A 56950-nucleotide genomic window follows, 5' to 3' on the forward strand; every position below is an offset into this window, starting at 1 on the left:
AGCTTCAGGAGCTCGCGCTCGATCAGCACCGATTGCGAAGGACGGCGCAAGAGCAGGCGCAGATCCTGAAGCCCTGACTGCGCCAGGTGCTCCTGCGCGATGCGCGCGATCAACTGGGCCTGCAGGCGATGCGAGTCGGCGGGGAGCAAGCAGATCTCGGTGGCACGAAGGCCGGCGGCCAGATAGGGCTTGCATGCCAGCAGGCCGGCCGCCTGCGCCAGCGTGGCGCCAAAACGATGGCTGGCCGTCAGCGGCAGGCGCATCGGCTGGCCGATCTCCTGCTCGAAATGCTCGCGCATGAAGCCGGCCTCCGCGCCCGCCTGCGAGTGAATCACCTGGTCACGGTCACCGACGCCGACAAAGGCCGCACGCGGGTTGTGCTGCAGCAGCGCCTTGAGCACGGTGAACATCGCCCGGTTGGTGTCGTGCATTTCGTCGACGACGATCAGCGCCAGGCCCAGCGCCAGCGGCGAATGCTCACCCGTGGCGAGGCCCTCCTCTGCCAACAGGGCGCGGGCGAGGTCGTAGCAGGCATCACCGTCGAAACGAAAGGCCGGATGGTCGGGATGCCCGCCGCGGCGAATCGCCTCAAAGGCGCCGCGCACTCGCAGCGTGAAGTAGTCGCAGCCCAGCTCTTCGGCCATTTCCGGGCTCAGCCCGACGTCGCCCAGTCGCTGCTCAACGCCCAGGCCACCTTTCAAAACCGCAAACGACTGCAGCAGCCCTTCGACCAGGGCCTCTGACGAAGCCGTGACAGCCATCTCCTCGGGATAGCGCTCGTCGGGCCAGCTTTGCGCGCGCTCGATGGCGCGCAGCAGGTAGGGCCTGATCTGCTCCAGGCTGGCCAGTTGCAAGGCGCCTGGGCCTTCAAGGGCGAGCAGCAGCTCCGCGCTGAACGACTCGAAGGTGTGAATGCGCAGAGCGGCAATCTGGGCCGCCGGAACACCGATCAGGCGCAACTGCGCCTGCAAGGCCTGCACAGCCGGTGCCGTATAGGTCAGCGCCAGAATCATCTGCGGCGAGGCGCCGCGATGCAAGGCCTGCGCGATGCGCAAGGCGAGCGTGGTCGTCTTGGCAGCGCCGGCATTGGCCTCGATCAGCAGATGCCGTGCTCGAGTCGTCTGGATGGTCTGCTGCTCGTCGCTGGGGCGAATGCCCGCAGGGACGAAGATGGGATCGGACATCGCGGCGGCTAGCGGGCGCAGTCCATCAGCGCTCGGCACTGGCGTGGCTCGCGAAACCCGGCGCCTTGCACTCGTCCTTGGTGTCGTACTCGTCGCGGCAGATGAACATGATGCAAAAGGAAGACAGGTTCCAACGAGCCTATGAATTCGTCGAATTATGGCCGGACTGGTCGAACCGCCCCAGCCCGACTTCCGTCAGCCGCTCTGCACGACGCAAGAGGTACAGCACATCCATCCGCATCCCCTGTGCCATGGCCAGACCTTCGTCGGCACCGGCCACCAGCAAGGCCGTGGCCCAGGCATCCGCCCGCATGCAGGTACGCGCCAGCACGGTGACCGAGGCCACCATGTTGCGCACGGGCGCGCGGCGGCGCGGATCCATGGTGTGTGCCAAGCGCGCCCCCTCCACGTCCAGATAGCGTCGGTAGTCGCCCGAGGTGGCCACGGCAAGGTCCTCCAGCGCGATGACCCCGTGCACCGCGCGGCGCCCAGCCTCAGGGCGTTCGAGCGCCACGGCCCAGGGCTTGCCGCTGGCCTGAGCGCCCACGGCGCGCAGTTCGCCGTCAAGCGCAGCCAGCGCATGTCGCACACCGTGCTGCTGCAGAACGAGGGCCATGCGGTCCACCGCATATCCCTTTGCAATGCCGCACAAGTCCAGTTGCAAGGGCGAATGCTTGCGCGCACGCCCGGCAGGTCCATCCAGCTCAATGCATTCGTGTGCGGCAACCGGCATGGCCTCGCGCGCGAGGCGAATCGCCTGCGCATCAGGTGCATCGCGCACCGCGCCAAACCCCCAAGCATCGACCAGCGCCCCTACGCAGGGATCGAATGCGCCGGCGCTCAGGCGATTGACATCGAGCGCACAGTCCAGCACCTCCAGCATTTCAGCAGGCAGCGCCACCCACTCGCCCACGGCTGCGCGATTCAGCCGCGCGAGATCGCTGTCCGGTTTCCAGGGTGACATCTGCTGGTCGACCTGCTCAACCGCTACGGCCAAGGTCTGCTGCAAGGCTGACAGGTCGACGGCGTTGCCAACATCGATGCTGACCGACCACCGGGTACCCATGGTCGGGCCGTGGAGGGTCATGCGCCGACCAGGCGCGGCCGCCTCAGAAGACATCTTCGGCATAGCGCTCCTCCGCTTTGAGCGTCGCAACGCTCTGCAGGGGTGCCAGCACCAGGTTCAGCGCTGCGACCACGCCCTGTGCCATGACACGGCTTCCGCAGACGCGCACGATGGCCCCCTGCGCGAGCAGGGCGCGCAAGCGTTCGGCATCTCGGCGCAGTGCATCTTGAACATAGCCGCCGCCATCAGGCACGCGAGAGAACACCGCCTGCAGCGTTGCCAGGCGCCCGTCGCCGAGCCAGCGCTGGAGCTCGGGCTCGAAGTAGAAGTCCCGTGCGGGATCGCGCCCTCCAAAGTACAAGTGCATCGGGATGCGCCTGTCGTTGCGGCGAATGAAGCCGGCCAGCGGTGCCACGCCCGTGCCTGCCCCGATGAGCACAACAGGCCGTCGAGTTCGCGGCAGTGCAAAGCCAGGATTGGACCGAATGAAGGCTGTGATGCTGTCGCCCACCCGAAGGCCCAGCAAGCTGGTTGAGCACAGGCCACCGGCCATCTGACGCACGCAGATTTCCAGGAACCCATCTTCCTGGCCCGATGCCAGCGAGTAGTAGCGCGGCACCGCAGAACCCGGCGGCACGATGCCAACGAGGTCGCCTGCAGCGAACCGCGACAGACCGTGCCCGCACAGGCGAGCCCACAGACGCTGCGCAGGCCACGCAAAGCGCAGGATCGCCGTAGCTCCACCTTGAGCATCTGGATAGTCCTGGCGCGCAACAAGCGTGAGCGCCGTCGTGAACGGTATGCGCGGCACATGCTCCAGCACCAGTTTTTCACCCAGTGCCTGTGCCAGGGCGTCGCCCCAGCGCGCAAACTGTTGGCCCGATTGCTGATGGATGCACTCCAACGGCAGCAGTGCCGGCCAGCCCTGCGCGCGCAGCCTCTGGTCCAGCGCAACAGCAAAAGCGCAGAAGGCCGGAAACTGCCGCTCACCGAAGCCCAGCACGGTCACCGGCACAGCGCTGGCGTCAAGCTTGGCAATGCGGTCCAGGGCCTGGCTGGCGTGCGCCGGGGCCTGACCTTCGCCATAGGTCGCGGCAAGCACAAACACCAGCCGCGTGGCTGCCGTCGTTCGAAAGTTCTCCAGCGGGCCGGAGTGAACGCGATGGCCGCCATCGCTCAATGCCTTGTGCAGTGTCTGAGCAAAGCCCCAGGTGCTGCCCCCTTCACTGGCCACAAAGATGAGCACGTCGGCCTGCGTGAGCGGCGTGTTTCCTGCGATCTGCGTCCTCTGGCGGCGTGCTTGCCACCAGATGACCATGCCCGACAGCCAGAACAGCAACACGCTGGCGCCTGCGGAGCCGAGCACAAGGGCCCAGAGCCAGGCGGCCTCACCCGTGTGCAGGACCACGGCCAGGTCGTTGACGCGCTGCGCAAGGGTGGCGTCTTGCCAGGCCAGCATCTGGCCAGAGTACCGGTCAATCCACCCTTGCCCCTGGGCAGTGGCGACCTTCCAGGTGTCCTCCGGGTCGGCAGCACTGGGGAAAGTCAGCTTTCGCAGATCCTTCACTGCAAAGTTCTCCAGCGAACCCAGTTGCGCAGCGGGCAAATCAGGCCTGCCGGTGGCCACAGAGAGCACCTCGGGCTCAGAGCTGTCAAGCGCCACGAGGCCCAGGGTCGAGGCGCTCATGGTCAGCGCGGTGATCGACGTCAGGCACAGCACGGCGAGCAGCACCCGGCCCGCGACCACATGGATAAGCTGCGCCAGCGAGCCACGCACCCGCGCCGACAGCCGCCGCCAGCCGCCCATGCGTCGCAGCAATAGCACCAGGGCGGAAACGCACAGCAGGCCCATGCTCAGCGCAACGCCCGCCGCAGCCCAGCGTCCGGCGTCGCCCAACAGCAGCGAGCGGTGGAGGTTCTTCACCCAGCGCGGCAGCGCCGACGCTTGCCAGGCACCAAGCACCTTGCCATCGGCGGGGTCCATGTAGGAAGCCAGCGGCTGCTCACCCGCAAAGCTGAACACCACGATGGCCCCTGAAGGCAGGCGGCGAATCTCTTCCGTGTCCGGGACATTGCGCTTCACACGCTCCGCCAGGGTCGTCACCCGCAAGCTGCCTGGCGCGGCAGGCGCCTCCCATGCATGCAGGACCGGGTCGAGCGCCAGGATGGCGCCTGTGATGCCCAGCACCACGGTCAGGGTGCCCAGGGTCAGGCCGAGCCAGCGGTGAACGGCCTTCCAGCTCATGCGAGCCCGTTCACTTGAGTTGGAAAGTCACGGACTGGATGTACTGCTTGCCGGCCAGAGGCTTGCCTGCGTTGGCGGTGGACAGTGGGATGCGAACCTCCGATGGGCTGTCTCGCATGTCCTCTGCCGCGGCGTCGAGCCGGATTTCATAGCCCCCGTCAATCAGCGCATTTGCAAGATCGGCGGTGACTTTGAGCGTGCGCCCGGCACCCACACTGGCGCCGGTCACGCCATCCAGGCGCTTTCCGTCTCCGGCCGAGAGGCGGTTCCAGTCAGACAGGTGCTTGTAGTACTTGGCCTTGCCGCCCGCCACCCACAGCGTGCGCACATAGGTGCCTTTGGCATCGGTCAGGTATGCCGCCAGGTAGGCGCCATCGCCGCCGTAGTTCTTGAGCTGGGCGGTCAGCGTGAGCGGACGGCCTTGTGCCAAGGTGGGCAGGGCCAGTGCGCAGGCGGTGCCCACAATGGTCATGAGGGGTTTGGGCATGATGCTGCTCCTGTGGGAAAGGGGTTACACAAGCTGGCCACGTGGCGCGCTGCCTGAGGCAGGCTTGGACGCTGGCACGGGAGCGCCCTCCGGCAGTGGCGGCCGGGGCTGCTTGGCAGCAGCCGCGTCATCGTGGTCGCGTTCCCGGCTACGCTGGTGTCCGTTCTTCTTCAACCTCAACACCTTCAGGGTTTCCGGATCGACCTTGGCCTTGAAGCTGCGGCCTTGAGCATCCGTACCGAGAATTTCATAGCAGCCGTCGTCGATCTTCAGCCGCTTGACCTGCCAGCCCTGCGCCGATGCCCACCGCCCCAAAGCTTCGCGCGACTGCCAGCGGTTCACAGGTGCTTCGCAATCGTCGCCAGCCCACGAGGGCAGGACAGCCAGGCCAAGCGACAGAGCGAAGAAGCCATGGCGCAACGAGGGCAGGTAGTTCATGGAAGGCTCCAATCAAGAGGGCTGGCACACGACGGTATCCCAGCGGCAACGCGCATCTGCATGCGGCATGCGCTCTCCTGCTGCCTGGCAATATTGACGTGCGATGCTTAAGCACAGCTGAATGGCTGAGCGTCAGGCTTGCCGGCCTGGGCCGCGCGGCGCTACCAGAAATGTGAAGGGCCACCATTGCATGTCTGGCAATGGTGGCCCAGCGCACATTGGGGTCAAGGATCAGTATTCAGCGCCGGCCGGGCTCACGTACCCCGGCGCCAGATTCTCGAACTTGGTGTGCATGCGCTGGAACGCCAGCTTCACCGTGCCCACCGGACCATTACGCTGCTTGGCAATGATGATCTCGGCCACACCCGGCTCCTTGCACTCGTCCTTGGTGTAGTACTCATCTCGGTAGATGAACATGATGATGTCGGCATCCTGCTCGATGGCGCCCGATTCGCGCAGGTCAGACATCATGGGCCGCTTGTCGGGCCGCTGCTCCACCGAGCGGTTGAGCTGCGACAGCGCAATCACCGGGCACTTCAATTCCTTGGCCAGGGCCTTCAGGCCCCGCGAGATTTCACCGATGACGGTGGCACGGTTCTCTTCGTTGCCGCCGCCATTGCCGCTCATCAGCTGCAGGTAGTCGATGATGATCAGGCCCAACTGGCCGCTGATGCGGGCCTGGCGGCGCGCACGCGCACGCACCTCGGACGGGCTCAGGCCCGGGCTTTCGTCGATGTAGATGTGGGCCTTGCCAAGCTTGTCGACGGCTTCGGAGAGGCGGCCCCATTCGTCGTCATTCAGGCGGCCCAGGCGCAGGCGGCTCTGGTCGATGCGGCCGACCGAGCCGACCATCCGCAGGGCCAGCTGCGCGGCGCCCATTTCCATCGAGTAGATGACGACGGGCAGGCCTTCGTTGATGGCCACGTTCTCGCCGATATTCACCACGAAAGCGGTCTTGCCCATCGAGGGGCGCGCCGCAAGGACGATCAGGTCGCCCGGCTGCAGGCCGGCGGTCATGTTGTCGAGGTCGTAGAAGCCGGTGCGCACGCCGGTCACGTCTTCGGCGCCGTTCTCGGCCAGCTCGTTGACGCGGTCGATCAGCGCCACGATCAGGTTGTCCATGCTCTGGAAACCCTGGCCGCTCTTGTTGCCTTCCTCGTTGATGCGGAAGATCTTGCCTTCGGCCTCGTCGACGATGTCCTTCACAGCCCGGCCTTGCGGATTCATCGCGGCACTGGCGATCTCGTCGCTGGCGCTGACCAGCTTGCGCAGCACGGCGCGCTCACGCACGATTTCTGCATAGCGGCGCAGGTTGCCGGCGCTGGGCACGCTCTGGGCCAGCGCGTTCAGGTAGGCCAGGCCGCCACATTCCTCGGCCTTGGCCAGCGAGGTGAGCTCCTCGAACACCGTCACCACGTCGGCCGGCTTGCCACCGTTGATCAGCTTGCCGATGGCGGCAAAGATCTGCTTGTGCTCGTAGCGGTAGAAGTCGGTGTCGCTCAGCAGGTCACCGGCACGGTCCCAGGCGCTGTTGTCGATCAGCAGGCCGCCCAGAACGCTTTGCTCGGCCTCGACCGAATGCGGTGGCACGCGCAGGCGGGCGACTTCGTCGTCAATGCCGGATGAGGGGGAGGAGAAGATCGCTGACATCGCTGTGGACAACCCTGGGGACAAGCGGGGGAAACTGATTGAACAACATCAGCCTCCAGAAACGACGAAGCCGACACCCAAAACAGGCGTCGGCTTCCTGGATCTAAGCAGCCGGGAAGGCTGCTGACCATAGGGGCACTACTTACTCAGCTTCGGCAACCACTTGCACCGAGATGTCCACCACCACGTCGGTGTGCGGAGCCACGGCGATGGCGAAGTCACCGATGGCCTTCAGCGGGCCATTGGGCAGGCGGACCTGGGCCTTGGCGATGGCGAAGCCCAGCTTGCCCAGCGCTTCGGCGATGTCGGCATTGGTGACCGAACCGAACAGACGGCCGTCCACGCCAGCCTTCTGGGCGATGCGCACGGTCTTGCCGTTCAGGCTTTCGCCCAGGGCGGTAGCGGCTGCCAGCTTTTCAGCGGCGATCTTTTCCAGTTCGGCGCGCTTGGCTTCGAATTCCTTGATCGCGGCGGCCGTGGCACGGCGTGCCTGGCGGGTCGGGATCAGGAAGTTGCGTGCGTAGCCGTCCTTGACCTTGACGACGTCGCCCAGGTTGCCGAGGTTCGCGACCTTTTCAAGCAGGATGATTTGCATGTTCGGTTACTCCTCAGACCTTGTGCTGGTCGCTGTACGGCAGCATGGCCAGGAAACGGGCGCGCTTGATGCAGACCGTCAGTTGGCGCTGGAAGAAGGCGCGCGTGCCGGTCAGGCGAGCGGGCGTGATCTTGCCGTTTTCGGCGATGAAATCGCGCAGGGTGTCGATGTCCTTGTAGTCGATCTGCTCGACACCGGTGACGGTGAAGCGGCAGAAACGCTTGCGACGGAACAGCAACGATTGTTGATTGCGCTTGGGCTTCTTGTCTTTGGAGAAGCGACCTTTACCACGTGCGGGAGGCATAGTGATGTCCTTGTTAATTCAATCCGGTATCGAACGACGGGCTGGCTGATTGGCGCTCCAGGACGGTGACGTGGAAGATGGTTCCACGGCCGTTGCGCTGGTTGCTGAGAAACCCCTTGAAGAGGGCATTCCCTGCGACACCAAGCGCCTGGATGCTCCGACAGATCTCTCCGATGGCCACCGCCTTGATCTCCATGGAGACTTTGCGTGGTCTGCCTGCTTCGGTCACCTCGGACTCCGCTTTGAGCGTGAAGTCCAGGGCGGCCAAGCCGGCCGGTGTGTATCTGACGAGGCCCAACTCCTGTATTTGCGCCTGCAGAACCAGCTGGTTCATGGTGCGCAAACTTGAAGGAAATGGTCCAGTGCCGACCCAATCAGCTTAGGCGTTGGCGTCTTGCGGGGCCTTGCGGGCCTCTTCACGCTCGACGGCCTTCATCATCACCGACGGCGTGGTCTCGGCCTTGTCCTTGGCCACGGTCAGGTGACGCAGCACGGCGTCGTTGAAGCGGAAGCCCGTTTCGAGTTCAGCCAGGACTTCCTTGCTGCATTCGATGTTCAGGCACAGGTAATGGGCCTTGGCCAGCTTCTGGATCAGGTAGGCCAGTTGACGGCGACCCCAATCTTCGACGCGATGCACAGCACCACCGCCAGCGGTGATCAGGCCCTTGTAGCGCTCCAGCATGGCCGGAACTTGTTCGCTTTGATCCGGATGGATCAGCAGAACGATCTCATAGTGACGCATAAACACTCCTTGAGGGTTCCAGGCTCTAGCCGCTTCGACACAAGTCTTGTCGCACAGAGCCCGTGGAAGCCGCCCCACAGCGTCAGCGACGTGGGTACGGCAAGGGAAGCCCGCGAGTATACCCTGAAGCGCAGCTGAGGCCAAACCTGACCGGCTCAGCGGTCGGGCGGGGCATGGAGATGCTCGACCAGGGCCTGCTGTTCCGCAGTCGGAGGACGGGTCAACAAGCTGACCAGCACGCAGACCGCGAAGGCCGCCGGCACACCGAACACACCAGCCGACAGGGGCTGAATGCCCCACCACAGCTCGGGTGGCCCGGCCAGTTTGAAGGCCGAGCGCAGCCAGGGATGGGCAGTGACCATATAGTAGCCGGTCAGCGCGAGGCCGGTCAGCATGCCGGCGATGGCGCCAGGCCCGTTGGCACGCTTCCAGAAGATGCCCAGCACGAGCACCGGGAAGAAGGCAGAGCCAGCAAAGGAAAATGCCGCCGTCACCAGGAAGAGGATGTCGGCCGGTTTCTGCGCAGCCACCGCCGCAGCGGCCAGGGCGGTCAGCAGCAGCAGGGCCTTGGACATCGTCACCCGCCGCGCCGTGGAAGCCCGCGGATTGATGGTGCGGTAGTAGACGTCGTGCGAGAGCGCGCCCGAGATCGTCAGGAGCAAGCCATCCGCCGTCGACAGCGCTGCCGCCAGGCCACCGGCCGCCACCATGCCCGAAACCACATAGGGCAGCCCGGCCATCTCCGGTGTGGCCAGCATGATGATGTCGCCGCCGATGCGCATCTCGCCAAGCTGCAAGAGGCCGTCCTTGTTGATGTCGCTGACCGAGAGCAAGCCGGGGTCGACGCGCGCCCACTGCGACATCCAGCCCGGGAGTTGATCGAAGGGCGTGCCCACCAGGGTGTTGAAGACTTCGTACTTGACCATCACCGCCAGCGCTGGCGCGGTGAAATAGAGCAGGCAGATGAAGAACAGCGACCAGGCGACCGAGCGGCGCGCTTCACCCACGCTGGCCGTCGTGAAGTAGCGCACCAGGATGTGCGGCAGGCCCGCCGTGCCGACCACCAGGCAGAACACCAGGGCCAGGAAGTTGCGGCGTGAGTCACTGAACTCGCGCTTCTCGTCGGGGCTGCCGGTCGGGTCGCCCGCGAACTGCTGCGCATGGGGCGGCATCCCAGCCAGCGGCTTGGCGCGCTGCTCGGCCAGCGCTTGCGCGCGGCGCCATTGGTCTTCGGCCTCAGGTGGCGTGCGCGGCAAGGCGGCGCGGCGCTTCTCCGCCGCCTGGATCTGCGCCAGCGGCGCGTCTTCGGCCTTCAATGCGGCCACCTGCCGGGTGGCCGCAAGCCGTTCCCGGGCCAGCGAGGCCGGCACGTCGCGCAGCATTTCGCTGTAGTCGTTCGCCCGCTGCTCGAACGCCCGCATCACGGCCAGCTCGCGCGTATCGTTCATCAGCTCGCGCTCGCGCGTGCTGACGCTTTGCAATTGGTAGCCGTAGGTCAGCTGCGGAATCGGCGCGCCCGTCTGCTTGATCGACAACCAGACCACCGGCACCACATAGGCAATGATCAGAATGATGTATTGCGCCACCTGGGTCCAGGTGACGGCACGCATGCCACCCAGGAAGGAGCAGACAAGCACGCCGCCCAGGCCCACGAACACGCCGATCTCGAAGGTCAGGCCGGAGAGCCGTGTCGTGATCAGGCCGATGCCATAGATCTGCGCGACGACATAGATGAAGGAGCACAGGATGGCCGCCGTCACACCGACCAGGCGCACGCCATTGCCGCCATAGCGCTCGCCCAGAAAGTCGGGCACCGTGTAGCGGGCGAACTTGCGAAGGTAGGGTGCGAGCAGGAGTGCGACCAGGCAGAAGCCGCCAGTCCAGCCGAGCACGAAGGCCAGGCCGCCATAGCCGGACAGGTAAAGCGTGCCGGCCATGCCCAGGAAGGTGGCCGCGCTCATCCAGTCTGCGCCGGCCGCCATGCCGTTGTAGAGCGCCGGCACGCGGCGGCCGGCGACGTAGTACTCGTCGGCATCCGTCGTACGGCACAGCACGCCAATGCCGGCGTAGAGCAGCACCGTGCTCAAGAGGAACAGGAAGCCGATCCAGCTCTTGGGCAGGCCCAGGCGCTCCAGCAGGGCCAGCGTCAGTACGAAACCCACGAAGCCCGCCGTGAACCAGGCATAGATGCGGTTCAGCCGGCGCGAAAAGCCTGGGGCTTCGGGGGTCTGGGCAGGGGCGGACATAGGCCGGCGATCATGCAAGCGCGCAGCGCGGGCGTCGATTCAGACGAACCCGCGTGCACGCCATGCGCCGTCTGCTGCGCGACCTACTTTCGTACAGCCAGGCGCTGCCAGGTGTCGATCACGGTGTCCGGGTTCAAGGAGATCGAGACGATGCCTTCCTGTGCCAGCCAATCGGCAAAGTCCGGATGGTCGCTGGGACCCTGGCCGCAGATGCCGATGTACTTGCCGGTGGCGCGGCAGGCCGTGATGGCGCGCGAAATCATCGCCTTGACGGCCGGATCACGCTCATCGAAGTCGCCGGCCAGCTGTTCCAGGCCGGAGTCGCGGTCCAGGCCCAGCGTGAGCTGGGTCAGATCGTTGGAGCCGATGGACATGCCGTCGAAATGCTCCAGGAACTGGTCCGCCAGGATCGCGTTGCTGGGCACTTCGCACATCATGATGATGCGCAGGCCGTCCGTGCCGCCAGAGGCCGCGCGCTTCAGGCCGCGCTCCGCCAGCATCTCCACCACGCGCTCCGCCTGGCGTACGGTACGCACGAAGGGCACCATGATCTCGACATTGGTCAAGCCCATGTCATGGCGCACGCGCTTCAGCGCTTCGCACTCCATCGCGAAGGCATCTGAGAATTCACCGCTGATGTAGCGCGAGGCGCCGCGGAAGCCCAGCATCGGGTTCTCTTCATCGGGCTCGTAGCGCGAACCACCGATCAGCTTGCGGTACTCGTTGCTCTTGAAGTCCGACAGACGCACGATTACCGGCCGCGGGAAGAAGGCAGCGGCAATCGTGGCGATGCCTTCCACCAGCTTGTCCACGTAGAAGGCGCGCGGCGAGGCGTGGCCACGGGCCACCGACTCCACGGCCTTCTTCAGGTCCGCATCGATGTTTGGATAGTCGAGGATGGCCTTGGGGTGGACGCCGATGTTGTTGTTGATGATGAACTCAAGCCGCGCGAGGCCGACGCCGCTGGAGGGCATCTGCGCGAAGTTGAAGGCCAGCTGCGGGTTGCCGACGTTCATCATGATCTTGATCGGGCAATACGGCAGCTCACCGCGATGCACTTCGCTGACTTCCGTCTCGAGCAAGCCGTCATAGATGAAGCCCGTATCGCCTTCCGAGCAGGCGACCGTCACCAACTGACCGTCCTTCAGCTTCTCGGTCGCGTCGCCGCAACCGACCACGGCCGGGATACCCAGCTCGCGCGCAATGATGGCCGCGTGGCAGGTGCGGCCGCCGCGGTTCGTGACGATGGCGCTGGCGCGCTTCATCACCGGCTCCCAGTTCGGGTCGGTCATGTCGGTCACCAGCACGTCGCCAGGCTGGACACGCTCCATCTCGGCCACGCTGTCCACGAGGCGCACCGGGCCGGTACCGATCTTCTGGCCGATGGCGCGGCCTTCGGCCAGCACCGTGCCCTGACCCTTGAGCTTGTAGCGATGCTCGACCTGGCCTTCGGCCTGGCTCTTCACCGTCTCGGGGCGGGCCTGCAGGATGTAGATCTTGCCGTCAACGCCGTCGCGGCCCCACTCGATGTCCATCGCGCGGCCGTAATGCTCTTCGATGATCAGCGCGTACCTGGACAGCTCGATCACCTCCTCGTCGTTCAAGGAATAGCGGTTGCGGGCCTCAGGCACCGTGTCCACGGTCTTGACCAGCTTGCCCGACGCCGCCTTTTCTTCAGGCGTCGAGAACTCCATGCGGATCAGCTTGGAACCGAGGTTGCGGCGGATGATCGGCAGCTTGCCGTTGCGCAATGCCGGCTTGTGCACATAGAACTCGTCCGGATTCACGGCACCCTGCACCACCGTCTCGCCGAGGCCATAGCTGGAGGTGATGAAGACCACGTCCTTGAAGCCGCTCTCCGTGTCGATGGTGAACATCACGCCGGCCGAACCGAGGTCGGAGCGCACCATGCGCTGAACGCCGGCCGACAAGGCCACATCGGCATGGGCGAAGCCCTTGTGCACGCGGTAGCTGATCGCGCGGTCGTTGTAGAGCGATGCGAACACTTCCTTCATCTTGTGCAGCACCTCTTCGATGCCGTGCACGTTCAGGAAGGTTTCCTGCTGGCCCGCGAAAGAGGCATCCGGCAGGTCTTCTGCGGTGGCAGAGGAGCGCACGGCGAAGGTGACGCCGGGGTTGTCGGCCGTCAGCTTGGCAAAGGAGCTGCGGATCTCGGCTTCGAGGTCGGCCGGGAACGGCTGCGCCTCCAGCCAGCCGCGGATTTCGGCGCCAGCTTCGGCCAGCGCGCGCACGTCGTCGATGTTCAGTGCGGCCAGGCGCGCTTCGATGCGCTTGTCCAGGCCCTCGTATTTCAAGAACTCGCGGAAGGCATGCGCAGTGGTCGCAAAACCGCCAGGCACACGCACGCCGGTGGCGGCGAGCTGCGAGATCATTTCGCCGAGGCTGGCGTTCTTACCGCCAACGACCTCGACGTCGTTCATTCTCAGATTCTCAAACGGTACGACCAGGGCGGTCGCGTCAAGGCGAGAAGACATGGGAGGGCTCCGTGATGTTGTGAATCTGGGGCTCCCACCGACCGCAGGTCGGCGCAGGACGCGGCTTCAGACGATGTCACCCAGCCAGCATTTCTGGATTCTTGTGGGTTGTGGGGGGTGGACATCGGAGGCGTCGCTGATGGCGTTGACGGCGATTCTACGGGTAAGCGCCACTATGATGAAAAGAGTTCCACGAGGGTTACAGCATGCCCAATCGCACCGTGTATTTCGTCTCGGATGGCACCGGCATCACCGCCGAAACCTTCGGCAACTCCATCATGGCCCAGTTTCCGGGCAAGCCGCGCCATGTGCGCCGCCCCTTTGTGGACACGGCCGAGAAGGCCTACGAGGTCTGCCGGGAGATCAACGAGATGGGCGAGCGGGAAGGCCAGCGGGCCATCGTCTTCGCCACCTTGGTCAATCGCGAGGTACTGGCCATCGTGCGCGAGCATTGCAGGGGCAAGGTGCTGGACATGTTCGGCACCTTCATCGAGCCACTGGAAGAGGAGTTCGGCGTCAAGAGCAACCACCGGGTGGGCCGCTTCTCCGACGTGGCCAAGAGCCAGGAGTACCACGACCGCATCGAGGCGATCAATTTCTCGCTGGCCCATGACGATGGTCAATCGGCCCGCAACCTGGACGCGGCCGACGTGATCCTGGTTGGCGTGAGCCGCTGCGGCAAGACGCCCACCTCGCTCTACCTGGCGATGCAGCATGGCATCAAGGCAGCCAACTATCCGCTGATCCCGGAAGACTTCGAGCGCGGCAAGATTCCGTCCTCGCTGGCGCCGCACCAGCGCAAATGCTTCGGCCTGACCATCGACCCCGACCGCCTCAGCCAGATCCGCAACGAGCGCCGCCCGGGCAGCAAGTACGCCGACCTGATGAACTGCCGCTACGAGGTCAATGAGGCCGAGACGATGATGAAGCGCGCCGGCATCTCCTGGCTTTCGTCCACGCACAAGTCGATCGAAGAGATCGCCACCACCATCCTGAACGACATCCGGCCCGACCGTCTGATCTACTGATGCCGGCCGCCGCCATTGCCCTCGTGCTCTGCGCCGCGCTCTTGCATGCACTCTGGAATCTCGGCGCCAAGAAGGCAGGCGGCAACCATCATTTCGTGCTGGCCTGCTCGCTGGGCGTGAGCCTCTTGTGGGCACCGCTGGCGCTGTGGGTGGGCTGGGAGCAGTTCCCTCAGTGGACGAGTGCGGCCTGGCTGGCCGCCCTGGCCAGCGCCATCCTGCATCTCTTCTATTTCAACGCCCTGCTCGCCGGCTACCGCGCCTCAGACCTGAACGTGGTCTATCCGGTGGCACGCGGCAGCGGGCCGGCCTTGTCTGCCACGGCGGCGGTGCTCTTGCTCGGCGAGCACCTGGGACTGGCGGGCATGCTGGGACTGGCGGGCGTGGTTGGCGGCATCTTGCTGATTGCCGCGGGGCCGGGGCTCTGGCGCAAGGGCGACCCCGAGGCCGCCAGGCGGCGCAAGCTCGGCCTGGCCTGGGGCGCCCTGACCGGCGCGACGATTGCGGCGTACACCGTGGTGGACGGCTATGCGGTCAAGGTGCTGCTGCTGTCACCCTTGCTGCTGGACTGGGTCTGCAATGTCTTGCGCGTGCCCTTCATGCTGCCCAAGGTGCTGCATGACCGCAGCGGCTTCGTGCCGGCACTGCGCCAGCAATGGCCTTACGTGCTCATGGTCGCAGTGATGAGCCCGCTGGCCTACATCCTGGTGCTCTATGCGATGCAGATGGCGCCGCTGTCGCGCGTGGCGCCGGCACGTGAGCTGTCGATGCTGGTGGCCGCCTTGCTGGGCGGGCAGCTGCTGAAGGAAGGCGAGCGCCACTGGCGGCTTGCCGGTGCGGGCTGCATAGCCGCCGGCGTCGTCGCGCTGACCTTGTGAGGGCTCAGGCCAGGCGCTGGCGCGCCGATTCGTAAAGGCAGATGGCCGCGGCCGCGCCAACGTTCAGCGACTCCTCGCCGCCCGGCTGAGGAATGCCCACGGTCAGCGAGCAGCGTTGCATCAGGCTCTCCTGCACGCCCTGCCCTTCATGGCCCATCACCCAGGCACAGGGCTGGGGCAACCGGAGCTGATGCAAGTGCGCCTCGGCGTAGGAACTGGTGGCAATCAAGGGCACGTTCAGCCCCTGCAGATCCTCGGGCGCGAGACCTTCGATCAGACGCAATCCGAAATGTGCGCCCATGCCGGCGCGCAGCACCTTGGGGCTCCACAGCGCCGCCGTACCCTTGATGGCCAGGATCTGCCGGAAGCCAAGTGCCGCCGCGCTGCGCAGGATGGTGCCGACATTGCCGGCGTCCTGCAGCCGGTCCAGCACCACGGAATCCAGGCCAGGCGTCAGCGCCTGGCCGGCCGCATGCGGAACCTCGAAGCCGATCTGTGCCGGCGACTCCAGGCCGCTGACGGTCTTGAACAGCGGCGTGGGCACGACCAGCACGCGCGGCGCGGCCTCGGCGATGGCTCGCAAGGCCTGATCGTTCCAGCCTTCTTCGGTGATCACAGCCAGCGTGACCGGATGCGCCCGAGCCAGGGCCGCGCGTGCCAGGTGATCGCCCTCCAGCCAGATGCTGCCGATCTTGCGATAGGCCGCCGCATCGCCGGCCAGCTTGCGCAGGCGCATGAGCACCGGGTTGTCGCGTGAAGTGATGTGCTGGATGTCGGTCATGACTGGATCAATTCGCGCACTGGCGCGAAGCTGCGCCTGTGCCATGCGCTGACGCCATGCTCACGCAGCGCCGCAATATGTTCGGCCGTCGGGTAGCCCTTGTGCGTTGCGAAGCCATATTGCGGATGGCTCTCGTGCATCGCCTTGCAAAGCCGGTCCCGGTAGACCTTGGCCAGGATCGATGCCGCCGAAATCGCCGGCACCTTGGCATCACCCTTGACGATGGCCTCGGCCGGCACCTTGAGCACCGGCAGGCGGTTGCCGTCCACCAGCACCTGCGCCGGCTTGAGCCGCAGGCCTTCGACCGCGCGGCGCATGGCGAGCATCGTGGCCTGCAGGATGTTGATGCTGTCGATCTCCTCGACCGAGGCCTCGGCAATGCAGCAGCACAGGGCCTTGGCGCGGATTTCGTCAAAGAGTTGCTCGCGCTTCTTCTCGCTGAGCACCTTGGAGTCCCCGAGGCCCTTGATCGGCTGCTCGGGATCGAGGATCACAGCGGCGGCCACAACCGGCCCGGCCAGCGGGCCACGGCCAGCCTCGTCCACGCCTGCCATCAGGCCCGGAGTGAGCCAGAGCAGGCCCAGTTGCTCAGGCACCGGCAAGGACTTGCGAGATGGCATCGGCAGCCACCTGGGCCGTGTTGCGGCGCAGGAGTTGATGTTGTTCGGTGAAGCGCTGGCGCACCCGCTCGGCGCGAGCTGTATCGTCCAGCCAGGCCAGGCCTTCGCGGGCCAGGTTCTCAGGCGTGCACTCTTCCTGGATCAGCTCCGGCACCAGGAACTCGCGGCCCAGCACATTGGGAAGACCGTACCAGGGCTGGTAGTTGCGGCCCTTGATGCGCCACCAGTTGAAGGCGTGCATGCGATAGGCAATGACCATGGGCCGCTTGAACAGCGCAGCCTCGAGCGAAGCGGTGCCGCTGGCCAGCAGCGTGATGTCGCAGGCGGCCAGGGCCTCGTGCGAGCGGCCGTCGAGCACGCTCAGGTTCAGGCCTTGCGCATGGCGCTGGACGAGCGGGTCGATCAAGCTGCGCAAACCGGGCGCCACCGGCATCACGAATTGCAGGCCCGGCTTGGAAGCCTGCATGATCTGCGCTGCTTTCAGGAGCGGCTCGGCAATGTAGCGAACCTCGCTGCGCCGGCTGCCGGGCAGCAGCGCCACGACAGTGGCATCGGCCGGCAGGTTCAGCAATTGCCGACAAGCGGCTTGCGGCGGCTCCAGCGGAATCGCGTCTGCCAGCGGATGGCCGACATAGGTCGCGCCGATGCCATGCTTTTGCAGCAGCTCGGGCTCGAAGGGGAACAGGCACAGCACATGGTCGGCCGCGCGCTTGATTTTCTCGACCCGCTCGGCCCGCCAGGCCCAGATCGAGGGGCAGACGAAATGCACCGTCTTGACGCCGCCTTCGCGCAGCCGCGTCTCCAGGCCGAAGTTGAAGTCGGGCGCATCGATGCCGATGAACACCGCCGGCTTCTCAGCCAGCAAACGCGTGCCGAGCTGCTTGCGGATCGACAGCAGTTCGCGGATGTTCAAGAGCGCATCGACGTAGCCGAAGATCGACAGCTTGTGATGCGGCCACCAGGCCTCGAAGCCCTGCGCCGCCATCTTGGGGCCGCCGATGCCGGCCGCCGTGAGGCCGGGCCAGCGAGCCTTCAAACCCTGCAAGAGCAGGCCGGCGAGCAAGTCACCGGAGGCCTCGCCGGCCACCATGCCGATGCGAGGCGCAGTGGTCATGTGAGCACCCCGCTTGGCGGGTACGCCAAGCGACCCTCCGAGAGGGTCGGGCCTTGCTTGGGGCGGCCCGGCGCTGCGGCCCGGGCGCGGTTGCGCCATTGTTTCATCGCTTCAGCGAACGATGCCGCGAGCGGCCGAGGCAAGGAAGTCAAGCATCAGCTGAACCTCGGCGTCACCGCCCTGCCCGCGCAACTGCCCGATCTCGGCGATGGACTGCTCCAGCGTCAGGTTGCTGCGGTAGAGCAGCTTGTGGATCTGCTTGACGACGGCGATCTGCTCGGCCGTGAAGTCGCGCCGGCGCAGGCCGACCAGGTTCAACCCCCGCGCGGCCAGCGGATGGCCATCCACGGTCATGAAGGGCGGCACGTCCTGCGAAACATGGGCCTGGAAGCCCACCATCGCGTGGTCGCCGATGCGCATGCGTTGCAAGACGCCGGTCAGGCCGCCGATGGTGACCCAGTCGCCCACCTGCACATGACCGGCCAGTGTGGCGCCATTGGCCAGCACGCACTGGTTGCCGAGCACCACGTCATGGGCCAGGTGAACATAGGCCATGACCCAATTGTCGTCGCCGACACGGGTCTCGCCGCGGTCCTGCACCGTGCCGATATTGAAGGTGCAGAACTCGCGCACCGTGTTGCGGTCGCCGATGACCAGGGTCGTCGGCTCGCCGGCGTATTTCTTGTCCTGGTTGGGCGCACCAATCGAGCTGAACTGGAAGAAGCGGTTGTCACGACCAATGGTCGTGTGGCCCTCGATCACCACATGCGGGCCGACGACGGTGCCGGCGCCGATCGTCACATGCGGGCCGATCAGCGAGTAGGCGCCGACCTCGACCGAGTCGTCCAGCTCGGCCGCCGGATCGATGATCGCGGTCGGATGGATGCGGGCGGTCATGAGCGGTTCAGCCCTCGATACGGCGCATCGTGCAGATCAGCTGGGCCTCCGCGGCCACCTCTTCACCCACCAGCACCTGGCCGCTGAACTTGTAGATGCCGGCCTTGGCGCGGTCCAGCTTGACGTCCAGGAACAGCTGATCACCCGGCTCGACCGGACGCTTGAAGCGCGCATTGTCGATGCCGACGAAATAGACAACCGAGTTGTCGTCCAGTTCCAGGTCAGCGGTGACCAGGGCCAGCAGCGTCGCCGCCTGGGCCAGCGCCTCGATCATCAGCACGCCCGGCATGACCGGGCGGTGCGGGAAGTGTCCGGTGAACTGCGGCTCGTTGATGCTGACGTTCTTCAGCGCGCGGATGGCCACGCCTTTCTCCAGCGTCAACACGCGATCCACCAGCAGGAACGGGTAGCGATGGGGCAGTTTCTTCAGGATCTGGTGGATGTCGAGCATCATGTCTGTCACTTTAAATTCTTCTCAAGGGCGCGGACGCGTTCGCGCAGCGCGTGGAGTTGACGCAGCGTGGCTGCATTTTTCTCCCAGCTGGCATTGTCGTCGAACGGAAACATGCCGCTGTAGATGCCCGGCTTGTTGATGGAGCGCGTGATGGCGGTGCCCGCCGACACATGCACGCCATCGACCAGGCTCAGATGCCCGAGGATGATGGCCGCACCGCCCACGGTGCAATGTTTGCCTATCACCGCACTGCCTGCCACGCCCACGCAACCGGCCATGGCCGTGTGCGCTCCCACCTGCACGTTGTGCGCGATCTGGATCAGGTTGTCCAGCTTGACGCCGTCTTCGATCACCGTGTCGCCCAGCGCGCCGCGATCGATACAGGTGTTCGCGCCGATTTCAACCTCATTGCCGATACGCACCGCACCGAGCTGCTCGATCTTGACCCATGCGCCCTGGCTGGGTGCAAAGCCAAAGCCGTCGGCACCGATCACCACGCCCCCATGGACGATGCAGCGTTCACCGATGCTGCAATCGAAGCCCAGGGTCACCCGCGCAGCGAGCCGCGTGCCCGCGCCGATCCGGGCGTTGCGCTCGATCACGCAGTGCGCCCCGATGCGCGCGCCGTCGCCGATCCGGGCATCCGCTTCCACCACCGCCAGCGGGCCGATGTCGACATCAGCACCAATGGTGGCACTCGGGTCAATCACCGCACTGGGATGGATGCGCGCCGCCGACTGCGGCCGGACGCGCGCGGCCCACCACTGAGTGAGCCGGGCGAAATACAGGTAGGGATCGGGTGTGACGATGGCGGCGCCGCGGGCGGCGGCCACCTCGGCCAGCGCTGGCGCCACGATCACACAGGCGGCGCGGCTCTCATTGAGCTGCGACTGGTAGCGTGGATTGGCCAGGAATGCCAGCGAACGCGCCGAGGCTTCGGCCAGTGGCTGAAGCGAGTCAATCTCGGTGTGGGCGTCGCCATGAAGATCGCCGCCCAAGGCGGCGATCACATCAGCCAGCGTGGTGATGGCGACGGCAGCCAATCACTTCTGCGCGTTGAGGGCGTCGATCACCTTCTTGGTGATGTCGACGCGCGAGCTGGCCAGCACTGCATCCTGCACGATCAGGTCGTACTTTTCGTTGTCGAAGATCTGCTTGATCACGCGGTTGGCGCGCTCGATCATGGCCGTCATTTCCTCGGTCTGGCGGCGCTGCAGGTCTTCCTTGAACTCGCGCAGCTTGCGCTGCAGTTGCAGACCCTGGTCGGACAGATCACGCTGGCGGCGCAGGCGCTCGGTCTCGGACAGGCTCGGAGCGTCCTTTTCCAGCTTCTCTTCACCAAGGCGCACCTTGGTCTCAAAGTCCTTGAGTTCCTTTTCGCGCTTGCTGAATTCGGCTTCGAGACGAGCCTGCGCCGCCTTGGCCGCACTGCTCTCACGACTGATCCGCTCGCTGTTGACGTAGCCGATCTTCAGCTCTTGGGCCTGGGCCGACAGCGTCGGCAGCGAGGTGATGGCAGCAATGGCCATCGCAGTAAGCAGCTTGCTCTTCATCAGAATGCAGTCCCGATCTGGAATTGGAATTTCTCGATTCTATCTTTGCCGTACTTGCGGATTGGCGCGCCATAGCTGAGGCGCAGCGGGCCCATCGGCGACATCCAGCTCAAGCCGATACCGGCCGAAGCCCGAAGCATATCCGGACCATCGATCAGATTGCCATCGCGCCCCTTGCTGTCGCGGTCCCAGCGCAGCTTGGTGTATTCGGCCCAGACACCACCGGCATCGACGAAGCCGAACAGGCGGAAGGTCTTGTCATTGCCAGAGCCAGGCACCGGCAGGTACATCTCGGCATTGATGTTCAGGCGGCGGTTACCGCCTGAATAGGAACCCGTCACGTCCACCGGACCGAGCGAGCCGGCCTCGAACACCCGCACCGAGCCCAGGCCGCCTGCGTAGAAGTTCTTGAAGATCGGATATTCACGGCCGCCCAGGCCAGCGCCATAGCCGAACTCGGCGTTGACCATCAGCGTGAACTTCGGGCCGTAGACCTGGAAGAACTGCTGGTATTGCAGGTTGGCGCGCACGAAGCGCGAGTCACCCACCGGGCTCAGTTCGAAGTTGGCGCGCTGATACTTGCCGGCCATCGGCGAAAGCACGCTGTCGCGGTTGTCGCGCTGCCAGCCGATCGTCAAGGGGAAAGACGTGCTCTTCTGACCGAACTGCTGGCGGTACAGGAAGTAGCTGTTCGGCAGGCCGGCCGAGGTCGTGATCTTGGTCTCTTCGTAGCCTGCGCCGAAGAACACGGTGTCCTGCTCGGAGAAGGGCACGCCAAAGCGCAGCGAGCCGCCACGAGTGACCAGCTGGTAGAACTCACCCAGCGTGTTCAACGGCTTCGTGGTGCGGTAGAACACGTCCACGGCGCGCGAGATGCCGTCCACCGTGAAATACGGGTCCACCGTGCTGAAGGTCAGCGCGCGGCCGGTACGGGCCGTGTTGACTTCAACGCCGAGGTAGTTGCCGGAGCCAAAGACGTTGTCCTGGCGGATTGAGCCGCTCAAGGACATGCCCTGCTGGCTGGAGTAGCCGGCACCGACCATGATGTTGCCGGTCGGGCGCTCGGTCACCGTCATCACCACATCGACCTGGTCTTGCGCGCCGGGCACTTCGTTGGTTTCGAAGTTGACGTCCTTGAAGTAGCCCAGGCGCTCGACGCGGTCTCGCGAGGCCTTGATGCGACCACCGTCGTACCAGGCCGATTCGAACTGGCGGAATTCGCGGCGAATGACTTCATCGCGGGTCCGCGAGTTGCCGGAGACCAGCATCTTGCGCACATAGACGCGGCGCTGCGGGTCGGCCACGAAGGTCACCGTGACGCGGCCGGTGGCGCGGTCGATGTCCTGGCGGCTCTCGACGCGCGCGAACGCATAGCCGTAGGTGCCGTAAAGGTCTGTGAAGTTGCGCGTGGTCGCATTGACCGCGTCGACACGGTAGGGCTCGCCCGGGCGCAAGGCCACCAGGCGCTTGAACTCTTCGTCGCGGCCCAGGAACTCGCCTTCGAGCTTGACGTCGGTGACCATGAAGGGCTCGCCCTCACGCACCGTGATCGCCACGTTGATGCTTTGCTTGTCCGGCGAGATCGTGACCTGGGTCGAGGCGACAGCGAAGTCCAGATAGCCCCGGTTCAGGTAATGGGAGCGGATCTTTTCCAGATCGGCTTCCAGCTTGGCGCGCGAATAGCGGTCGGTCTTGGTGTACCAGGTCAGCCAGCCGGTGGTGGTCTGCTCCAGGAGGCCCAGCAGCGTGCTCTCCGAGAACACCTTGCTGCCGCGAATGCTGATCTCGCCGATCTTGGCGGGCTCGCCCTCCACCACCGTGAAAGCCACGTTCACGCGGTTGCGCTCCAGTGGCGTGATCGTGGTCGTGACCTGTGCGCCGTAGAGGCTGCGGGTCAGGTACTGGCGCTTGAGTTCCTGCTCGGCGCGGTCGGCCAGTGCCTTGTCGAAAGCCTTGCCTTCGCCGATGCCGACGTCCTTCAGGGACTTGGACAGCGCTTCGGTGTCGAACTCCTTCAGGCCGACGAAGCTCACATTGGCGATGATCGGGCGCTCTTCGATCACCACCACCGCGGTGGTGCCGTCGATGTTGATGCGCACGTCCTTGAACAGGCCGGTGGCAAACAGGGCGCGCAGCGCCGCGGCACCCTTTTCATCGTTGTAGGTATCGCCGATGCGGAAAGGCAGCGACGCAAAGACGGTGCCCGGGTCGGTGCGCTGTGCGCCCTCGACGCGGATGTCCTTGAGGACGAAGGGATCGACTGCCCAGGCCGCACCGGTGTGCAGCACGGCGGCGAGCGCCAAGGTCAGGACTGACGGACGCATACGCGCGCGGTGGCTTTTCATCAGGGACATGCGAACGGAGATTCAGTACAGGCCCAGCTTGTGGGCCATATCGTTAGACAGGGCAAGCGCCATCATCAGCAGCAGGACGAACGCGCCTACGCGCTGCAGCTGCCTGTGCCACCACTCCGAGACGGGGCGACCGCTCAGACCCTCGAAAAGATAATACATCAGGTGTCCCCCATCGAGCATCGGCAAGGGCAGCAGGTTCAGGACGCCGAGGCTGACACTCACCAGTGCAAGAAAGCTCAGGAAGTAGCTCAGGCCCATGGTCAGGGACTGGCCGGCATAGTCGGCAATGGTCAGTGGGCCGCTGAGGTTCTTCAAAGATGCTTCGCCGACAAGCATGCGACCGAAGACCTGCAAGGTCATCGTCGAGACCTCCCAGGTGCGTTCGACACCGCCCATCAACGCATCAACAAGGGATCGGCTGACCGTGACCATCTCGGGCGGCGCGCCCACCATGGCCTCGATACGGCCCTGTTTCTTCTCGCCGCTCTGGACGGCCTGCGGCGTGACCTGCAGCTCCAGCACCTGGCCGGCACGCTCGATCTTCCATTGCATCGCTCGGCCCTGCTCGCCATCGACGGCCGCCCGGATGCGTTCACGCAGGGCCGCAGCATCGGAGGGCGCGACGCCATCGACACTCAGCACGCGATCTCCCTTGAGCAAGCCCGCCTGTGCGCCCGCACCGGTCGGGTTGAGCTGGCCCAGCACCGGTTCACTGAACGGCAGGCCCAGGCCGATGCGCTTCAAGAGCTGGGCGTCGAGCTCGCCCTTGGGTATCAGATCGGTTTCCAGCGTGACGCTGCGTCGGCCATGGCCGGCACGGTCACTCACGCTCAGCACCAGGCGTTCGCCACGCGACACCGAACGCATCAGGTGCCAGCGCAGTTCGGGCAAGGACTGCAGCTCGGTCCAGGTCTGGCCATCGGTCGAAACAGCCTGCACCCAGTCACCTGCCCGCAGGCCGGCGCGTTCGGCCAGGCTGCCGGCATGCGGCGCGCTCAGTACCGATTTCGGCTCTTCGACACCCAGCCAGCTGGCTGCCGCAAACAGCAGCACGGCCAGCAGCAGGTTGATCAGAGGCCCGGCCGCGACGATGGCCGCGCGTTCCTTCAGCGGCCGGTTGTTGAAGGCCTGCTCGCGCATGTCTGCTGGCACCGGGCCTTCGCTTTCGTCCAGCATGCGCACATAGCCGCCCAACGGCAACAGGCTCAAGGTGAATTCGGTTGCCCCCGGATGGGCCTGTCTGCGCCAGAGCACACGGCCGAATCCGATGGAGAAACGCAGCACTTTCACGCCGCAGCGGCGAGCAACCCAGTAGTGGCCAAACTCGTGCACCGGCACCAGGATGCCGACGGTCAGGAGAAAGCCGAGGATCTGCAGAGTCACGCGGAAATGGCCTTCATCAGGTCTTGCGCATGCCGCCGGGCCCGGGCATCGAGGGCCAGCAGGCCTTCGACGCTTTCACACTCGCCAGCCTCGGGCTGCAATTGCTCCAGCGAGGCCTGGTTGACCTGGTGGATCTGGTCGAAGCGCAGACTGCCCGCCAGGAAGGCCGCGACGGCCTCTTCATTGGCGGCATTGAGAACAGCCGTGGAACCTTCGGCGCCACGCAGCGCTGCCCAAGACAGATGCAGGCCCGGGAAGCGCCGCTCGTCCGCCTCTTCGAAGCTCAGCGACGGGCAGGTCAGGAGATCCAGGCGCTGTGCGCCCGATTCGATGCGCTCGGGGAAGGACAGGGCATAGGCGATGGGCACCCGCATGTCGGGCGTGCCCAGTTGAGCCAGCACCGACATGTCGCGGCACACGACCATCGAATGGATCAGGCTTTGCGGATGAATCAGCACCCGAACCTGCTCGGGCTTCAGGTCGAACAGCCAGCGCGCCTCGATCACCTCGAGCGCCTTGTTCATCATGGTGGCCGAATCGACCGAGATCTTGCGGCCCATCACCCAGTTTGGATGTGCGCAGGCCTGGTCGGGCGTCACGTCACGCAAGGTGGCGGGGTCACGCTGGCGGAACGGGCCGCCAGAGGCCGTCAGCACGATGTGATCGATGCGCTGGTGCCAGGTCTTGCGGTCTTCGGGCAGGCATTGAAAGATGGCCGAATGCTCGCTGTCCACGGGCAGCAGCGTGGCTCCGCCCTCCTCGACCGCGCGCATGAAAAGCGCGCCACCGAGCACGATGGCTTCCTTGTTGGCCAGCAGGAGGCGCTTGCCGGCGCGCGCCGCGGCCAGCGCCGGCGCGAGGCCGGCCGCGCCGACGATGGCGGCCATCACCATGTCCACGTCGGGGTGCGCGGAGATGTCGGACAGCGCCCGAGCGCCGTCCAGCACCTCGGTGTGACCGCCCTGCTCGCGCAGCTTCTCGCGCAACTGGCGGGCCAGGGCTGCGTCAGGCATGACGGCGAAGCGCGGCTTCCACTGCAGGCATTGGGCGGCCAGCTCATCCACGCGGCACATCGCGCTGAGCGCGAACACCTCGTAGCGCTCCGGGTGACGACCCAGCACGTCCAAGGTGCTGGTGCCGATGGAACCGGTGGAACCGAGGATGGAGATGCGCTGCGGGCGCGTGGAATTCATGCTCATAGGCTGCTCAGCGCCAGTGCCAGCGGGAACACCGGCAACAGCGCATCGACACGGTCCAGCACGCCACCGTGGCCGGGCAGCAACTGGCTGCTGTCCTTGGCGCCGACGGCGCGCTTGATCAGCGATTCAAACAGATCGCCAACAACACTCATGCTGGAGAGGAATATCAGGGCCAGCGTGCCGACAGGCCAGGGCTGACGTTGCAGCAACTGGAACAGGCTGGGTGAATCGATCTTGAAATGATGCTCGATCACCGCGGTCCAGAACACCGACAGCAGGAGCACGCCCACCATGCCAGTCCAGACGCCTTCCCAGCTCTTGCCCGGACTGATGGCCGGCGCCAGCTTGCGACGGCCCATGGTGCGGCCACCAAAATAGGCGGCGATGTCGGCCATCCAGACCATGCAAAAGATGGACAAGAGGAAATTGATCCCGATGGCCTTGGCCTGCGCAATCGCCAGCCAGGCGGCCCACAGCGCCACGGCGCCAAGCACCATGCGCAGCAGCTGAGGAATCTGCGGCCAGCCTTTGACGCCACTGCGCAAGGCATAGGCGCCGCCGAGCACCCACAAGCTGCCGGCAAGCCACCAGCACCAGGCCGGCGGCGCGCTGAGGCCCAGGGCCAGCAGCGTGGTTCCGCAGGCAGCGGCGATCGCAGCACCAAAGCTGAGGGCCGGAGCTTGAGGCAGGCCGTTGAGCTTGGCCCATTCCCAACCACCGGCAGCAATCATCACCAGGGTCAGGATTGCAAACGGCCAGGGCGAAGCGGCAAAAATGGCTGGCAGCAGAATGGCCAGCAGGACGAGGGCGGTGATGATGCGTGTGCGCAGCATGTCAGTGCCCGCCCGGCTGCCCAAAGGGCGCTGTGCGCCCCCTCGGGGGGCAGGGAACGAAGTGAACGTGGGGGCTCATGATGTCAGCTACCCGCCAGGGCCGGTGCTTCCTTGACGCCACCGAAACGCCTGTCGCGTTCACGGAAGGCTTCAATGGCCGCATCGAGCTGCTTGGCACCAAACTCGGGCCACAGGCAATCGGAGAAGACAAACTCGGTATAGGCCACCTGCCAGAGCAGGAAGTTGCTGATGCGAACCTCGCCGCCGGTACGGATGAAGAGGTCCGGGTCCGGCGCATAGCTCATCGCCGTGAATTCCGAGAGCTTGGCTTCGGTCAGCTGCTCGGGTGGCACGCCGGCCTGCATCGCGGCCTTGCAGGCCTGCACGATGTCCCAGCGGCCGCCGTAGTTGAAGGCCACCGACAGCGTCAGCTTCTTGTTGTCTTGCGTGCGGGTCTCGGCTTCGTTCCAGGCATTGCGCAGCTTCTCGGAAACCGCCTCGCGGTCGCCAACGATGCGAATGCGCACGCCCATGTCGCCGATTCGCGCCAGGTAGCGCGACACGGCGGCCAGCACCAGGCCCATCAACCCGGAGACTTCGTCGCTGGAGCGCTTCCAGTTCTCGCTGGAGAAGGCAAAGACGGTGAGGTACTCGATCTCGCGATCGATACAGGCCTGGATCACGTTGACCAGGGCATCGACCCCTTGCTTGTGGCCGAAGAAGCGCGGCAGAAAGCGCTTCTTGGCCCAGCGGCCATTGCCATCCATCACGATGGCGACGTGGCGCGGTACCGCCTTGCTGATGCTTTCGCTCACGGGCTTCAGACGGCCAGGATCTCGGCTTCCTTGCCAGAGATCAGCTTGTCGATCTCGGCAATGACGCGGTCGGTCAGCTTCTGCACTTCGTCCAGGCTGCGACGCTCGTCATCCTCACCGATCTCCTTGTCCTTCAAGAGCTTCTTGGCATGCTCGTTGGCATCGCGGCGCAGGTTGCGAACGGCGATCTTGGCGTCTTCACCGGCGTTGCGCACGACCTTGGTCAGGTCGCGGCGGCGCTCTTCGGTCAGCGGCGGCATCGGCACGCGGATCAACTCGCCCTGGCTGGCCGGGTTCAGGCCCAGGTCCGACTCGCGAATCGCCTTCTCGATCTTGGCGCCCATGCCCTTTTCCCAGGGCTGGACGCTGATCGTGCGGGCATCGAGCAGGGTCACATTGGCCACCTGCGAGATCGGCACCATCGAGCCGTAGTAGTCAACACTCACCTGATCCAGCAGGCCCGGGTGGGCACGGCCGGTGCGGATCTTGTGCAATTCGTTCTTGAGCGCCTCGACGGACTTGGCCATCTTGGCTTCGGCGTTCTTCTTGATGTCTGCAATGCTCATGATGATTCTCGAACGTGGGTCTTGCTACTTCTTGCGTCTCTCAGACGTGGACCAGGGTGCCTTCGTCCTCGCCCATCACGACGCGCTTCAGGGCGCCCTGCTTGAAGATCGAGAACACCTTGATCGGCAGCTTCTGGTCGCGGCACAGCGCAAAGGCGGTAGCGTCCAGGACCTGCAGGTTCTTGCTGATGGCTTCGTCGAACGTGATGCGCGAGTAGCGCGTGGCCTCGGGGTCCTTCTTGGGGTCGGCACTGTAGACGCCATCGACCTTGGTGGCCTTCAGCACGATCTCGGCACCGATCTCGGCACCGCGCAGCGCAGCGGCGGTATCCGTGGTGAAGAAGGGGTTGCCGGTACCGGCGGCAAAGACAACGACCTTGCCTTCCTCGAGGTACTGCAGCGCCTTGGGGCGCACATAGGGCTCGACCACCTGCTCGATGGCGATGGCCGACATCACGCGGGCGGTGATGCCTTCCTGGCGCATGGTGTCGGCAAGGGCCAGCGAATTCATGACCGTGGCCAGCATGCCCATGTAATCGGCCGTAGCACGGTCCATGCCGACGGAACCGCCAGCGACGCCACGGAAGATGTTGCCGCCGCCGATGACGACGGCCACCTCGACCCCCATCTGCGTGATCTCGCGAACCTCCTGGACCATGCGCACGATGGTGGCGCGATTGATGCCGTATGCATCGTCACCCATCAGGGCTTCACCGGAGAGCTTGAGCAGGATGCGCTTGTACGCGGGCATTGTGACCTCGGAGTCTGCGTTGGGTGTGAGGCACCGCGTTGCCGCCCCTCGGCAACAACGCAGGCACAAGTGTAAAGGGCGCCAGAGGCGCCCTTTGTATCAGGAGGCTTACTGCCCCTTGGCGGCGGCCACCTGGGCGGCCACCTCGGCGGCGAAGTCGTCCACCTTCTTCTCGATGCCCTCACCAACCACGTACAGGGTGAAGCCCTTCACGTTGGTGGCCTTTTCCTTGAGCATCGCAGCGACGGACTGCTTGCCGTCGGCGGCCTTCACGAAGACCTGGTCCAGCAGCGAGACTTCCTTCAGGAACTTCTGCACCGAGCCTTCGACCATCTTGGCGACGATTTCAGCAGGCTTGCCGGACTCAGCGGCCTTCTCGGCAGCGATCTTGCGCTCCTTCTCGACCAGCTCGGCAGGCACGTCGGCAGACGACAGGGCGGCCGGCTTCATGGCGGCCACATGCATGGCGACGTCCTTGGCGGCGATTTCGTCACCGTCAAATTCAACGACCACGCCGATGCGGGTGCCGTGCAGGTAGGTGGCCAGCTTGTTGCCGGCGGCATAGCGCTGGAAGCGGCGGATCGTCATGTTCTCGCCGATCTTGCCGATCAGGCCCTTGCGCACGTCTTCCACCGTCGGGCCGAAGCCTTCCTGCGACAGCGGCAGAGCCGACAGGGCAGCCACGTCGGCCGGAGCGTCGGTAGCGATCAGGCCAGCGATGGCGTTCACGAAGGCCAGGAAGGCATCGTTCTTCGACACGAAGTCGGTTTCGCAGTTCACTTCGACCAGGGCGCCGACACCGGCGACCACGGCCGTGGCGACCACACCTTCAGCCGTCACGCGGGACGAGGCCTTGCCAGCCTTGTTGCCCAGCTTGACGCGCAGGATTTCTTCGGCACGACCCAGATCGCCATCGGCTTCGGTCAGGGCCTTCTTGCACTCCATCATCGGAGCGTCGGTGCGAGCGCGCAGCTCACCCACCATGCTTGCGGTAATTGCAGCCATCTTCAGTCTCCATCACCCGGGCGACAAGCGCCCGAACAAAAAATCAACTTGGAAAAAAGGGGCTGTAAGCAGCCCCTTCGCATGGGTGTGACGAGGGCTTAGTTGCCTTCGTTCACTTCCACGAATTCATCACCTGCCGGTGCGGCGGCTTGCACCACCTCGTTGCCGGCGTTGGCACGGCCTTCCAGCACGGCGTCGGCGACAGCGCGGGCGTACAGAGCCACGGCCTTGGCCGAGTCGTCGTTGCCCGGGATGATGTAGTCGATGCCGATGGGCGAGTGGTTGGTGTCAACCACGCCGATCACCGGGATGCCCAGCTTCTTGGCTTCGGCAACGGCAATCTTGTGATAGCCGACGTCGATCACGAAGATGGCGTCCGGCAGTGCAGTCATGTCCTGGATGCCGCCGATGTTCTTTTCCAGCTTGGCGATTTCGCGCTGGAACAGCAGGGCTTCCTTCTTGATGGCGGGCTGCGTGCCGGCATCAACCTGGGCTTGCATGTCCTTCAGGTTCTTCAGCGAACCCTTGACCGTCTTGAAGTTGGTCATCATGCCGCCGAGCCAACGCGAGTCGACGTAGGGCATGCCGCAACGCTGGGCTTCCAGGGCAATGACTTCACGGGCTTGACGCTTCGTGCCGACCATCAGGATGTTGCCGCGCTTGGACGCCAGATTGCGCACAAACTTCATCGCTTCCTCGAACTTGGGCAGCGTCTTTTCGAGGTTGATGATGTGGATCTTGTTGCGATGGCCGTAAATGAACGGGGCCATCTTGGGGTTCCAGAAGCGGGTTTGGTGACCAAAGTGGACACCGGCTTCCAGCATTTCGCGCATCGTGACGGACATGAAGTAACTCCGAAGGTTGGATCTAAAATCCGGCTGCGAATCGTTCTGCAACACATGACGTGCGACGTGCGACGTGCGACGTGTATTACGTCTTTTACGTCTTTGCAGGACGACACCTTTCAGTAGCCGGTTTGCGATTTATTTCGCTCGAGCACACCAGGCAAAACGCCTATGGCATGCGGCAAAACCCAACGAGTATATCACCCTTGATGCCTGATGACCTGAGCGCTGCACTGCAGCAGCGACATGCGGGCCGCCTTGGCGCCGTCGAAGCGATGACGAAAAGCCTGGCCGCCGCTCGCAGCGAAGCTTGTAGTCACGCCTGGGTGCGCGATTTCTTCGACAGCGCCCTACTGCACGCTCGCCAGTGCGATGAACTGCAGGCCGCCGGCCTGCCGCTTGCACCTCTGGCCGGGCTGGCCATCAGCATCAAGGACCTGTTCGATGTTGCTGGGCAGCCCACCACGGCCGCTTCGGCGTCGCTGACGGACGCGGGCCCGGCTGCTCAAGATGGCGCCGCAGTGGCCCGCCTGCGTGCCGCTGGCGCCGCCCTGGTAGGTCACACCAACATGACCGAGTTCGCCTTTTCCGGCCTCGGCATCAATGCGCATCACGGCACGCCCCTGAATCCGGTCACGCGCCCGCTCGATGGCCTGGAACGGATTCCCGGCGGCTCCAGCTCGGGCGCTGCCGTCTCGGTGGCCACCGGCGCAGCCTGGGCCGCACTGGGTTCGGACACCGGCGGTTCGATCCGGATCCCGGCCGCCTTCCAGGGTCTGGTCGGTTTCAAGAGCACCGCAGCGCTGACGCCCCGCGACGGCAGTATTCCGTTGTCGACTTCGCTTGACACGGTCTGCGCGATCACGCGCAGCGTTCGCGATGCGGTACTGATCCACGAGATCCTCGCCGCGCGCCGCGTGGCTATCGTGCCGCGCCCGCTGCGGGCCTGGCGCCTGGCGCTCGTCACTGAGCCTCTGCTGCTCGACAGCATGGACGCCACCGTCAGCCTCGCCTTCCAGCGCAGCCTGCAGGTATTGCGCCAGCAGGGCGCACAGATCGAAGAAATCTCCCTGCCCTGCCTGCAAGGCCTGGCGGCCTTGCAGGCCCAGGGTGGCCTGGTAGCCGCTGAAGCCTGGGCCTGGCACCGACACCGAATGCAAGAACTGATCCCCATGTACGACTCCCGCGTATCCACACGCATCCAGCGCGGCGCCGCCATCAGCGCTGCCGACTACATCGATCTGCAGGCGCTTCGCCGCGACTGGATTGCCGACATGCAATCCGATCTGACTGGCTTCGATGCCGTGATCAGCCCCACCGTGCCGGTGGTCGCGCCTGAGCTGGCGCCACTTGAGGCGAGCCTCGACGCCTACATGGCCACCAATGGCCTCGTGCTGCGCAACCCGGCCGTCGTGAACATGCTGGACGGCTGCGCGATCAGCCTGCCTTGCCAGCAGCCTGGCGAACTGCCCGTTGGCCTGATGCTGTGGAGCACGGCCCATCAGGACGATCGCCTGCTCTCGCTGGCGCTGCAGATCGAAGCGGCGCTCGCCGCGGGAGTGCAGTGATGCGAGTTGCCGTGATCGGCGCCGGCATTGCCGGCGTCTGCAGCGCCTTCGAGCTCGCGGCCGATGGCCATGAAGTGACCGTGTTCGAGCGACGCGGCAGCGTGGCTGCCGAATCGAGCTTCGCCCACGGCGGCTTGATGGCGCCGGCCTACCTGACGGCCTGGAGCGCACTCGGTCGCCGCGCTTTGCTGCAGCCCAGGCGCAAGCACAGCTCGCTGCACTTGAGTGCGACAAAGCTGCTCTCACCCGCCGTGTGGCGCGCAACCTGCTTCAACGCCGAAAACGCCAAGCGCCTGCAGCCCCTGCTCAGCTACAGCCAGGCTCGCCAGGCCGAGCTGCGTCACTCGCTGCAGCTCGACTACGAGCGCAGCGAAGGCCTGCTGATGCTGCTGCGCAGCGCTCGTGAGCTGGCCGCTGTAAAGGCCGGTCTGACGCTGCTGACCGAGCTTGGACTGCCACACCGGCAGTTGGACGCAGCCGAATGCCTTGCACTGGAGCCTGGTCTCAGCCCGGATACGCCGCTGGCCGGCGGCATCCGCCTGCCTCAGGACGAGGTCGGCAACTGCCGCCAATTCGCGCACCTGATGCGCGGCGAGGCGCGCCGCCTCGGCGTCCGATTCCGCTTCCACACCACCGTGCAACGCATCGAGCCCGGCGCGAAGCCGCAGATCCTGCATGCCTACACGCCGCCGGAGGAAAGCCTCGCAGCAGCCGGCCCCGACAGCGACTCGGGCGGTGACACCCGCCCAGAGACCATGGAGCCGCAGCTGGAGAGCTTCGATGCCGTGGTGATCTGCACGGCAGGTGACTCGGCCGCGCTGCTGAGGCCGCTGGGCCTCAAGCTGCCACTGATGACCTGGCAGGGCTACTCGATCACCGCACCGCTGCGGCAGCTTGAAGCCCATCCGGACCTGGGCCCGCGTTCCGGCCTGGTTGATGCCCAGTACCACGTGAGCATGAGCCGCATCGGCCAGCGCGTGCGGGTCACCGGCGTGACCGAAATCGGCGGCCGCTCTGCGCAGATGAGCCAGCGCGCCACGGATACGCTGCACAAGGTGCTGCATGACTGGTTCCCGGGAGCTGCCCAATACGGCGCGGTCCAGCGCTGGCGCGGCGCCCGTACTCGCGTCGCTGACGGCTTGCCGCTGCTGGGCGCGAGCGGCCTGGCTGGCGTCTGGCTGAACACGGCGCACGCCGACGGCGGCTGGTCGCTTGCCAATGGTGCGGCGCGCGCCCTGGCCGACCAGATGGCCGGCCGGGCAAGCGCGGTCGACCTGGCCGGCATGGACATTTCCAGGCTGCGCTGACAAGCTGGCGCCATGCTGACCCAGGTCCTGCCCGCGCCTTTTTCGCGTCCGCTGCACAGCGCGGCGCAATGCCGGGCGCTCGAGGCCGGCGATCACCAGCCGCCGCTGATGGAACGCGCCGGGCTCTCACTCGCCAAGCTCGCGCTGGCGCTGCAGCCGCATGCAAGGCGCATCCACATCGTCTGCGGGCCAGGCAACAACGGCGGCGATGGCTTGGTTGCGGCGCGCTTGCTGTTGGCTGCGGGCCGCGAGCCGGTCGTGAGCCTGATCGACGCAGGCAAGGCGGCACCGCCCGACGCAGCCCGGGCATTCGCGCAAGCGCAGGCAGCGGGCGTCACCATCAGCCAAGGATGGAGAGATTGCCCAGGTGCCGGGCTGTTGATCGACGCACTGCTGGGGCTTGGCCTGAGCCGCCAGCCAGAAGGGCCGATCGCAGCCACCATTGAACGCATCAATGCCCAGGCAGTACCGGTGCTGTCGGTCGATCTGCCCAGCGGGCTGGCGAGCGAAACGGGCAGCGTCCACGGCGCCTCGTGGGTCCGCGCACAAGACACGCTGGCGCTCCTGACCTTGAAGACCGGCCTCTTCACCGGACAAGGTCGCGAAGCAGCCGGCCGCATCTGGTTCGATGATCTCGGCATGGCCGTGCCGGCCGATGGTCCTTGCCAATTGATCGGCGCAAACGCCATGAGCGCCCGCACCACGAGCTGGCATGCCGCCCACAAAGGCAGCCGCGGCGATGTGCTGGTGATCGGCGGCTCACCCGGCATGCAAGGCGCCGCACGTCTTGCCGCGCGCGCAGCCTTGGCGAGCGGTGCCGGTCGCGTCTATCTCGGCCTGCTTGGCGAGACTGGCGATATCGCCGATCCAGGGCGGCCCGAGCTCATGCACTGGCCAGCCGCAAAGCTCGGCGATCCGGCAGCGTGGCAAGGCCGCGTGCTTGTGGCGGGCTGCGGCGCCGGCGAGGCCATCGCAGCCTTGTTGCCAACGCTGCTCACCGAAGCCGAACGGCTGCTGCTCGACGCCGACGCCCTGAACTGCATTGCCACCGATCCAACGCTACAGGCCCAGCTGCGCGAGCGCGGCACCCGGCAGCAGTCGACCTGGCTCACGCCACATCCGCTGGAGGCCGCGCGCCTCTTGGGTTGCAGCAGCGGTGAGGTCCAAGCTAATCGCCTGGCCGCCGCCGAAGCGCTGGTTCAACGCTATCGCTGCGGCATTGTCTTGAAGGGCTCCGGCAGCATCGTGCTCAGCCCGGGCGCCCTGCCCTCGATCAACTCAAGCGGCAATGCGGCCTTGGCGACGCCGGGCAGCGGCGATGTGCTGGCGGGTTGGATCGGCGGCCTGTGGGCTCAGGGCGGCGCAAGCGCTGGCCAGGCAGATCAACTCGCGATGGCCTGCCGGGCCGTCTACTGGCACGGCGCTGCGGCGGACGCACAAAACGCCGGCCCTTTGCGGGCCAGCGATCTGATCGAACGCATGCACAGCCTGCACCAGCGCCCCTGAAGGCGCCGCGCAGTCAGGCAATCTCCATCAACGACGCTTACGGGTGCGGGCTTCGGCGCCAGCGCGGGCCTTCGTGCGAGCCGCCTTGACCGGATGGGCTGGCGGCGCTTCAGCAGCCACCTTGGGCGGCCGTGCGGGCTTGCTCGGCTTGGCCTTGCGACCACCTGCCTTGACCGTCCTGTCCTCACGCCGGACCTGCTCCAGCGCCTCGACGGCGGTCTTGGGCACTTCCTTGGGCTGATGCGTCTTGTCGCGCGGCGGCTTGGCGCTGGGGCGCGCATCCTCACCATCACGCACCAGGCGGAAATCGATCTTGCGGCCGTCCAGGTCGACCCGGCTGACCTGCACCTGCACCCGCGCGCCAGTCGCATAGCGGATGCCCGTGCGCTCGCCGCGAAGCTCCTGGCGCACCTCGTCGAAGCGGTAGTACTCGCCACCCAGCTCGGTGATGTGGATCAGGCCTTCGACGTACAGCTGGTCGAGCTGCACGAACAGGCCGAAGCTCGTCACCGCGCTGACCGTGCCGCTGAACTCTTCGCCCAGGTGCTCACGCATGTAGCGGCACTTGAGCCAGGCCTCGACGTCGCGCGAGGCCTCGTCAGCGCGGCGCTCGTTGGCACTGCAATGGGCACCCACGACTTCCCAACGCTCAGCTTCGGTGGACGCGTTAGCCGGGTTGATCGGCTTGGGGCGGCCGGGGCGCTTGGCCGGCTCCGGCACGTTCATCTTGCCAGCGTCCAACTGGTAGCGCTTGCTGGCCAGCAGGGCCTTGATCACGCGATGGACCAGCAGGTCTGGGTAACGGCGGATCGGGCTGGTGAAGTGGGTGTAGGCCGGATAGGCCAGGCCGAAGTGGCCGCCGTTGGCACCGGTGTAGATCGCCTGCTGCATCGAGCGCAACAGCATCGAATGGATCTGCGTGGCGTCGGGCCTGTCTTTCGTGGCTGCAGCAATCGCCTGGTATTCACCGGGCTTCGGGTCATCGCTGATGCCCAGGCCGATGCCCAGCGCGCGCAGATAGGCCTGCAAGGCCGTGCGCTTCTCGGGTGTCGGGCCCTCGTGCACACGGAACAGCGAAGCATGCTTGCCGCCGGCGATGAAGTCGGCCGCGCTGACATTGGCAGCCAGCATGGCCTCCTCGATCAGCTTGTGTGCCTCGTTGCGGGTGCGTGGCACGATCTTCTCGATCTTGCCGTTGTCATCGCACACGATCTGCGTCTCGGTGGTTTCAAAGTCCACCGCACCGCGCTTGGCGCGCTGGCCCAGGAGCGCCCGGTAGACCTCGTGCAGATGCAGCAGATGCGGCACCAGGTCCTTGCGGCGCGCAGCCTCAGGGCCATGCGTGTTGCCCAGCACCGCAGCGACCTCGGTATAGGTCAGCCGCGCATGTGAATTGATGACCGCCGGGTAGAACTGGTAGGCGTGCGTCTGGCCCTCGGCATCGATCAGCATGTCGCAGACCATCGCGAGACGGTCTTCATGCGGATTCAGGGAACACAAGCCGTTGGACAGCTTCTCCGGCAACATCGGGATGACGCGGCGCGGGAAGTAGACCGAGGTGGCGCGTTCATACGCGTCGTCGTCCAGCGGCTCGCCGGGCTTGACGTAATGGCTGACGTCAGCAATCGCGACGATCAGACGCCAGCCGTTGAAGGCCGTCTTGCCCCGGCCCTGTTTGTGCGGCTCGCAGTAGACCGCGTCATCGAAGTCGCGGGCGTCTTCACCGTCAATGGTGACCAGGGCCACGTCGCGCAGGTCAACACGATGCTTCAGGTCTGCATTGCGGACCCGCTCGGGCAGCTTGGCGGCCTGCGCCTGCGTCGCCGCGCTGAAGGCATGCGGCACCTCGTACTTGCGAACCGCGATCTCGATTTCCATGCCGGGGTCGTCGATCTCGCCCAGCACCTCGGTCACGCGACCGACCGGCTGCGAATACAGCGAAGGCGGTTCGGTCAGCTCCACCGAAACAATCTGCCCAGCCACCGCATTGGCGATGGCATTCTTCGGAACCAGGATGTCCTGGCCGAAGCGCTTGTCTTCTGGCGCGACGAGCCAGATGCCGGACTCCAGCAGCAGGCGGCCGATGATGGGCTTCTTCTTGCGGTCGAGGATCTCGAGCACCTTGCCCTCGGGACGACCGCGCTTGTCGTAGCGCGTGATGCGCACGCGCAGTCGGTCGCCATGCATGACCGCATGCATCTCCTGCGAGGAGAGATAGACATCGGGCTGGCCGTCGTCAGGTATCAGGAAGCCATGGCCATCACGGTGGCCCTGCAGCTTGCCCTCGACCTCGCTGAGCAGCGCGCCACCGGTTCCGCCCGTGCTCAGGCTGGGTGCGCTTGCGTTCTTAAAATTTTTGATGATAGAATCCTAGTCTTTCCTGAAATGCAAAAGAGCTTCACGGCTCCAGAGCAAACTAGCCCAGATGGCGGAATTGGTAGACGCACTAGTTTCAGGTACTAGCGGGTAACTCCGTGGAGGTTCGAGTCCTCTTCTGGGCACCAAATTGTAAGAGCCAGCACAGTGTGCTGGCTCTTTGCATTTGTGGCCCGCAATCATGCGAACCACGGAACAATTGGGCGCACGAACAACAAAAAAGGCCGGCACTCGCGTGCTGGCCTTTTTCTTTGCGCGTTCGAAAACGGCAGTCAACAAACCGAACTGCTGATCGGCTTGCTGGCGGGTCATCGAGGCTGCCCTCAGACGCTGAACTTCTTGGCCAGCGCTTCGGGGCCCATGCCGTCGTACTCTTCGAAAGGCTGGTGGATCCAGGGGCTGGTCTCCAGCATTTCGACGTAGTAGTCGGGCGTGTAGGTCGACACCGACTTGGTCCAGATCACCGCCGAGCGAAGCTCCGTGATCGAAGGCATGCCGCGCAGGCGCTCAACCACGGCCTTCAGCGTCACGCCGGAATCGGCCAGGTCATCGACCAGCAGCACGCGGCCGGCCAGTTCGCCCTTGGGCATGGTGATGTACTTGGCGATGTCCAGGCGACCCTGGATGGTGCCGGCTTCGGCGCGGTACGAGCTGGTGGACATGATGCCCAGCGGCTTGTCGAACACGCGCGAGAGCACGTCGCCGGGGCGCATGCCGCCGCGGGCCAGGCACAGGATCTGGTCGAACTCCCAACCCGAGGCGTGAACCTTCAGCGCGAGGCGCTCGGTCAGCAGGTGGTACTCGTCCCAGGACACATACAGATGCTTGCCGTCGTCGGTCAACATGGGGAACTTCTCCTGATTCGGTGATTGCTAGTGTCGGGGCTTGCTGCCGCTCTCGGCCTCAGGCCTTGTACGGGTGTTGCAACAGAATCGTGTGCTCGCGGTCCGGGCCGGTCGAGACCATGGCGATCGGTGCGCCGATCACTTCACTGACGCGCTCCAGGTAGCGGCGCGCATTCAACGGCAGCTTGTTCCAGTCGGTCACGCCGAAGGTGGTTTCCGTCCAGCCAGGGAAGGTTTCGTAGACCGGCACGCAGGCCGTGATCTCGTCGCCGTCCAGCGGCAGGATGTCGGTGGTCTTGCCGTTCAGCTCGTAGCCCACGCACATCTTGATCTCGGCCAGGCCGTCCAGCACGTCCAGCTTGGTCATGCACAGGCCGGTGATGCCGTTGATGATGATGGAGCGCTTCAGGGCGGCGGCATCCAGCCAGCCGCAGCGGCGGGCGCGGCCGGTCACGGTGCCCTTTTCCTGGCCCACGGTCGACAGGTGGTAGCCGACGGTGCCTTCCTTCTCCCACTCGAGTTCGGTCGGGAACGGGCCCGAGCCGACTCGCGTGGTGTAGGCCTTGGTGATGCCCAGCATGTAGTGCAGCATCTGCGGGCCGACGCCAGCACCGGCAGCGGCATTGCCGGCCACGCAGTTGCTCGACGTGACATACGGGTAGGTGCCGTGGTCGATGTCCAGCAGCGTGCCTTGCGCGCCTTCGAACAGGATGTTGGCGCCAGCCTTGTGGGCCTTGTGGATCAGGTAGCCCACGTCAGCCATCATCGGCTTGAGCAGCTCGGCCATCTTCATGGCCTGGTCGAAGATCGGCTGGAACTCCAGCGCATTGGCCTTCAGGTAGCCGGTCAAGGCAAAGTTGTGCAGCTCCAGCAGTTCGCGCAGCTTCTTGGCAAAGCGATCCGGGTGCTTCAGGTCCTGCACGCGCAGCGCGCGGCGGGCAACCTTGTCTTCATAGGCCGGGCCGATGCCCTTGCCCGTGGTGCCGATCTTGCCGCTGCCGCTGCTCTCCCGCAGGGCTTCGCGAGCCTTGTCCACTTCCACGTGGAAGGGCAGGATCAGCGGGCAGGACTCGCTGATGAAAAGGCGCGAACGCACTTCAACGCCTGCCTTTTCCAGGCGCTCGATCTCGCCCAGCAGATGGGTGGGGTCGACCACCACGCCGTTGCCGATGTAGCAGGCCACGCCGTCGCGCATGATGCCAGAGGGGATCAGTTGCAGCGCCGTCTTGACGCCCTTGATCACCAGCGTGTGGCCGGCGTTGTGGCCGCCCTGGAATCGCACCACGCCTTCGGCATGATCGGTCAGCCAGTCGACGACCTTGCCCTTGCCTTCATCACCCCATTGGGTGCCGACCACGACCACATTGCGACCGCGCGCGATTTCGCTTTGCATGATTTTTCGTTCCTACTTGAATTGCTGTTGGCGACGCTAGAGCCTCAGAGAGCCCGCACCGCCCATTGAGAGCCGACCTGGACCAGTTCACGGTCACAGTCGAATTCGTCGCCTTCGTGCTCGTGCCCGGGCAGCACGCACACCACGGTCTCACCTTGCTCGCGCAGCCGGCGGATCGCCGCCCGCAAGCCGAGATCTTCGCCCCAGGGCGCCCGCACCGCCGCCCGCAAGGGGCTGACCGGGCCGAGGCTCACCAGGGTCTTCAAATCGGCGCTGAAGCCGACCGCCGGACGGCGCCGGCCAAAAACAGCACCCACCTCGTCATAGCGCCCGCCACGCAGCACCGCATCGCTGCAGCCTTCAGCGTAGAGGGCGAAACGCGCACCGGTGTAGTACTCGTTGCCGCTGGAATCCGCCAGGTCGAAGCCCAGCCGCACGTCCGGATGGGTTTGACCCAGATGCTTGGTCAGCCAGGCCAGATCGGCCAGCGCCGCGTCTATCAGCGGATGGGCCGGCAGGCACTTGCGCGCCAGCTCGAGCACCTCGAAGCCGCCGTACAGATTGGGCAGGGCCTGCAGGCCTTGAGCCACCGAAGGCGGCAAGCCGGCGCACAGGCTGGCCAGCTCGGCCTGGTCTTTGGCCGCCAAGGCCGCGCCAATGGCTTCGAGTTGATCGGCCGGCAACTTCTGATCGCCCAGGACGCCTTGCAGGATGCGGGCATCGCCCAAGTCCAGCGTGATGCCGACCAGGCCGGCGCGGCGCAGCGCATCCAGTGCCAGCTCCTGCACTTCCAGGTCGGCTTCGAGGCCGGCATGGCCGTAGATCTCGATGCCCAGCTGCAAGGGCTCACGCGATGCATGCGGGCCTGCCGGGCGGGTGTGAACCACCGGACCGCAGTAGCAGAGGCGCGTCACACCAGCACGATTGAGCAGGTGCGCATCGATGCGCGCGACCTGTGGCGTCGTATCCGCACGCAAACCCAGGCTGCGACCAGACAGCTGATCGACCAGCTTGAAGGTCTTCAGATTGAGGGAACGCCCGGCACCGGACAGCAGCGAGTCCAGGTGTTCCAGCAGCGGTGGCATGACCAGTTCGCAACCGTAGCCGCGGGCCATGTCCAGCAACTCGCGACGCAACTCTTCGATGCGGCGCGCTTGGGACGGCAGGACGTCGGCAATGTGCTCGGGCAGCAGCCAAGCAGAGCTCATGGACATTCGAGGGGGGTTAAAAGCGCATTGTACCGGCCTGCCGGGCGCCGCTGAACAGGCTCAGGCAATGCAAGCCATCGCGTTTGTGCAATGAGCCCGTCGGTTCAGGACTGATTCAGGGCCAGCTGAAGTAAAGCAGCAGCAGCCCAGACACCATGCTGGACAGGCCGATGAAGCGGATCTGGCCATCGCTCATCGCCAGCACGCGAGAGAACACCTGGCGCCAGAGCGTGGGGCTGAGGAAGGGCAGCAAGCCCTCCACCACCAGCATCAGCGCCAGTGCGCCCCACAGCAGGTCCGACATCGCCGGCACGAGGCTGGCTTACTTGCGAGGTGCGGCAGGCGCGGCGCCACCGGCACCGCTGCCACGCATGGCCTTGAAGAAGTCGCTGCTCGGGTCGACGACCATCACATCGGACCTGTTCTTGAAGCTGGCGCGATAGGCTTCCAGGCTGCGGTAGAACTGGGCGAAGTTCGGGTCACGGCCGAAGGATTCGGCATAGATGGCCGAGGCCTTTGCATCGCCCTCGCCCTTGAGCTTCTGCGCGTCGCGATAGGCCTCGGCCACGATCACTTCGAATTGCTTGTCGGCATCGGCCTTGATCTTTTCGCCGTCGGCCGAGCCGGTCGATCGCTGTTCGTTGGCCACGCGCTGGCGTTCCGACTTCATGCGGCTGTAGACCGAATCGGTGATGCTGCCGGAGAAATCGACGCGCTTGACGCGCACATCAACGATCTCGATACCGAACTGCTTGGCTTCGTCCTGCAGGCGCTGGCGCACGTCGGTCATGACCTTCTCGCGTTCGGTGGCAAGCATGGCACGCACGGTGCGCTTGGTCACTTCCTCGTTCAGCGCGGCCTGCACGATGGGGCTCAGGCGGTTCTCGACGTTGCGGATGTCGACGCCATTGTTGCGGATGAACTGGCGCGGCTCGGAAATGCGCCACTTGACCAGCCAGTCGATCACCAGGCTCTTTTTCTCGGCCGTGAAGATGGGGCGCGACTCGGGGCTGTCCAGGGTCTGCATGCGGCGGTCCAGGAACACGACGTTCTGGAACGGCGGCGGTGCCTTGACCTTCAGTCCGGGCTCGCTGATGACTTCCTTGATTTCACCCAGCGCATAGACGACGGCGAACTGGCGCTGGTCGACGATGAACAGCGTGGAACTGGCCAGCATGAAAGCAGCCAGGGCAATGGCAACGATGGTGACGATGCGGTTCATGATTTCAACTTCCTCGCTCAGCGGCCGTCGCGGTCGCGGCTGCGCAGGCCATCGCGGGAGCGCACATCGGCGTTGCCCAGCGAAGAGACGGGTTCCGTGGACACCACCGGCTGCGGCGGGCTGGCCGTGACCGTGCCTGTGCCTTGCTGCAACAGCTTGTCCAGCGGCAGATAGAGCAGGTTCGAGCCCGAACGGCTGTCCACCATCACCTTGCTGACGTTGGAATACACCTGCTTCATCGTGTCGATGTAGAGGCGGTCGCGGGTGACCGCGGGAGCCTTCTGGTATTCGGCCAGCACGCTCTTGAAGCGCTGGGCATCGCCCTCGGCCTCAGCCACCACGCGGGCCTTGTAGGCCTCGGCTTCTTCCCGCAGGCGCGCTGCCCGGCCCTGCGCCTTGGGGATCACGTCGTTGGCGTAGGCCTGGCCTTCGTTCTTCGCACGCTCGCGGTCTGCCGTGGCCTTGAAGGCATCGTCAAATGCGGCCTGCACCTGCTCGGGCGCCTGCACCTGCTGCACATTGACGTTCTTGACGATGATGCCTGCCTTCAGGCGGTCCAGCTGAGCCTGCACCGACTTGATCAGGTCGGTGGCGATGGCGTCGCGCTGCTCGTAGAGCACCGAGTCCATGTTGCTCTTGCCGACGATTTCCCGCACCGCCGATTCGGCTGCCTGGATCACGGCGGCCTCGGGGTTGGCGTTCTCGAAGAGAAACTCGCGGGCGTCCTTCAAGAGGTACTGCACCGTAAAACGGATGTCGACGATGTTCTCGTCCTGCGTCAGCATGGACGAATCGCGCAGACCGGTCGCGGCGACCACGCCGCTGCGGCCCACCTCGACCGAACGCAATTGCGTCACGGCCACTGTCTCGTGCGCCTGGATCGGATACGGCAGGCGCCATTGCCAGCCGGCACCGACAGACTTGCTGTACTTGCCGAAAGTCGTGACCACGGCCTGCTGGCCTTCCTGGACGATGAACAGGCCGCTGCCCAGCCAGGCAAGCGCAACAACGCCCGCGATCAGGCCGGCGCCGATGCCGGCGCTCTTCATGTCGGGCTGGAAGTTGTTGTTGTTGCCGCCGTTGCCGCCGTCATTGCCGGAGCCGCGCTTTTGCCCGCCGAACATGCCCGAAAGCTTGCGGTTGAAGTCGCGCCAGAGTTCGTCCAGGTCCGGCGGCCCGTCGTTGCGGCCATTGTTCAGCAGGCGGCCAGCCTGCGAGCGCAGCGCCTGCCCCGCTCGTGCAATCAATCCGCTCTCAGCCGGGCGGTCCGCATTCGGCCCAATGGTGTTCATGCTCTTGCCTGTTGTTCAGTGGAAGGCGCCAAGTCGGCCGCCGCATCTTCTGGATCTTCGGCCCCATCAGTTGGGGCCAGGTCGTGCAGATTCAAGCCGACATTCTGCCCGCGCATTGCCTCGACAATCTGTGCGCGCAGCACATCGAGTCCGGTGCCGTCCAGCGCGCTCACGAACACGCGGGGCGTACGTACGCCGCCATCGCGCTCGATCCAGTCTTGCGGGGCTCTCGGCCGCTGGCTTTCCTCAAGCATGTCCTGCTTGTTGTAGACCAGGATCTGGGGAATGTCGGCCGCGCCGATTTCGGCCAGCACCTTCTCGACCTCCGCGAGCTGCTCGTCCAGCACCGGGCTGGCGGCGTCGATCACATGCAGCAGCAGGTCGGCGTCGGCCGCCTCCTGCAGCGTGGCGCGGAAGGCCTCGACCAGCTTGTGAGGCAGGTCGCGGATGAAACCGACGGTGTCGGAGAGCGAAACGCTGGCGCCGGCCTGCTCGAGATAGAGCGAGCGCGTCGTCGTGTCCAGCGTCGCGAACAGCTTGTCGGCCGCATAGGTGCGCGCCTTGACCAGCGAGTTGAACAGCGTGCTCTTGCCGGCATTGGTGTAGCCGACCAGGGAGACGCGGAACACGCCGTTGCGCTGGCGAGCGCGCTGCTGGGTGCTGCGCTGGCGCTGCACCTTCTTCAGCCGCTCCTTGGTGGCCTTGATGCGGTCGTCGATCATGCGACGGTCCAGCTCGATCTGGGCTTCGCCCGGGCCGCCGCGCATGCCGATGCCGCCGCTCTGACGCTCCAGGTGGCTCCAGCGGCGCACCAGGCGCGTGGCCAGGTATTGCAGGCGCGCCAGCTCAACTTGCAGCTTGCCCTCGAAGCTCTGCGCACGGGCGGCAAAGATCTCCAGGATCAGAGCGGTGCGGTCGGCCACGGGCACGCCCAGGACGCGCTCCAGATTGCGCTGCTGGGCCGGCGAAATCGCCTGATCGAACAGCACGGTGTGGGCCTCATGGGCCTGCACCAGCAGCTTGATTTCGTCGGCCTTGCCCGAGCCGACGAAGAGCGCGGCATCGGGCGCCTTGCGGCGGGCAATGACACGGGCCACTGGCGTGTCGCCGGCCGACTCGGCCAGCAAGGCCAGCTCGTCCAGCGTCGCGTCGAAGGAGGCGTCTCGACCAAAATCGACGCCCACGAGAATGGCGCGCGCCGCCTCGGAGGGCGGCGTCGCGACAGAGTTTGTAGAGGAACTCAAGGTGTTGCTTGTTGGGCTGGCTTCAGCCCGCAGACCGGATCAGACCGGTCAGGCGGGCGTCTCGCCCGGGCCGTCGTTGGCGTGGAAATTGACCGCACGGCCCGGCACCACGGTGGAAATCGCGTGCTTGTAGACCATTTGGGTCACGGTGTTGCGAAGCAGGACCACGTACTGATCGAAGGACTCGATATGGCCTTGCAGCTTGATACCGTTGACCAGATAGATCGAAACGGGCACATGCTCTTTGCGCAGCAGATTCAGGAATGGGTCTTGCAAGAGTTGGCCTTTGTTGCTCACGATATGCTCCGTGATGTGGGGAGTGGGAAGAGCGTCCACCTTAACACAGGGTGCTGAATGGGCGCTGAAAGTCTCGGTAAGAACCCTAGTCGCCCTTTTCGTCGAAAGGATTCTTCGACGACCGCAACTCGATCTTCAGCGGCGTACCGACCAGCTTGTAGTGGTCGCGGATGCGGCCTTCCAGGTAGCGCTTGTAGACATCGGTGATGCCTTCCAGCGAATTGCCGTGGATGACCACGATGGGCGGGTTCATGCCGCCCTGGTGCGCATAGCGCATCTTGGGGCGGAAGGCGCCGATGCGCTTGGGGGTCTGGTGCTGCGTGGCTTCCTGGATCAGGCGGGTCAGCACCGGCGTGGTCATCTTCTTGAAGGCCGAACTGTAGGCCGAAGCCAGCGCGTCCCACAAAGGCCCCAGGCCCTGGCGCTTCAAGGCCGAGATGTTCAGGATGGGCGCGAACTTCAGGAAAGCCAGGCGCTGCTCGATCGAGCGCTGCAGTTGCTCGCGCTGGTAGCTGTCGATGGCATCCCATTTGTTGACGGCAATGACCACGGCGCGGCCACTGTCCAGCACATAGCCGGCAATGTGCGCATCCTGCTCCGAGACGCCTTGCGTCGCGTCGACCAGCAGCAGCACCACGTTTGCATCACTGATCGCCTGCAGCGTCTTGACCACCGAGAACTTCTCGATGGCTTCGAAGACCTTGCCCTTGCGGCGCAGGCCGGCGGTGTCGATCAGCTTGAACTTCTGGCCATGGCGCTCGAAATCGACGGCAATCGCGTCGCGAGTCGTGCCCGGCATGTCGAAGGCAACGAGGCGCTCTTCACCCAGCCAGGTGTTGATCAGCGTGCTCTTGCCCACGTTCGGGCGGCCAGCCACGGCGAGGCGGATCACGCCGTCTTCCTGCGGGCCCGCGCCGAATTCTTCCTCGGTCTTGTCGAACGGCTCCAGCGCCGCTTCCAGCAGGCTGCGGATGCCCTGGCCATGGGCCGAGGAAATCGGATGCGGCTCGCCCAGACCCAGCTCATGGAACTCGCCCAGCAGCGGGGAGTCGCTCATGCCTTCGGCCTTGTTGACCGCCAGCAGGATGCGCTTGTTGGCGGTGCGCAGGTAGCGTGCGATGTCCTGGTCCTGCGCCGAGAGGCCAAGGCGGATATCGACAACGAACACCACCACGTCCGCTTCGGCCACGGCCTGGCGGGTCTGCTTGGCCATTTCCTTGACGATGCCCGTGGTGCTGTCGGGTTCGAAGCCGCCGGTATCGACGACGATGAAATCGCGGTCGCCCAGGCGGCCGTCACCGTAGTGACGGTCGCGGGTCAGGCCGGCGAAGTCCGCGACGATGGCGTCGCGCGTCTTGGTCAGGCGGTTGAAGAGCGTGGACTTGCCGACATTGGGTCGGCCCACCAGGGCAATAACGGGCTTCATGCGCGGGCAATCCTTCTTGTTGTTGTTCTCGCGTTGTTCAAACTTCGGCGCGCAAAAGACCCGCTCAGTTCAGCTTGAAGCCGAACACGCCGCCCTTGGCGGTGACGACGACGATCAGGCCCGCCACGGCCTGCGGCGCGGCCACCACGGCCGAACCGTCGGTCTCCAGGCGCAATTGGGTCTTGCCGGTTTCACGCGAGAGGAAATGCACATAGCCTTCACCATCGCCGAAAACGGCGACCTTGCCAGTCAGGAGCGGCGCGCCGAGCTTGCGGCCCTGCAACTGGTCGGCCGACCAGGCCACGTCGCCATTGGCGGTCTTCCAGGCGGTGATGCGGTCCGACACATCGGCACCGACCAACAGATCGCCGTCGGCCGACACGCCCACTTGGCCCGCATTGTTGCGGCTCCAGATGGCGGTGCCGCGCTCGGCATTGATGCAACCCACGGCGACCTGGAAAGCACGGGCGCAGAGCATCTCGCCGCTGCGCGCCAGCGGCGCGACCAGGTCTGCAAGGCGCTCGACTTCGTTCGTGCCGCGCGGATTGGCCACGCTGGCCTCCCAGCGGAGCTGACCACTCAGCGGGTCGACGCCGGCAAGGCGCGGGCCCTGCCCCACCACCAGCGTGTCCTTGTAGGCGTTGATGACACCGGCCTGGTTCAGCGTCAACGGCTCACCCGGGCGGCGCAATTCCCACAGCTTGCGGCCATCGATGGCGTCGTAGGCCAGCACCTGGCGGTCCACGGTCAGCACGAAGACGCGCTCACCGGCAACCAACGGCGCGGTCTTCACCGGCGTGGTGAGCTGCTTGCTCCACAACTTCTTGCCCGCATCGAACGCCACGAGTTCGTTGTCTGCGCTCACTGCAGCGGCATAGCGGCCGTCGCTGCCCACGGCAGCGGAAAGCTTGCCCTTGAGCTCGCCGCGCCAGAGCTGTTTGCCGTCTGCAGCATTGAGTGCCTGCAGCACGCCGTCGCTGTCGGCCACGACGATGCGATCGCCGGCCACGGCAACATTCAGCGGGAACTTGATGCTGTCGACACGGATGTTCCAGGCCGAGCGGCCGCTCAGGCTGGCCGTGTAGGTTTCCAGCGGCGCCTTCTTGGCGGGCATCACCCAGTCATAGACCGCGCAACCTGACAGCAGCGCGGCCAGGCCGACGGCGATCAGGCTGCGCGACGCGTGGCGGCTGCCGCTCATTGCTTCACCTCGGCCTTCACTTCGGGCTCGACCGGGGCAGCGCCCAGGCTGGTCAGCTTGGCATCCACGATCTTGCGGTAGTCCAGCTGCTTGTCCAGGCCCGCATAGGCCTTGGCGAATTCGGCCTTGGCCACATCGGGCTTGCCCTGCAGCAGCGCGATGTCACCGCGGCGATCGGCCACCAGGGCGGCGTAGTCGGGCGAGCTGATGCCGTCCAGCGTCTTGCTGGCACCGTCATAGTCCTTGGCATCGATCAGCAAGCCGGCCAGGCGCAGCTTGGCAACCTCGCGGTACTCTGCGCCGCTCTCGGCCACCCAGCTCAAGCTGGCCTTGGCATTGTCGACCTGGCCCTTGTCGAACTGCATCTTGGCCGCCAGCAGCGCACCTTGCGCCGCATAGGTGGTACGCGGGAAGCGTTCCTTCAGGTCGGCAAAGGCGCGCGCCGCCTTGTCGGCATCACCGGCCTTCTCCGCGCTCTCCAGCGCGTCGTAGAGCGCCGTGGCCTTGGCGGCCTGCTCACGCTGCCACCAGCCCCAGCCGGTCCAGGCGGCGAAGCCAAGCAAGGCCAGCGTGATCACCCAGGTGATCAGGTTGCCGTACTTGTTCCAGAAAGCCTTCAGCTGGTCCAGCTGTTCTTGTTCTTCGAGGTCGAGATGCGAAGCCATGGGAGATACCAGGGAGAGGAAAGGGAAAGAGCCGCGATTATGCGCGGAGGAGTTCGGTCGCCCACTCGGCGACCGCCGCCAGGCTGCGGGTGTACTGTGCAGCGCCCTCGCTGCGCAGCGGCTTGACGGCCACCTCGCCGCGAGCGAGCTCGTCGGGCCCGAAAACCAGGGCAAAGGCCGCGCCGCTGGCATCGGCCTTCTTGAATTGCGACTTCATGCTCGATTGGCCCGGGTGCAGCACGACGGCCACGCCGGCCTCGCGCAAGCCTTCCAGTGCCACCATGACCTGGGGCAACTGCTCGGCGCTGGGCACGATGGCATAGGCATCAGGCACCGGCGCGGCGGGTGCCACGCCCACTTCTTCCAGCAGAAGCAGCATGCGCTCCATGCCCATGCCGAAGCCGACCGCCGGCGCGGGCTTGCCGCCCAATTGCTCGATCAGACCGTCATAGCGGCCGCCGCCACAAACGGTGCCCTGGGAGCCGAGCTTCTCGGTGATCCACTCGAACACGGTGAGGTTGTAGTAGTCCAGGCCGCGCACCAGTCGCGGGTTGATCGTGTACTTGATGCCAGCGGCGTCCAGAATCGCACGCACGCCATTGAAGTGCGCCAGCGAAGCATCGCCCAGGAAGTCCAGCAGCTTGGGTGCCGCATTGGCCATCTCCTGCAGCGCAGGGTTCTTGGTGTCCAGCACGCGCAGCGGGTTGGTGTGCATGCGGCGCTGGCTGTCTTCGTCCAGCAGGTCCTTGTGCGCTTCCAAGTGCGCGATCAGCGCTTCACGGTGAGCCGCGCGCTCGGGCTTCTCGCCCAGGCAGTTCAACTCGAGGCGGAAATGCTCGCCCTCTTTCAGGCCCAGTTCGCGCAGCAGGCGGCTGCCCATCAGGATGACCTCGGCGTCCACGTCCGGGCCGGCAAAGCCCAGGGCCTCGACACCCATCTGGTGGAACTGGCGGTAGCGGCCCTTCTGCGGCTTCTCGCGGCGGAACATCGGGCCGAAGTAGTACAGCCGGCGGCCGGAGTCGCGCAGGAAGGAATGTTCGGTCATGGCGCGCACCACGCCAGCCGTCATCTCGGGGCGCAAGGCCAGATGCTCGGCCTGGCCATGCTTGTCGGCGCGGTCTTCGAAGGCGTACATCTCCTTCTCGACAATGTCGGTCACCTCGCCGATGCCACGCACGAACAGCGCAGTGGGTTCGACGATGGGCGTACGAACGTTCTGGTAGCCATAGCGCTGCAGCACGCTGCGCATCTTGGCTTCCAGCCACTCCCAGCGCGCCGAGTCCGGCGGCAGGATGTCGTTCATGCCCTTCACAGCCTGTAGAGGCTGCATCTTCTTCGCATCAGTCATGGATGGATTTTCGCTTCAGGCCGCCAAGGTGCCGAAGCGCTTCTCGATGTAGTTCTCGACCAGCGCATGGAACTCGCCAGCGATGTTCTCGCCGCGCAGCGTCAGCGCCTTCTGGCCGTCGATGAAAACCGGGGCGGCCGGCGCTTCGCCGGTGCCAGGCAGGCTGATGCCAATGTCGGCATGCTTGCTCTCGCCCGGGCCGTTCACGATGCAGCCCATCACGGCCACCTTCATGTTCTCGACGCCCGGGTACTTCTTGCGCCAGACCGGCATCTGCTCGCGCAGGAAATCGTCGATCTGCTTGGCCAGTTCCTGGAAAGTGGTGCTGGTGGTGCGGCCACAGCCGGGGCAGGCAGTGACGCTTGGGTTGAAGGCGCGCAGACCCAGCGATTGCAGGATCTCCGAAGCCACCACCACTTCTTGTGTGCGCGCCTCGCCGGGCTGCGGCGTCAGGGACACCCGAATCGTGTCGCCGATGCCTTCCTGCAGCAGCACGGCCAGCGCGGCGCTCGAGGCCACCGTGCCCTTGGTGCCCATGCCCGCTTCGGTCAGGCCCAGGTGCAAGGCATAGTCGCAGCGCGCGCTCAGGGCCCGATAGACCGAGATCAGGTCCTGCACGCCGCTGACCTTGCAGCTGATGATGATGTTGTCCGGGTTCAGGCCGAGCTCGCGGGCATAGCCGGCCGAGGTCAGCGCCGACTGGATGAGCGCCTGGTACATCACCTGCTTGCCGTCCCAGGGCTCGACGCGCAGGGCGTTCTCGTCCATCATGGACGCGAGCAGCTCCTGGTCCAGGCTGCCCCAGTTGACGCCGATGCGCACGACCTTGTCGTAGTTCATCGCCGCCTCGATCATCATGGCGAATTGGCGGTCTTTCTTGTCGCCCTTGCCCACGTTGCCGGGGTTGATGCGGTACTTGGACAAGGCCTGGGCCATGGCCGGATGCTCGGTGAGCAGGCGATGGCCGTTGTAGTGGAAGTCGCCGACCAGGGGCACGTCGACGCCCATGCGGTCCAGCTGTTCGCGGATATGCGGTACGGCATCCGCCGCCTCGGGCGTGTTGACCGTGATGCGCACCATCTCGGAGCCGGCAATGGCCAGTTCCTTGACCTGGATGGCGGTGCCGATCACGTCCACGGTGTCGGTGTTGGTCATCGACTGCACACGCACCGGGGCATCGCCGCCGACCGTTACCAGGCGGCTGCCCCATTTCACTTGGGCCTGGCGCGTCAGGCGGCGGCCGGCTTGGGCGGCGGCAATGGCTTCTTCCAGGGGGCGCAGCGACGCGGCGTTCTCACTCATCTCGACAACCTAGCAAGCAATCAGTTCAGTTCCAGCCGCGCGACATTGTTCGTGGCCTGCGACAGGTCCACCGCCGAGCCACGCAGGCTCACCGTGGTACCTGCCACATTGCCGATGCGCAGCTTGATCGGGGTCTGCACCGCCAGGTCAGCCACTTCATCGCGGCGCAGCAGCCTGGACAGCAAGACCTGGCCCTTGGCATCGACCACTTCGACCCAGGAATCGGCACTGGTCTTGATTTGCAGCGGGACGGCGCCTGCGGCAACCGGCACTTGCGATACTGGGGCCTGCGTCTGGACCGGCGTGGTCGTCGGCAGCGCTGGCGCGGCCGATGGCGCATCAAGCTTGGCTTGTGCTGCCGGCTCCGAGGCGGCGCTCACCTGCGGCGCAGGCTGCAGCGGCACGGCCGAAGCGGTCTCTACATTCAGGACCGGCGCGGAAGCCGCCTGATCGGGCGCCACGGCCTCAGTAGCCGCCGGGCTCTTGAACTGGTCCAGCCAGTTCGCCGGCAGGAAATAGACAGCGGCGGCGGCGGCCAGCAGCAACAGCGGCACCAACAGCACGGGGCGCTTCAAGACATCCAGGCTCAAGGCCTCATCCCGAGTGGCGCGCTCACGGAAAGGCTGGTTGAGCCCGCGGGAGACGCGCTCCAGCTCGGGGTCCTGCACGCGCGGCAGCAAGGCCAGCACGGTGGCCGGATCGACCTTCAGGGCCCGGCACATGGCCAAAGCCAGCGCACGCACAAAGGTCGGGTCGGGCAGATCCTGGAAACGGTCGGTCTCGATCGCCTCCAGCTTGGCCAGCGGCACCTTCAGGGTAGCGGCCAGCACGGCGATGTGCATGCCCTGGGCCTGGCGCACCTGGCGCAGCCAGGCGCCCGCGGTGCGCGGCGCGGCGGCCGCGGCCGGCACCTCACCAACGGTCGACTCCATGCGTTCACCCTCAGTCATCGAAACGTCCATTGTCCAGTGCCGTTGCTTCGGGAGATTGCGGGAAACGCTTGCGCAATTCCTGGCCCAGCTCGGCCACTGCGGTGGAATTGCTCAGGCGCCTTTCGATGCGCAGCGCCAGCCAGAGGCTTTGCGAATTGCTTTGCTCGGGGTTGGCATTGACGCGCTTGACGTAGAAGCGCGCGCGCTCGGCCTGGCCATTGCGCAAGAGCACTTCGGCCAGGTTGATGGCCGTGGCCGGGTTGGACGGGTCGAGCTCGAAGGCCTTCAAGAGGCTGCGCTCGGCCTCGGCCGTCTGCTGGGCACGTGCTTCGCACACACCCTTGACCAGCCAGGTGCGTGCGGGGCCGCGGTACTGCGGCTGGGCCAATGCCTGCTCGAACTGCGCCGTGGCCTCGCCCCAGCGCTTGAGCTGGCACAGGAACCAGCCATAGTTGTGCAGGGTGTCGGGGTCGCGCGGGGCGAGTGTCAAGGAACGCTTGAAGCTGTCGTCCGCCAAGCCTGTTTCGCCCAGCGCCGCGTAGATCAGTGCGCGCAGCGTCAGCGCTTCCGGCATGTCGGGCTTGAGCGCCAGCACCTGCTTGACTTCGTTCAAGGCCGTGGCGTATTGGCCGCCGGCAAAATAGCCCGAGGCCAGCTCCATGCGCACGCCGGCGCGGCGGTCAAGATCGGTGCGGTCGAAGTCGGTTCGCGGCACATTGCCGCTGCCGCCGGTCGGGGCATTGCTGCCTCCGCCCTGTTGCGGGCCCGCGCAGCCCATCACCAGACCGGTCAGCGCGACTGCGCAGGCGGCACGAATCAGCTTGTCGAGGTGCTTGTTCATAGGCGCGGATGGTAGGCGCAATCAGCCTTGGGCCGAACCCGGTTTACCCGATTTCACAGAATGAACCTGCACCGGCGCGCGCACCATGCGCACATGGACCTTGGTCCGGTCCTGCACTTCGCCGGCCAACTGGCCGCAGGCGGCGTCGATATCGTCGCCGCGGGTCTTGCGCACCGTGGTGATCAGGCCGGCCTGGATCAAGATGTCGGCAAAGGCCTTCACGCGCTCGTTGGAGCTGCGCTTCAGACCCGAGGCCGGGAAGGGATTGAAGGGAATCAGATTGATCTTGCAGGACACCTTGCCTCGCACCAGCTCCACCAGCTCACGGGCGGCCTCGGGCGTGTCGTTCACGCCGTCCAGCATGCAGTACTCGAAGGTAATGAAGTCGCGCGGCGCCTTGTCCAGATAGCTGTTGCAGGAAGCCAGCAGCTCGGCAATCGGGTACTTCTTGTTCAGCGGCACCAATTGGTCGCGCAGCGGGTTGTTCGGCGCATGCAGGCTCACGGCCAGTGCCACCGGGCAGTCTTCGCGCAGGCGCTCGATCATCGGCACTACGCCGGAAGTCGACACCGTGACGCGCCGGCGCGAGAGGCCATAGCCGTGGTCGTCCAGCATGGTGCGCAGCGAGGGCACCAGGGCGCTGTAGTTCTGCAGCGGCTCGCCCATGCCCATCATCACCACATTGCTGATCACGCGCTCCTCGGTGCCCAGGCGTTTGCGCAGGCTGTGCTCGGCGAACCAGAGCTGGGCGGTGATCTCGCCGGTATCGAGATTGCGGCTGAAGCCCTGGTGGCCGGTCGAGCAGAAACGGCAGCCCACCGCGCAGCCGGCCTGGCTGGAAATGCACAGCGTGCCGCGATCGTCTTCTGGGATGAAAACGGCCTCGACGGCATTGCCGGCGCCGACGTCAAACAGCCACTTGACCGTGCCGTCGGAGGAAAGATGTTCTGAAATGACCGGCAACGCAGCGATGTGCGCCCGGGTGGCCAGCTTGTCGCGCAGCGACTTGGCCAGGTCGGTCATCTGAGCAAAGTCAGATGCGCCCTTCTGATGGATCCAGCGGAAGAGCTGGGTGGCGCGGAAGCGCTTTTCACCCAGCTGCTCGCAAAACGCGGCCAGTCCGTCGAGATCGAACCCGAGCAGGTTCGTTGTTTCGGGCAGCGTGACCGCGTTCATTTGTGTTGCCTCTTGCTAACGGGCCTCAAGGCCAGGGCACAAGAGGCAGGGGGCCGTTGAATTAACGGCTGTAGACATTCATGCCGGGGAAGAAGAAGGCAATTTCTTGCGCTGCCGTTTCAGCGGCGTCCGAGCCGTGAACGGCATTGGCGTCGATGCTGTCGGCGAAGTCGGCGCGGATCGTGCCCTTCTCGGCCTTCTTCGGGTCCGTGGCGCCCATCAGGTCACGGTTCTTCAGGATGGCGCCTTCGCCTTCCAGCGCCTGGATCATCACCGGGCCGGAGACCATGAAGGAGACCAGGTCCTTGAAGAAAGGACGGGCAGCGTGCACGGCGTAGAAAGCTTCGGCTTCGCCTTGCGACAGGTGGACCATCTTGGCAGCGACGACCTTCAGGCCGGCAGCTTCAAAACGGGCGTAGATCTGGCCGATGACGTTCTTGGCCACGGCATCGGGCTTGATGATGGAAAGGGTGCGTTCGATAGCCATGGTTTTCTCCTGGAATTGGGGGGGCTGTGCAAAGCCTTCGATTGTACCGTGTCAGGGTGATCCTCTGTTGACAGAAGCCTCACCCCCGCCTAACGAATGGGCAATTGATGGGGCAAATCAGCGCTTGCGGCCACCGAAATTGCCGCCACCGCCGGAGCGACCACCGCCGCCGCTTCGGCCGCCGCCACCGCTGCGGCCACCACCGCCGCCGCCACCACCACCTCGGCCGCCACGGCGCAGGAACGCGTCGCCGCCGATATAGCCGACCGAGGTCTGCATCGGATCCGGTTCGCGCGGGCCATCACCCTTGCCACGGCCACGATTGCCCTCATGGCGGTCCGGCGCGCTGCCGCCGGCACCAAAGCCTTGCGGAATGCGCTTGCTGCCGGTGGCGAAGCGACGGTCGAAGGTCTGTTCCAGCGGGTTGATGTTGCGCGGCACGAAGTCGTCATCGTCCTCGTTGTGATCACGCGGTGCACGCTCTTCGAAGCGCTGCTCGGGCTGGCGCTGCGAAGGCTCGGGACGGCTCGGGCGCGGGCCCACGCCTGCCTGGCGACCATCGGCGCGGCGGTTGTTGTTGCCGCGCTGCTTCGGGTCGTTGCCACGCTGCGGCGGCTTGCCGCCTTGTTCAGCACGGTCGCCGCGCTGCTGATCATTGCGGTCACCGCGTTCCTGGCGCACATGACCAGCCAGGCGACGGATGACGCGCACATCGTCGTCACCCAGCTCGACCCAGACGCCACGCTTCAGGCCGCGCGGCAACACCACGGTGCCGTAGCGAATGCGCATCAGGCGGCTGACTGCCAGGCCCACCTTGTCGAAGAGCTTGCGCACTTCGCGGTTGCGGCCTTCGGTGATGACAACGCGGTACCAGTGGTTGACGCCTTCGCCACCACCGTCCTCAATGCTCTTGAACTGGGCCTTCTGGCCTTCGATGTCGACACCTTCAAGCAGGCGCGCCTTCTGCTCGGGCGTCAGCGTGCCCAGCACGCGCACGGCGTACTCACGCTCGACGCCGAAGCGCGGATGCATCAGCTGATTGGCCAGTTCGCCGCTGTTCGTGAACAGCAGCAGGCCTTCGGTATTCAGGTCCAGGCGGCCGACCGACTGCCACTTGCCCTGCTGCAGGCGCGGCAGGCGGCGGAACACGGTGGGGCGGCCTTCCGGGTCGTTGAAGGTGACGACTTCGCCAACCGGCTTGTGATAGGCCAGGATGCGCGGCGCCGGCGGCGTGATGCGGATGCGGATCTGCTTGCCGGCGACGCTGACACGGTCACCGAAGGAAATGCGCTGGCCGATGTGGGCCACTTCGCCGTTCACCTCGATCTTGCCTTCGGCAATCATGTCCTCGATGTCGCGGCGCGAACCGACACCGGCTTGCGCCAGCACCTTTTGCAGCTTCGGTGCGTCGGGGTCGGCGGCCAGCACGCGCTTGTTGTCAGGAACTTCTTCGCCCTCGGCCAGTTCGGGCGGCTCTTCGCCAGCGTCATAGGTGCCGGCCAGCACTTCGGCGAACAGCTCGCCAGCAGCGGCGGCCACTTCAGGCTCGACAGCCACGGCCATCTCGACCGCCTCGAAAGTGCGCTGGCCGCCTCGGCCACCCTCAGCACCTTCGGCGCCCTGCTGGCCCTCCACGGCATCACCCCCCTCGCCACGACCCTTGCGGCCGCGGCGGCGATTGCGGCCTCGGCCGCCACGGTCGTCGCCAAACTCATTGGCCTCGCCTTCGCCTTCATCGGCACCACCGGCACGAACGGGCTCGCCACCCTCGCTCGGCGCAGGGGTCGGCGGCGGGGCTTCGGGTTCAGGCGGGGCCGGCGCTGGCGGCGGCGCTTCAGGCGCTTCACCCGTCACGACTTCGGCTGCGGGAGCTGCCGCCTTGCGCGGGGCGCGACGCTTGGGCGCCGGGGCTTCTTCGGTCACGGCGGCAACTGGCGCTTCAGCCGCTTCAGCAGCTTCAGCCGCCTTCGCAGCAGCCGTCTTGCGCGGTGCGCGCGGCTTCACCGGTTTGGCTTCAGCGGCAGGCGCCTCGGCGGCTTCGCTCACAGGCGCAGCGGCCTTGGCCGGACTGCGGCGTCGCTTGGGAGCGGCCTCTTCGGGCGCGGCATCGCCAGCGGGCAGGTCGGCGGATTTGAGGTTGTCTTTGTTCATGCGTCAGCTTGCGCCGCGTTGGCGTCGTCAGACTCAGGGGCCGGCGAAGCCGGCGGTGGCAGAGCGTCGTCGCTGGGCGACGGCGCATCGGAAGAAGAATCAGTTTCAGTCTCGGCGGCCGGTTCGGCTGCCGTCTCAAGTTCAGCAGCCGGCTCAGTTGCCGGCTCAGGTTCAGCGGCCGGTTCCGCAGCCCCTTCGTCCAGCAAGGACGCCTGCATCTCCGGCGGCAGCTCCAGGCCAGCCAGGGGCTGACCACCCGCTTCCAGTGCTGGCAACTGCTCCAGACTGGACAGGCCCAGGTCGTCCAGGAACTGCCGCGTGGTGGCGTACAGCGCCGGGCGACCCGGCGCTTCGCGGTGACCGATGGCATCGATCCAGCCGCGGTCTTCCAGCTGCTTGACGATCTGGCTGGAGACCACGACGCCGCGGATGTCCTCGATATCGCCGCGGGTCACCGGTTGCCGGTAGGCAATGATGGCCAGCGTCTCGAGCACGGCGCGCGAGTAGCGCTGCGGCTTCTCCGGGTGCAGGCGGTCCAGATATTCGCGCAGCTCGGGGCGGCTCTGGAAGCGCCAGCCACTGGCCACCGGCACCAGCTCGACGCCGCGACCTTCCCAGTCGCGCACCAGTTCATCGAG

53 protein-coding genes and 1 tRNA gene (2 of these 54 cut by a window edge) are annotated in these 56950 nt (G+C 65.5%); 6 read left to right on the forward strand and 48 right to left on the reverse strand.

Translation table 11 applies throughout. The features are described from left to right. The 12 genes from ABT392_RS12645 to ppsA form a co-directional block, all read right to left on the reverse strand. A protein-coding gene (locus ABT392_RS12645; RefSeq protein WP_395385606.1) for a UvrD-helicase domain-containing protein crosses the window boundary here: on the reverse strand, positions 1–1184 show its 5' portion. The gene continues 781 nt to the left of window position 1, outside the view; only the first 1184 of its 1965 coding nucleotides appear in the window; its start codon is at positions 1182–1184; its stop codon lies off the left edge, out of view. A gap of 139 nt (positions 1185–1323) precedes the next feature. Continuing rightward, entirely contained in the window at positions 1324–2313 is a 990-nt protein-coding gene (locus tag ABT392_RS12650) for an FAD:protein FMN transferase (protein ID WP_334276201.1), read from the reverse strand. Continuing rightward, positions 2294–4495: a PepSY domain-containing protein gene (locus tag ABT392_RS12655; RefSeq protein ID WP_395385605.1), complete on the reverse strand. Its 2202-nt coding sequence runs from the start codon at positions 4493–4495 to the stop codon at positions 2294–2296. Before ABT392_RS12655 ends, ABT392_RS12650 begins: the two co-directional genes overlap by 20 nt. 10 nt (positions 4496–4505) lie before the next feature. Continuing rightward, positions 4506–4982, reverse strand: coding sequence for a DUF2271 domain-containing protein (locus ABT392_RS12660; RefSeq protein WP_334276203.1), 477 nt, complete (start codon positions 4980–4982; stop codon positions 4506–4508). 24 nt (positions 4983–5006) lie between these two features. Next, positions 5007–5420, reverse strand: a complete 414-nt coding sequence (locus ABT392_RS12665) for a PepSY domain-containing protein (protein WP_334276204.1) — start codon at positions 5418–5420, stop codon at positions 5007–5009. Positions 5421–5651: 231 nt separating this feature from the next. Beyond that, the gene (gene dnaB, locus ABT392_RS12670; RefSeq protein ID WP_334276205.1) at positions 5652–7070 is read right to left on the reverse strand and encodes a replicative DNA helicase; all 1419 of its coding nucleotides are present in this window, start codon (positions 7068–7070) and stop codon (positions 5652–5654) included. 142 nt (positions 7071–7212) lie between these two features. Next, positions 7213–7665 carry a 50S ribosomal protein L9 gene (gene rplI / locus ABT392_RS12675; protein WP_334276206.1) on the reverse strand — a complete coding sequence of 151 codons (453 nt, stop codon included), beginning with the start codon at positions 7663–7665 and terminating at the stop codon, positions 7213–7215. A 13-nt stretch (positions 7666–7678) separates the two neighbouring features. Further along, the gene (gene rpsR, locus ABT392_RS12680) at positions 7679–7969 is read right to left on the reverse strand and encodes a 30S ribosomal protein S18 (protein ID WP_282823638.1); all 291 of its coding nucleotides are present in this window, start codon (positions 7967–7969) and stop codon (positions 7679–7681) included. 13 nt (positions 7970–7982) lie between these two features. After that, a complete protein-coding gene (priB, locus tag ABT392_RS12685) occupies positions 7983–8303 on the reverse strand; it encodes a primosomal replication protein N (protein ID WP_334276207.1) in 321 nt (106 codons plus the stop codon). A 45-nt stretch (positions 8304–8348) separates the two neighbouring features. Continuing rightward, a complete protein-coding gene (gene rpsF, locus ABT392_RS12690; RefSeq protein ID WP_282823640.1) occupies positions 8349–8711 on the reverse strand; it encodes a 30S ribosomal protein S6 in 363 nt (120 codons plus the stop codon). Between the two features lie 155 nt (positions 8712–8866). Next, a complete protein-coding gene (locus tag ABT392_RS12695; protein WP_334276208.1) occupies positions 8867–10957 on the reverse strand; it encodes a sodium:solute symporter family protein in 2091 nt (696 codons plus the stop codon). An 83-nt stretch (positions 10958–11040) separates the two neighbouring features. After that, positions 11041–13452 (reverse strand): phosphoenolpyruvate synthase, encoded by a 2412-nt coding sequence (ppsA, locus tag ABT392_RS12700; protein WP_334276209.1) that lies wholly within the window; start codon positions 13450–13452, stop codon positions 11041–11043. Positions 13453–13658: 206 nt separating this feature from the next. Here ppsA and ppsR point away from each other — a divergent pair, with 206 nt between their 5' ends. Both ppsR and ABT392_RS12710 read left to right on the forward strand, forming a co-directional pair. Then, positions 13659–14480, forward strand: a complete 822-nt coding sequence (ppsR, locus tag ABT392_RS12705; protein ID WP_334276210.1) for a posphoenolpyruvate synthetase regulatory kinase/phosphorylase PpsR — start codon at positions 13659–13661, stop codon at positions 14478–14480. Continuing rightward, a complete protein-coding gene (locus ABT392_RS12710; protein WP_395385604.1) occupies positions 14480–15355 on the forward strand; it encodes an EamA family transporter in 876 nt (291 codons plus the stop codon). The genes ppsR and ABT392_RS12710 overlap by 1 nt, the downstream gene beginning before the upstream one ends. Positions 15356–15359: 4 nt before the next feature. Here ABT392_RS12710 and ABT392_RS12715 read toward each other — a convergent pair whose 3' ends face one another. From ABT392_RS12715 to rpsB, 16 genes are all read right to left on the reverse strand, one after another. After that, positions 15360–16136, reverse strand: coding sequence for a TrmH family RNA methyltransferase (locus tag ABT392_RS12715; protein ID WP_334276212.1), 777 nt, complete (start codon positions 16134–16136; stop codon positions 15360–15362). Further along, positions 16133–16756: a ribonuclease HII gene (gene rnhB, locus ABT392_RS12720; RefSeq protein WP_334276213.1), complete on the reverse strand. Its 624-nt coding sequence runs from the start codon at positions 16754–16756 to the stop codon at positions 16133–16135. Before rnhB ends, ABT392_RS12715 begins: the two co-directional genes overlap by 4 nt. After that, the gene (gene lpxB, locus ABT392_RS12725) at positions 16725–17870 is read right to left on the reverse strand and encodes a lipid-A-disaccharide synthase (RefSeq protein ID WP_395385603.1); all 1146 of its coding nucleotides are present in this window, start codon (positions 17868–17870) and stop codon (positions 16725–16727) included. The genes rnhB and lpxB overlap by 32 nt, the downstream gene beginning before the upstream one ends. Positions 17871–17981: 111 nt before the next feature. After that, positions 17982–18767, reverse strand: a complete 786-nt coding sequence (gene lpxA / locus ABT392_RS12730) for an acyl-ACP--UDP-N-acetylglucosamine O-acyltransferase (RefSeq protein WP_334276215.1) — start codon at positions 18765–18767, stop codon at positions 17982–17984. Between the two features lie 7 nt (positions 18768–18774). Continuing rightward, positions 18775–19218 carry a 3-hydroxyacyl-ACP dehydratase FabZ gene (gene fabZ / locus ABT392_RS12735; RefSeq protein WP_334276481.1) on the reverse strand — a complete coding sequence of 148 codons (444 nt, stop codon included), beginning with the start codon at positions 19216–19218 and terminating at the stop codon, positions 18775–18777. 8 nt (positions 19219–19226) lie between these two features. Next, positions 19227–20264, reverse strand: a complete 1038-nt coding sequence (lpxD, locus tag ABT392_RS12740) for a UDP-3-O-(3-hydroxymyristoyl)glucosamine N-acyltransferase (protein WP_334276216.1) — start codon at positions 20262–20264, stop codon at positions 19227–19229. Continuing rightward, a complete protein-coding gene (locus ABT392_RS12745) occupies positions 20265–20774 on the reverse strand; it encodes an OmpH/Skp family outer membrane protein (protein WP_334276218.1) in 510 nt (169 codons plus the stop codon). After that, positions 20774–23119 carry an outer membrane protein assembly factor BamA gene (bamA, locus tag ABT392_RS12750; RefSeq protein ID WP_395386826.1) on the reverse strand — a complete coding sequence of 782 codons (2346 nt, stop codon included), beginning with the start codon at positions 23117–23119 and terminating at the stop codon, positions 20774–20776. Before bamA ends, ABT392_RS12745 begins: the two co-directional genes overlap by 1 nt. A gap of 21 nt (positions 23120–23140) precedes the next feature. Beyond that, a complete protein-coding gene (gene rseP, locus ABT392_RS12755) occupies positions 23141–24511 on the reverse strand; it encodes an RIP metalloprotease RseP (protein ID WP_395385602.1) in 1371 nt (456 codons plus the stop codon). Then, positions 24508–25710: a 1-deoxy-D-xylulose-5-phosphate reductoisomerase gene (ispC, locus tag ABT392_RS12760; protein ID WP_395385601.1), complete on the reverse strand. Its 1203-nt coding sequence runs from the start codon at positions 25708–25710 to the stop codon at positions 24508–24510. Before ispC ends, rseP begins: the two co-directional genes overlap by 4 nt. Then, positions 25707–26543, reverse strand: coding sequence for a phosphatidate cytidylyltransferase (locus ABT392_RS12765; protein WP_395385600.1), 837 nt, complete (start codon positions 26541–26543; stop codon positions 25707–25709). Before ABT392_RS12765 ends, ispC begins: the two co-directional genes overlap by 4 nt. Before the next feature lie 83 nt (positions 26544–26626). Further along, positions 26627–27358: a polyprenyl diphosphate synthase gene (gene uppS, locus ABT392_RS12770; protein WP_334276223.1), complete on the reverse strand. Its 732-nt coding sequence runs from the start codon at positions 27356–27358 to the stop codon at positions 26627–26629. 5 nt (positions 27359–27363) lie between these two features. Then, positions 27364–27924: a ribosome recycling factor gene (gene frr, locus ABT392_RS12775; RefSeq protein WP_334276224.1), complete on the reverse strand. Its 561-nt coding sequence runs from the start codon at positions 27922–27924 to the stop codon at positions 27364–27366. Positions 27925–27964: 40 nt separating this feature from the next. Then, entirely contained in the window at positions 27965–28675 is a 711-nt protein-coding gene (gene pyrH, locus ABT392_RS12780; protein WP_334276225.1) for a UMP kinase, read from the reverse strand. A 108-nt stretch (positions 28676–28783) separates the two neighbouring features. Next, positions 28784–29680, reverse strand: coding sequence for a translation elongation factor Ts (tsf, locus tag ABT392_RS12785; RefSeq protein ID WP_334276226.1), 897 nt, complete (start codon positions 29678–29680; stop codon positions 28784–28786). A 98-nt stretch (positions 29681–29778) separates the two neighbouring features. Further along, complete coding sequence (gene rpsB / locus ABT392_RS12790; RefSeq protein WP_334276228.1) at positions 29779–30525, reverse strand: 30S ribosomal protein S2; 747 nt, start codon at positions 30523–30525, stop codon at positions 29779–29781. A 209-nt stretch (positions 30526–30734) separates the two neighbouring features. Here rpsB and ABT392_RS12795 point away from each other — a divergent pair, with 209 nt between their 5' ends. The 3 genes from ABT392_RS12795 to ABT392_RS12805 are packed head-to-tail and all read left to right on the forward strand — an operon-like array spanning position 30735 to position 34906. Further along, positions 30735–32093, forward strand: coding sequence for an amidase (locus tag ABT392_RS12795; RefSeq protein WP_395385599.1), 1359 nt, complete (start codon positions 30735–30737; stop codon positions 32091–32093). Continuing rightward, positions 32093–33400, forward strand: a complete 1308-nt coding sequence (locus ABT392_RS12800) for an FAD-dependent oxidoreductase (protein ID WP_395385598.1) — start codon at positions 32093–32095, stop codon at positions 33398–33400. The genes ABT392_RS12795 and ABT392_RS12800 overlap by 1 nt, the downstream gene beginning before the upstream one ends. Before the next feature lie 12 nt (positions 33401–33412). Continuing rightward, positions 33413–34906, forward strand: a complete 1494-nt coding sequence (locus ABT392_RS12805; RefSeq protein WP_395385597.1) for an NAD(P)H-hydrate dehydratase — start codon at positions 33413–33415, stop codon at positions 34904–34906. 27 nt (positions 34907–34933) lie between these two features. Here ABT392_RS12805 and rnr read toward each other — a convergent pair whose 3' ends face one another. Continuing rightward, a complete protein-coding gene (gene rnr, locus ABT392_RS12810) occupies positions 34934–37234 on the reverse strand; it encodes a ribonuclease R (RefSeq protein ID WP_395386825.1) in 2301 nt (766 codons plus the stop codon). A 91-nt stretch (positions 37235–37325) separates the two neighbouring features. On the opposite strand from rnr, the gene ABT392_RS12815 reads away from it, so the two are divergent. Further along, positions 37326–37410, forward strand: a tRNA-Leu gene (locus ABT392_RS12815). Between the two features lie 195 nt (positions 37411–37605). On the opposite strand, the gene ABT392_RS12820 is transcribed toward ABT392_RS12815, so the two are convergent. The 19 genes from ABT392_RS12820 to scpB form a co-directional block, all read right to left on the reverse strand. Continuing rightward, entirely contained in the window at positions 37606–38127 is a 522-nt protein-coding gene (locus ABT392_RS12820; protein WP_334276232.1) for a phosphoribosyltransferase, read from the reverse strand. 58 nt (positions 38128–38185) lie between these two features. After that, positions 38186–39520 carry an adenylosuccinate synthase gene (locus ABT392_RS12825; RefSeq protein ID WP_334276233.1) on the reverse strand — a complete coding sequence of 445 codons (1335 nt, stop codon included), beginning with the start codon at positions 39518–39520 and terminating at the stop codon, positions 38186–38188. A 44-nt stretch (positions 39521–39564) separates the two neighbouring features. Continuing rightward, on the reverse strand, positions 39565–40728 hold the full coding sequence (locus ABT392_RS12830) for an ATP phosphoribosyltransferase regulatory subunit (RefSeq protein WP_395385596.1): 1164 nt from the start codon (positions 40726–40728) through the stop codon (positions 39565–39567). A gap of 115 nt (positions 40729–40843) precedes the next feature. After that, positions 40844–41032 carry a DUF2065 domain-containing protein gene (locus tag ABT392_RS12835; protein WP_334276484.1) on the reverse strand — a complete coding sequence of 63 codons (189 nt, stop codon included), beginning with the start codon at positions 41030–41032 and terminating at the stop codon, positions 40844–40846. Positions 41033–41050: 18 nt separating this feature from the next. Then, a complete protein-coding gene (gene hflC, locus ABT392_RS12840) occupies positions 41051–41950 on the reverse strand; it encodes a protease modulator HflC (protein ID WP_334276235.1) in 900 nt (299 codons plus the stop codon). A 17-nt stretch (positions 41951–41967) separates the two neighbouring features. Further along, positions 41968–43242: an FtsH protease activity modulator HflK gene (gene hflK / locus ABT392_RS12845; protein WP_334276236.1), complete on the reverse strand. Its 1275-nt coding sequence runs from the start codon at positions 43240–43242 to the stop codon at positions 41968–41970. Next, positions 43239–44486 (reverse strand): GTPase HflX, encoded by a 1248-nt coding sequence (gene hflX / locus ABT392_RS12850; RefSeq protein ID WP_334276237.1) that lies wholly within the window; start codon positions 44484–44486, stop codon positions 43239–43241. Before hflX ends, hflK begins: the two co-directional genes overlap by 4 nt. Positions 44487–44534: 48 nt before the next feature. Next, positions 44535–44783 (reverse strand): RNA chaperone Hfq, encoded by a 249-nt coding sequence (gene hfq / locus ABT392_RS12855; RefSeq protein ID WP_334276238.1) that lies wholly within the window; start codon positions 44781–44783, stop codon positions 44535–44537. Between the two features lie 85 nt (positions 44784–44868). Continuing rightward, positions 44869–46209, reverse strand: a complete 1341-nt coding sequence (gene der, locus ABT392_RS12860; RefSeq protein ID WP_334276239.1) for a ribosome biogenesis GTPase Der — start codon at positions 46207–46209, stop codon at positions 44869–44871. 64 nt (positions 46210–46273) lie between these two features. Further along, positions 46274–47410 carry an outer membrane protein assembly factor BamB gene (gene bamB / locus ABT392_RS12865; RefSeq protein WP_395385595.1) on the reverse strand — a complete coding sequence of 379 codons (1137 nt, stop codon included), beginning with the start codon at positions 47408–47410 and terminating at the stop codon, positions 46274–46276. Next, a complete protein-coding gene (locus ABT392_RS12870; RefSeq protein ID WP_334276241.1) occupies positions 47407–48075 on the reverse strand; it encodes a YfgM family protein in 669 nt (222 codons plus the stop codon). Before ABT392_RS12870 ends, bamB begins: the two co-directional genes overlap by 4 nt. 37 nt (positions 48076–48112) lie before the next feature. Then, complete coding sequence (hisS, locus tag ABT392_RS12875) at positions 48113–49423, reverse strand: histidine--tRNA ligase (RefSeq protein WP_334276242.1); 1311 nt, start codon at positions 49421–49423, stop codon at positions 48113–48115. Between the two features lie 15 nt (positions 49424–49438). Further along, the gene (gene ispG / locus ABT392_RS12880) at positions 49439–50725 is read right to left on the reverse strand and encodes a flavodoxin-dependent (E)-4-hydroxy-3-methylbut-2-enyl-diphosphate synthase (protein ID WP_334276243.1); all 1287 of its coding nucleotides are present in this window, start codon (positions 50723–50725) and stop codon (positions 49439–49441) included. Positions 50726–50745: 20 nt separating this feature from the next. Continuing rightward, positions 50746–51657 carry a RodZ domain-containing protein gene (locus ABT392_RS12885; RefSeq protein ID WP_395385594.1) on the reverse strand — a complete coding sequence of 304 codons (912 nt, stop codon included), beginning with the start codon at positions 51655–51657 and terminating at the stop codon, positions 50746–50748. 10 nt (positions 51658–51667) lie between these two features. Then, positions 51668–52498, reverse strand: a complete 831-nt coding sequence (pilW, locus tag ABT392_RS12890; protein WP_395385593.1) for a type IV pilus biogenesis/stability protein PilW — start codon at positions 52496–52498, stop codon at positions 51668–51670. A gap of 21 nt (positions 52499–52519) precedes the next feature. Next, the gene (rlmN, locus tag ABT392_RS12895; RefSeq protein ID WP_395385592.1) at positions 52520–53674 is read right to left on the reverse strand and encodes a dual-specificity RNA methyltransferase RlmN; all 1155 of its coding nucleotides are present in this window, start codon (positions 53672–53674) and stop codon (positions 52520–52522) included. A 61-nt stretch (positions 53675–53735) separates the two neighbouring features. Beyond that, on the reverse strand, positions 53736–54161 hold the full coding sequence (gene ndk, locus ABT392_RS12900) for a nucleoside-diphosphate kinase (protein ID WP_334276248.1): 426 nt from the start codon (positions 54159–54161) through the stop codon (positions 53736–53738). A 117-nt stretch (positions 54162–54278) separates the two neighbouring features. Further along, positions 54279–56312 carry a pseudouridine synthase gene (locus ABT392_RS12905; RefSeq protein ID WP_395385591.1) on the reverse strand — a complete coding sequence of 678 codons (2034 nt, stop codon included), beginning with the start codon at positions 56310–56312 and terminating at the stop codon, positions 54279–54281. Continuing rightward, on the reverse strand, positions 56309–56950 hold the 3' portion of the coding sequence (gene scpB, locus ABT392_RS12910; RefSeq protein ID WP_395385590.1) for an SMC-Scp complex subunit ScpB. 126 nt of this gene lie beyond the right edge of the window; 642 of the gene's 768 nt are visible here — the last part of the coding sequence; its start codon lies off the right edge, out of view; the stop codon is at positions 56309–56311. The genes ABT392_RS12905 and scpB overlap by 4 nt, the downstream gene beginning before the upstream one ends.

The organism is Paucibacter sp. JuS9 (assembly GCF_044043925.2).
Lineage (GTDB): Bacteria > Pseudomonadota > Gammaproteobacteria > Burkholderiales > Burkholderiaceae_C > JAUASW01.

Bases quoted from the DNA above. Each gene is read 5' to 3' on its own strand.
- ABT392_RS12650 (WP_334276201.1), bottom strand. From the start codon at position 2,313: ATGCCGAAGATGTCTTCTGAGGCGGCCGCGCCTGGTCGGCGCATGACC.
- ABT392_RS12655 (WP_395385605.1), bottom strand. From the start codon at position 4,495: ATGAGCTGGAAGGCCGTTCACCGCTGGCTCGGCCTGACCCTGGGCACC.
- ABT392_RS12660 (WP_334276203.1), bottom strand. From the start codon at position 4,982: ATGCCCAAACCCCTCATGACCATTGTGGGCACCGCCTGCGCACTGGCC.
- ABT392_RS12665 (WP_334276204.1), bottom strand. From the start codon at position 5,420: ATGAACTACCTGCCCTCGTTGCGCCATGGCTTCTTCGCTCTGTCGCTT.
- dnaB (WP_334276205.1), bottom strand. From the start codon at position 7,070: ATGTCAGCGATCTTCTCCTCCCCCTCATCCGGCATTGACGACGAAGTC.
- rplI (WP_334276206.1), bottom strand. From the start codon at position 7,665: ATGCAAATCATCCTGCTTGAAAAGGTCGCGAACCTCGGCAACCTGGGC.
- rpsR (WP_282823638.1), bottom strand. From the start codon at position 7,969: ATGCCTCCCGCACGTGGTAAAGGTCGCTTCTCCAAAGACAAGAAGCCC.
- priB (WP_334276207.1), bottom strand. From the start codon at position 8,303: ATGAACCAGCTGGTTCTGCAGGCGCAAATACAGGAGTTGGGCCTCGTC.
- rpsF (WP_282823640.1), bottom strand. From the start codon at position 8,711: ATGCGTCACTATGAGATCGTTCTGCTGATCCATCCGGATCAAAGCGAA.
- ABT392_RS12695 (WP_334276208.1), bottom strand. From the start codon at position 10,957: ATGTCCGCCCCTGCCCAGACCCCCGAAGCCCCAGGCTTTTCGCGCCGG.
- ppsA (WP_334276209.1), bottom strand. From the start codon at position 13,452: ATGTCTTCTCGCCTTGACGCGACCGCCCTGGTCGTACCGTTTGAGAAT.
- ppsR (WP_334276210.1), top strand. From the start codon at position 13,659: ATGCCCAATCGCACCGTGTATTTCGTCTCGGATGGCACCGGCATCACC.
- ABT392_RS12710 (WP_395385604.1), top strand. From the start codon at position 14,480: ATGCCGGCCGCCGCCATTGCCCTCGTGCTCTGCGCCGCGCTCTTGCAT.
- ABT392_RS12715 (WP_334276212.1), bottom strand. From the start codon at position 16,136: ATGACCGACATCCAGCACATCACTTCACGCGACAACCCGGTGCTCATG.
- rnhB (WP_334276213.1), bottom strand. From the start codon at position 16,756: ATGCCATCTCGCAAGTCCTTGCCGGTGCCTGAGCAACTGGGCCTGCTC.
- lpxB (WP_395385603.1), bottom strand. From the start codon at position 17,870: ATGACCACTGCGCCTCGCATCGGCATGGTGGCCGGCGAGGCCTCCGGT.
- lpxA (WP_334276215.1), bottom strand. From the start codon at position 18,767: ATGACCGCCCGCATCCATCCGACCGCGATCATCGATCCGGCGGCCGAG.
- fabZ (WP_334276481.1), bottom strand. From the start codon at position 19,218: ATGCTCGACATCCACCAGATCCTGAAGAAACTGCCCCATCGCTACCCG.
- ABT392_RS12745 (WP_334276218.1), bottom strand. From the start codon at position 20,774: ATGAAGAGCAAGCTGCTTACTGCGATGGCCATTGCTGCCATCACCTCG.
- bamA (WP_395386826.1), bottom strand. From the start codon at position 23,119: ATGAAAAGCCACCGCGCGCGTATGCGTCCGTCAGTCCTGACCTTGGCG.
- ispC (WP_395385601.1), bottom strand. From the start codon at position 25,710: ATGAGCATGAATTCCACGCGCCCGCAGCGCATCTCCATCCTCGGTTCC.
- ABT392_RS12765 (WP_395385600.1), bottom strand. From the start codon at position 26,543: ATGCTGCGCACACGCATCATCACCGCCCTCGTCCTGCTGGCCATTCTG.
- frr (WP_334276224.1), bottom strand. From the start codon at position 27,924: ATGAGCATTGCAGACATCAAGAAGAACGCCGAAGCCAAGATGGCCAAG.
- pyrH (WP_334276225.1), bottom strand. From the start codon at position 28,675: ATGCCCGCGTACAAGCGCATCCTGCTCAAGCTCTCCGGTGAAGCCCTG.
- tsf (WP_334276226.1), bottom strand. From the start codon at position 29,680: ATGGCTGCAATTACCGCAAGCATGGTGGGTGAGCTGCGCGCTCGCACC.
- rpsB (WP_334276228.1), bottom strand. From the start codon at position 30,525: ATGTCCGTCACGATGCGCGAAATGCTGGAAGCCGGTGTCCACTTTGGT.
- ABT392_RS12795 (WP_395385599.1), top strand. From the start codon at position 30,735: ATGCCTGATGACCTGAGCGCTGCACTGCAGCAGCGACATGCGGGCCGC.
- ABT392_RS12800 (WP_395385598.1), top strand. From the start codon at position 32,093: ATGCGAGTTGCCGTGATCGGCGCCGGCATTGCCGGCGTCTGCAGCGCC.
- ABT392_RS12805 (WP_395385597.1), top strand. From the start codon at position 33,413: ATGCTGACCCAGGTCCTGCCCGCGCCTTTTTCGCGTCCGCTGCACAGC.
- ABT392_RS12820 (WP_334276232.1), bottom strand. From the start codon at position 38,127: ATGTTGACCGACGACGGCAAGCATCTGTATGTGTCCTGGGACGAGTAC.
- ABT392_RS12825 (WP_334276233.1), bottom strand. From the start codon at position 39,520: ATGCAAAGCGAAATCGCGCGCGGTCGCAATGTGGTCGTGGTCGGCACC.
- ABT392_RS12830 (WP_395385596.1), bottom strand. From the start codon at position 40,728: ATGAGCTCTGCTTGGCTGCTGCCCGAGCACATTGCCGACGTCCTGCCG.
- ABT392_RS12835 (WP_334276484.1), bottom strand. From the start codon at position 41,032: ATGTCGGACCTGCTGTGGGGCGCACTGGCGCTGATGCTGGTGGTGGAG.
- hflC (WP_334276235.1), bottom strand. From the start codon at position 41,950: ATGAACCGCATCGTCACCATCGTTGCCATTGCCCTGGCTGCTTTCATG.
- hflK (WP_334276236.1), bottom strand. From the start codon at position 43,242: ATGAACACCATTGGGCCGAATGCGGACCGCCCGGCTGAGAGCGGATTG.
- der (WP_334276239.1), bottom strand. From the start codon at position 46,209: ATGAAGCCCGTTATTGCCCTGGTGGGCCGACCCAATGTCGGCAAGTCC.
- bamB (WP_395385595.1), bottom strand. From the start codon at position 47,410: ATGAGCGGCAGCCGCCACGCGTCGCGCAGCCTGATCGCCGTCGGCCTG.
- ABT392_RS12870 (WP_334276241.1), bottom strand. From the start codon at position 48,075: ATGGCTTCGCATCTCGACCTCGAAGAACAAGAACAGCTGGACCAGCTG.
- hisS (WP_334276242.1), bottom strand. From the start codon at position 49,423: ATGACTGATGCGAAGAAGATGCAGCCTCTACAGGCTGTGAAGGGCATG.
- ispG (WP_334276243.1), bottom strand. From the start codon at position 50,725: ATGAGTGAGAACGCCGCGTCGCTGCGCCCCCTGGAAGAAGCCATTGCC.
- ABT392_RS12885 (WP_395385594.1), bottom strand. From the start codon at position 51,657: ATGGAGTCGACCGTTGGTGAGGTGCCGGCCGCGGCCGCCGCGCCGCGC.
- pilW (WP_395385593.1), bottom strand. From the start codon at position 52,498: ATGAACAAGCACCTCGACAAGCTGATTCGTGCCGCCTGCGCAGTCGCG.
- rlmN (WP_395385592.1), bottom strand. From the start codon at position 53,674: ATGAACGCGGTCACGCTGCCCGAAACAACGAACCTGCTCGGGTTCGAT.
- ndk (WP_334276248.1), bottom strand. From the start codon at position 54,161: ATGGCTATCGAACGCACCCTTTCCATCATCAAGCCCGATGCCGTGGCC.
- ABT392_RS12905 (WP_395385591.1), bottom strand. From the start codon at position 56,312: ATGAACAAAGACAACCTCAAATCCGCCGACCTGCCCGCTGGCGATGCC.